This is a genomic window from Halobellus rufus, assembly GCF_000739575.1.
In the GTDB taxonomy this organism is placed as follows: domain Archaea; phylum Halobacteriota; class Halobacteria; order Halobacteriales; family Haloferacaceae; genus Haloquadratum; species Haloquadratum rufum.
On sequence record NZ_BBJO01000014.1, the window covers coordinates 227,940 to 284,466 of the forward strand.

General features: G+C 64.9%; 51 protein-coding genes and 5 pseudogenes (2 of these 56 only partly in view). 33 read left to right on the forward strand and 23 right to left on the reverse strand.

Features of this window, described 5'->3' with window-relative positions:
* The 3 genes and pseudogenes from ACP99_RS07640 to ACP99_RS21185 form a co-directional block, all read left to right on the forward strand.
* A protein-coding gene (locus ACP99_RS07640) for an NAD-binding protein (protein ID WP_049986022.1) crosses the window boundary here: on the forward strand, positions 1 to 350 show its 3' portion. It extends 892 nt beyond the left edge of the window; 350 of the gene's 1,242 nt are visible here — the last part of the coding sequence; its start codon lies off the left edge, out of view; the stop codon is at positions 348 to 350.
* Positions 351 to 719: 369 nt separating this feature from the next.
* Positions 720 to 1,310: pseudogene (locus tag ACP99_RS21180) on the forward strand (BCCT family transporter); the annotation flags it as partial.
* A gap of 119 nt (positions 1,311 to 1,429) precedes the next feature.
* Positions 1,430 to 2,290: a BCCT family transporter gene (locus ACP99_RS21185; protein ID WP_269319660.1), complete on the forward strand. Its 861-nt coding sequence runs from the start codon at positions 1,430 to 1,432 to the stop codon at positions 2,288 to 2,290.
* A gap of 30 nt (positions 2,291 to 2,320) precedes the next feature.
* Here ACP99_RS21185 and ACP99_RS07650 read toward each other — a convergent pair whose 3' ends face one another.
* The gene (locus ACP99_RS07650; RefSeq protein ID WP_049986023.1) at positions 2,321 to 2,893 is read right to left on the reverse strand and encodes an anthranilate synthase component II; all 573 of its coding nucleotides are present in this window, start codon (positions 2,891 to 2,893) and stop codon (positions 2,321 to 2,323) included.
* Positions 2,890 to 4,484: pseudogene (locus tag ACP99_RS07655) on the reverse strand (anthranilate synthase component I family protein). Before ACP99_RS07655 ends, ACP99_RS07650 begins: the two are co-directional and overlap by 4 nt.
* A 264-nt stretch (positions 4,485 to 4,748) precedes the next feature.
* Here ACP99_RS07655 and ACP99_RS07660 point away from each other — a divergent pair.
* The 4 genes from ACP99_RS07660 to glmM all read left to right on the forward strand — a co-directional run bounded on the left by ACP99_RS07660 (position 4,749) and on the right by glmM (position 9,610).
* On the forward strand, positions 4,749 to 5,192 hold the full coding sequence (locus ACP99_RS07660) for a VOC family protein (protein ID WP_049986024.1): 444 nt from the start codon (positions 4,749 to 4,751) through the stop codon (positions 5,190 to 5,192).
* Positions 5,193 to 5,327: 135 nt separating this feature from the next.
* A complete protein-coding gene (locus ACP99_RS20450) occupies positions 5,328 to 5,495 on the forward strand; it encodes a hypothetical protein (RefSeq protein ID WP_197052382.1) in 168 nt (55 codons plus the stop codon).
* Between the two features lie 986 nt (positions 5,496 to 6,481).
* Positions 6,482 to 7,741, forward strand: coding sequence for an orc1/cdc6 family replication initiation protein (locus tag ACP99_RS07665; protein ID WP_049986025.1), 1,260 nt, complete (start codon positions 6,482 to 6,484; stop codon positions 7,739 to 7,741).
* Positions 7,742 to 8,149: 408 nt separating this feature from the next.
* Positions 8,150 to 9,610 (forward strand): phosphoglucosamine mutase, encoded by a 1,461-nt coding sequence (glmM, locus tag ACP99_RS07670; protein ID WP_049986026.1) that lies wholly within the window; start codon positions 8,150 to 8,152, stop codon positions 9,608 to 9,610.
* A 207-nt stretch (positions 9,611 to 9,817) separates the two neighbouring features.
* Here glmM and ACP99_RS07675 read toward each other — a convergent pair.
* Positions 9,818 to 12,471 (reverse strand): annotated as a pseudogene (locus ACP99_RS07675) (heavy metal translocating P-type ATPase).
* A 549-nt stretch (positions 12,472 to 13,020) separates the two neighbouring features.
* Between ACP99_RS07675 and ACP99_RS07680 the strand changes: the two are divergent.
* Positions 13,021 to 14,940, forward strand: a complete 1,920-nt coding sequence (locus tag ACP99_RS07680; RefSeq protein ID WP_049986027.1) for a beta-CASP ribonuclease aCPSF1 — start codon at positions 13,021 to 13,023, stop codon at positions 14,938 to 14,940.
* A gap of 148 nt (positions 14,941 to 15,088) precedes the next feature.
* On the opposite strand, the gene ACP99_RS07685 is transcribed toward ACP99_RS07680, so the two are convergent.
* The 7 genes and pseudogenes from ACP99_RS07685 to ACP99_RS07710 form a co-directional block, all read right to left on the reverse strand.
* A complete protein-coding gene (locus ACP99_RS07685; RefSeq protein ID WP_049986028.1) occupies positions 15,089 to 15,496 on the reverse strand; it encodes a helix-turn-helix domain-containing protein in 408 nt (135 codons plus the stop codon).
* 135 nt (positions 15,497 to 15,631) lie between these two features.
* Positions 15,632 to 16,662 (reverse strand): annotated as a pseudogene (locus tag ACP99_RS07690) (sulfite exporter TauE/SafE family protein).
* A 6-nt stretch (positions 16,663 to 16,668) separates the two neighbouring features.
* Positions 16,669 to 16,788, reverse strand: coding sequence for a DUF7512 family protein (locus ACP99_RS20455; protein WP_449271588.1), 120 nt, complete (start codon positions 16,786 to 16,788; stop codon positions 16,669 to 16,671).
* Positions 16,789 to 17,073: 285 nt separating this feature from the next.
* Positions 17,074 to 17,478: a hypothetical protein gene (locus tag ACP99_RS07695; RefSeq protein ID WP_049986029.1), complete on the reverse strand. Its 405-nt coding sequence runs from the start codon at positions 17,476 to 17,478 to the stop codon at positions 17,074 to 17,076.
* Between the two features lie 52 nt (positions 17,479 to 17,530).
* A complete protein-coding gene (locus tag ACP99_RS07700; protein ID WP_049986030.1) occupies positions 17,531 to 18,706 on the reverse strand; it encodes an inorganic phosphate transporter in 1,176 nt (391 codons plus the stop codon).
* 444 nt (positions 18,707 to 19,150) lie between these two features.
* On the reverse strand, positions 19,151 to 20,650 hold the full coding sequence (locus ACP99_RS07705; RefSeq protein WP_049986031.1) for an MATE family efflux transporter: 1,500 nt from the start codon (positions 20,648 to 20,650) through the stop codon (positions 19,151 to 19,153).
* Positions 20,650 to 21,246, reverse strand: coding sequence for a TetR/AcrR family transcriptional regulator (locus tag ACP99_RS07710; RefSeq protein WP_049986032.1), 597 nt, complete (start codon positions 21,244 to 21,246; stop codon positions 20,650 to 20,652). The genes ACP99_RS07705 and ACP99_RS07710 overlap by 1 nt, the downstream gene beginning before the upstream one ends.
* Before the next feature lie 178 nt (positions 21,247 to 21,424).
* On the opposite strand from ACP99_RS07710, the gene ACP99_RS07715 reads away from it, so the two are divergent.
* Positions 21,425 to 22,015 carry a TetR/AcrR family transcriptional regulator gene (locus ACP99_RS07715; RefSeq protein ID WP_049986033.1) on the forward strand — a complete coding sequence of 197 codons (591 nt, stop codon included), beginning with the start codon at positions 21,425 to 21,427 and terminating at the stop codon, positions 22,013 to 22,015.
* A 185-nt stretch (positions 22,016 to 22,200) separates the two neighbouring features.
* A complete protein-coding gene (locus tag ACP99_RS07720; protein ID WP_081927264.1) occupies positions 22,201 to 23,259 on the forward strand; it encodes a mechanosensitive ion channel family protein in 1,059 nt (352 codons plus the stop codon).
* Between the two features lie 398 nt (positions 23,260 to 23,657).
* On the opposite strand, the gene ACP99_RS07725 is transcribed toward ACP99_RS07720, so the two are convergent.
* Entirely contained in the window at positions 23,658 to 24,437 is a 780-nt protein-coding gene (locus tag ACP99_RS07725; RefSeq protein WP_049986034.1) for an enoyl-CoA hydratase/isomerase family protein, read from the reverse strand.
* 134 nt (positions 24,438 to 24,571) lie between these two features.
* On the opposite strand from ACP99_RS07725, the gene ACP99_RS07730 reads away from it, so the two are divergent.
* From ACP99_RS07730 to ACP99_RS07755, 6 genes are read left to right on the forward strand one after another with little or no spacing between them, the layout of a single operon-like run.
* Entirely contained in the window at positions 24,572 to 25,075 is a 504-nt protein-coding gene (locus tag ACP99_RS07730; RefSeq protein ID WP_049986035.1) for a hypothetical protein, read from the forward strand.
* Complete coding sequence (locus tag ACP99_RS07735; protein WP_049986036.1) at positions 25,075 to 26,640, forward strand: UbiD family decarboxylase; 1,566 nt, start codon at positions 25,075 to 25,077, stop codon at positions 26,638 to 26,640. The genes ACP99_RS07730 and ACP99_RS07735 overlap by 1 nt, the downstream gene beginning before the upstream one ends.
* A complete protein-coding gene (locus ACP99_RS07740; RefSeq protein WP_049986037.1) occupies positions 26,637 to 28,106 on the forward strand; it encodes a UbiD family decarboxylase domain-containing protein in 1,470 nt (489 codons plus the stop codon). The genes ACP99_RS07735 and ACP99_RS07740 overlap by 4 nt, the downstream gene beginning before the upstream one ends.
* Positions 28,057 to 29,193 carry an MBL fold metallo-hydrolase gene (locus tag ACP99_RS07745; protein ID WP_231554242.1) on the forward strand — a complete coding sequence of 379 codons (1,137 nt, stop codon included), beginning with the start codon at positions 28,057 to 28,059 and terminating at the stop codon, positions 29,191 to 29,193. Before ACP99_RS07740 ends, ACP99_RS07745 begins: the two co-directional genes overlap by 50 nt.
* A 25-nt stretch (positions 29,194 to 29,218) precedes the next feature.
* Complete coding sequence (locus ACP99_RS07750; RefSeq protein ID WP_049986039.1) at positions 29,219 to 30,373, forward strand: acyl-CoA dehydrogenase family protein; 1,155 nt, start codon at positions 29,219 to 29,221, stop codon at positions 30,371 to 30,373.
* A gap of 5 nt (positions 30,374 to 30,378) precedes the next feature.
* Positions 30,379 to 30,810 (forward strand): pyridoxamine 5'-phosphate oxidase family protein, encoded by a 432-nt coding sequence (locus tag ACP99_RS07755; RefSeq protein ID WP_049986040.1) that lies wholly within the window; start codon positions 30,379 to 30,381, stop codon positions 30,808 to 30,810.
* Positions 30,811 to 30,867: 57 nt separating this feature from the next.
* On the opposite strand, the gene ACP99_RS07760 is transcribed toward ACP99_RS07755, so the two are convergent.
* The 5 genes from ACP99_RS07760 to ACP99_RS07780 are packed head-to-tail and all read right to left on the reverse strand — an operon-like array spanning position 30,868 to position 33,391.
* Entirely contained in the window at positions 30,868 to 31,122 is a 255-nt protein-coding gene (locus ACP99_RS07760) for a PaaD-like zinc ribbon domain-containing protein (protein WP_049986041.1), read from the reverse strand.
* A complete protein-coding gene (locus ACP99_RS07765; protein ID WP_049986042.1) occupies positions 31,119 to 31,898 on the reverse strand; it encodes a Phenylacetic acid catabolic protein in 780 nt (259 codons plus the stop codon). Before ACP99_RS07765 ends, ACP99_RS07760 begins: the two co-directional genes overlap by 4 nt.
* Positions 31,895 to 32,098 carry a phenylacetic acid degradation PaaB family protein gene (locus ACP99_RS07770; protein ID WP_049986043.1) on the reverse strand — a complete coding sequence of 68 codons (204 nt, stop codon included), beginning with the start codon at positions 32,096 to 32,098 and terminating at the stop codon, positions 31,895 to 31,897. Before ACP99_RS07770 ends, ACP99_RS07765 begins: the two co-directional genes overlap by 4 nt.
* Positions 32,095 to 32,469 carry a metal-sulfur cluster assembly factor gene (locus tag ACP99_RS07775; protein ID WP_049986044.1) on the reverse strand — a complete coding sequence of 125 codons (375 nt, stop codon included), beginning with the start codon at positions 32,467 to 32,469 and terminating at the stop codon, positions 32,095 to 32,097. The genes ACP99_RS07770 and ACP99_RS07775 overlap by 4 nt, the downstream gene beginning before the upstream one ends.
* Position 32,470: 1 nt before the next feature.
* A complete protein-coding gene (locus ACP99_RS07780) occupies positions 32,471 to 33,391 on the reverse strand; it encodes a Phenylacetic acid catabolic protein (RefSeq protein WP_049986045.1) in 921 nt (306 codons plus the stop codon).
* Positions 33,392 to 33,635: 244 nt separating this feature from the next.
* On the opposite strand from ACP99_RS07780, the gene ACP99_RS07785 reads away from it, so the two are divergent.
* The 5 genes from ACP99_RS07785 (at position 33,636) to ACP99_RS07805 (ending at position 37,478) form a co-directional block, all read left to right on the forward strand.
* Complete coding sequence (locus ACP99_RS07785) at positions 33,636 to 34,118, forward strand: GNAT family N-acetyltransferase (protein ID WP_049986046.1); 483 nt, start codon at positions 33,636 to 33,638, stop codon at positions 34,116 to 34,118.
* Between the two features lie 51 nt (positions 34,119 to 34,169).
* Positions 34,170 to 34,403, forward strand: a complete 234-nt coding sequence (locus ACP99_RS07790; RefSeq protein ID WP_394324862.1) for a 2Fe-2S iron-sulfur cluster-binding protein — start codon at positions 34,170 to 34,172, stop codon at positions 34,401 to 34,403.
* Positions 34,404 to 34,884: 481 nt separating this feature from the next.
* Complete coding sequence (locus tag ACP99_RS07795) at positions 34,885 to 35,769, forward strand: 3-hydroxyacyl-CoA dehydrogenase family protein (RefSeq protein ID WP_049986048.1); 885 nt, start codon at positions 34,885 to 34,887, stop codon at positions 35,767 to 35,769.
* Positions 35,766 to 36,566, forward strand: coding sequence for an enoyl-CoA hydratase/isomerase family protein (locus ACP99_RS07800; RefSeq protein WP_049986049.1), 801 nt, complete (start codon positions 35,766 to 35,768; stop codon positions 36,564 to 36,566). Before ACP99_RS07795 ends, ACP99_RS07800 begins: the two co-directional genes overlap by 4 nt.
* A 75-nt stretch (positions 36,567 to 36,641) precedes the next feature.
* The gene (locus ACP99_RS07805; protein WP_049986050.1) at positions 36,642 to 37,478 is read left to right on the forward strand and encodes an enoyl-CoA hydratase/isomerase family protein; all 837 of its coding nucleotides are present in this window, start codon (positions 36,642 to 36,644) and stop codon (positions 37,476 to 37,478) included.
* Positions 37,479 to 37,667: 189 nt separating this feature from the next.
* Here ACP99_RS07805 and ACP99_RS07810 read toward each other — a convergent pair whose 3' ends face one another.
* Positions 37,668 to 39,116, reverse strand: coding sequence for an aldehyde dehydrogenase family protein (locus ACP99_RS07810; RefSeq protein WP_049986051.1), 1,449 nt, complete (start codon positions 39,114 to 39,116; stop codon positions 37,668 to 37,670).
* Positions 39,117 to 39,168: 52 nt separating this feature from the next.
* Positions 39,169 to 39,936 (reverse strand): enoyl-CoA hydratase/isomerase family protein, encoded by a 768-nt coding sequence (locus ACP99_RS07815; RefSeq protein ID WP_049986052.1) that lies wholly within the window; start codon positions 39,934 to 39,936, stop codon positions 39,169 to 39,171.
* A gap of 77 nt (positions 39,937 to 40,013) precedes the next feature.
* On the opposite strand from ACP99_RS07815, the gene ACP99_RS07820 reads away from it, so the two are divergent.
* Both ACP99_RS07820 and ACP99_RS07825 read left to right on the forward strand, forming a co-directional pair.
* The gene (locus ACP99_RS07820) at positions 40,014 to 41,189 is read left to right on the forward strand and encodes a thiolase domain-containing protein (protein ID WP_049986053.1); all 1,176 of its coding nucleotides are present in this window, start codon (positions 40,014 to 40,016) and stop codon (positions 41,187 to 41,189) included.
* Positions 41,186 to 42,613: a zinc ribbon domain-containing protein gene (locus tag ACP99_RS07825; RefSeq protein ID WP_049986054.1), complete on the forward strand. Its 1,428-nt coding sequence runs from the start codon at positions 41,186 to 41,188 to the stop codon at positions 42,611 to 42,613. The genes ACP99_RS07820 and ACP99_RS07825 overlap by 4 nt, the downstream gene beginning before the upstream one ends.
* 220 nt (positions 42,614 to 42,833) lie before the next feature.
* Here ACP99_RS07825 and ACP99_RS07830 read toward each other — a convergent pair whose 3' ends face one another.
* Positions 42,834 to 44,474, reverse strand: coding sequence for an acyl-CoA synthetase (locus ACP99_RS07830; RefSeq protein ID WP_049986055.1), 1,641 nt, complete (start codon positions 44,472 to 44,474; stop codon positions 42,834 to 42,836).
* A 240-nt stretch (positions 44,475 to 44,714) separates the two neighbouring features.
* Here ACP99_RS07830 and ACP99_RS07835 point away from each other — a divergent pair, with 240 nt between their 5' ends.
* From ACP99_RS07835 to ACP99_RS07860, 6 genes are all read left to right on the forward strand, one after another.
* Positions 44,715 to 46,001, forward strand: coding sequence for an ABC transporter substrate-binding protein (locus tag ACP99_RS07835; RefSeq protein ID WP_049986056.1), 1,287 nt, complete (start codon positions 44,715 to 44,717; stop codon positions 45,999 to 46,001).
* A 127-nt stretch (positions 46,002 to 46,128) separates the two neighbouring features.
* A complete protein-coding gene (locus tag ACP99_RS07840) occupies positions 46,129 to 46,992 on the forward strand; it encodes a branched-chain amino acid ABC transporter permease (RefSeq protein ID WP_049986057.1) in 864 nt (287 codons plus the stop codon).
* Positions 46,989 to 48,011, forward strand: a complete 1,023-nt coding sequence (locus tag ACP99_RS07845) for a branched-chain amino acid ABC transporter permease (protein ID WP_049986058.1) — start codon at positions 46,989 to 46,991, stop codon at positions 48,009 to 48,011. Before ACP99_RS07840 ends, ACP99_RS07845 begins: the two co-directional genes overlap by 4 nt.
* 99 nt (positions 48,012 to 48,110) lie before the next feature.
* Positions 48,111 to 48,842 (forward strand): ABC transporter ATP-binding protein, encoded by a 732-nt coding sequence (locus tag ACP99_RS07850; protein WP_049986059.1) that lies wholly within the window; start codon positions 48,111 to 48,113, stop codon positions 48,840 to 48,842.
* A complete protein-coding gene (locus tag ACP99_RS07855) occupies positions 48,839 to 49,531 on the forward strand; it encodes an ABC transporter ATP-binding protein (RefSeq protein ID WP_049986060.1) in 693 nt (230 codons plus the stop codon). Before ACP99_RS07850 ends, ACP99_RS07855 begins: the two co-directional genes overlap by 4 nt.
* Positions 49,532 to 49,534: 3 nt before the next feature.
* Positions 49,535 to 50,005, forward strand: a complete 471-nt coding sequence (locus ACP99_RS07860) for a MaoC family dehydratase (RefSeq protein WP_049986061.1) — start codon at positions 49,535 to 49,537, stop codon at positions 50,003 to 50,005.
* Between the two features lie 5 nt (positions 50,006 to 50,010).
* Here the strand turns inward: ACP99_RS07860 and ACP99_RS07865 are convergent, their stop codons facing one another.
* The gene (locus tag ACP99_RS07865; RefSeq protein WP_049986062.1) at positions 50,011 to 50,853 is read right to left on the reverse strand and encodes an acyl-CoA thioesterase; all 843 of its coding nucleotides are present in this window, start codon (positions 50,851 to 50,853) and stop codon (positions 50,011 to 50,013) included.
* 583 nt (positions 50,854 to 51,436) lie between these two features.
* On the opposite strand from ACP99_RS07865, the gene ACP99_RS07870 reads away from it, so the two are divergent.
* A complete protein-coding gene (locus tag ACP99_RS07870) occupies positions 51,437 to 52,057 on the forward strand; it encodes a trimeric intracellular cation channel family protein (protein WP_049986063.1) in 621 nt (206 codons plus the stop codon).
* Between the two features lie 182 nt (positions 52,058 to 52,239).
* Here ACP99_RS07870 and ACP99_RS07875 read toward each other — a convergent pair whose 3' ends face one another.
* A complete protein-coding gene (locus tag ACP99_RS07875; protein WP_049986064.1) occupies positions 52,240 to 52,632 on the reverse strand; it encodes a hypothetical protein in 393 nt (130 codons plus the stop codon).
* A complete protein-coding gene (locus ACP99_RS07880) occupies positions 52,629 to 53,504 on the reverse strand; it encodes a ParA family protein (protein WP_049986065.1) in 876 nt (291 codons plus the stop codon). Before ACP99_RS07880 ends, ACP99_RS07875 begins: the two co-directional genes overlap by 4 nt.
* 475 nt (positions 53,505 to 53,979) lie before the next feature.
* On the opposite strand from ACP99_RS07880, the gene ACP99_RS07885 reads away from it, so the two are divergent.
* The 3 genes and pseudogenes from ACP99_RS07885 (at position 53,980) to ACP99_RS07895 (ending at position 56,200) form a co-directional block, all read left to right on the forward strand.
* A complete protein-coding gene (locus tag ACP99_RS07885; protein WP_049986066.1) occupies positions 53,980 to 54,633 on the forward strand; it encodes an AIM24 family protein in 654 nt (217 codons plus the stop codon).
* Positions 54,634 to 54,736: 103 nt separating this feature from the next.
* The gene (locus ACP99_RS07890; RefSeq protein WP_049986067.1) at positions 54,737 to 55,771 is read left to right on the forward strand and encodes a sodium:calcium antiporter; all 1,035 of its coding nucleotides are present in this window, start codon (positions 54,737 to 54,739) and stop codon (positions 55,769 to 55,771) included.
* A 106-nt stretch (positions 55,772 to 55,877) separates the two neighbouring features.
* Positions 55,878 to 56,200 (forward strand): annotated as a pseudogene (locus ACP99_RS07895) (ASCH domain-containing protein).
* A 50-nt stretch (positions 56,201 to 56,250) separates the two neighbouring features.
* Here the strand turns inward: ACP99_RS07895 and ACP99_RS07900 are convergent.
* On the reverse strand, positions 56,251 to 56,527 hold the 3' end of the coding sequence (locus tag ACP99_RS07900) for a hypothetical protein (protein ID WP_049986068.1). The gene runs 596 nt beyond the window's last position; 277 of the gene's 873 nt are visible here — the last part of the coding sequence; the start codon falls outside the window, past its right edge; its stop codon occupies positions 56,251 to 56,253.

The following is a 56,527-nucleotide window of genomic DNA, read 5'->3' on the forward strand; positions in this document are numbered from 1 at the left end:
AACTCGCCGAGGCCGGCGTCGAGGTGCTGACGGACGATCCGACCGACGAGTCCGCGCTTCGAGACGCGCAAGTCGACGTGGCGCGCGGCGTGGCCGTCGCGAGCGACGACGACGCCGTCAACGTCCTCGCCGTGTTGGCGACCCGAAACGTCAACCCCGACGTGAGAGTCGTCGCCGTCGCGAACGAGGAGACGCACGTGGAGAAGTTGACCGCCGTCGGTGCCGACGAGATCATCGACCTGCGCGCGATCGGCGGGCGGTTACTGGGCGAATCACTGCTCGATACGGAGCCGGAAGCGAGCGAGGAATCGGCTTCTGAGGGAACGACAAACCGGGGATCCACCGAGTGACGTACAGAGCTATCGATCGCCTCGATTCGGGTTCCCGCCGGCAACAGAATAATAGCAGTTCGTGCTAACACCCCACATATGAGCGGATCCGACGGGACCGAGTCGCCACGGCTGCTGCTCCGGGTGCTCTCGCTGACGTTCGTCGGCGCGGGAGCGGTCGTGCTCGTCGGGTTCTTCTTCCCCTCGATCGTCGCGGACGCGCTCGGCGGCCGCTCGTGGCTCCTGCTGTCGCTCTTGTTCTTCGGCTCCGGGCTCGGATACCTCGCGGCGCTGCCCTACGAGGAAGTCCGCTCTGAGGGTTCCAGCGCGGGATCGCTGCTTCACATCCGTCGAGAGTCGCTGTGGTCAGTCGTCTCCAATCTCGTCAGGATGCATGATCCGGTCGTCCTCGGACTGCCGGTTGCCGTGTTCGCGCTCTACTTCGCCCTCCAGACGGGCGCGCCCGCGGCGACCACCGAGGGCGTCGAACTCGTCACCGACGTCGTCCTTCGCGGGTTCGGTCCGGTGCTCGTCGGGACCGTGTTGCTCGCGGTCGGGTTCTCGGCGTTTCTGGTGTTGGGTTCGTGGGGTGACATCAGACTCGGCGGCGACGTCGAACCGGCCTACACGTTTCCGACGTACTTCGCGCTGGTGTTCACCGCGGGCATCGCTGCGGGGATCGTGTTCTGGGGGCCCGCCGAAGCGCTCTTTCACTATCAGTCGCCGCCGCCGTACTTCGACGTCGCCCCGCAGTCGGACGCCGCGATCGACGCTGCACTCACGTACGCGCTCTTTCACTGGGGCGTCAGCGCGTGGAGCGCGTACGCGGTCGTCGGCGTCCCGATCGCGTACTTCGTCTTCGAACGCGGCGCGCCGCTGCGAGTCTCCTCGATACTGACACCGTTTCTGGGCGTCGACGGCCTCGACTCCCGGTGGAGCCGCGTCGTCGACACGATGGCGGTGTTCGCGACAATCGGTGGCATCGCGACCTCGATGGCGCTGGTCTCCCAGCAGTTTCTGACCGGCGTCGAGTTCCACTGGAGCGGACGGCGGGTCCGATCGCGCCCGTGCTGTTCGCCGTCGGACTCGCCGTCGTGTACGTGCTGTCGGCGGTCACCGGGCTACACCGCGGGATCAGGCGGATCGCCGCGGTCTGTGTCGTGTTGTTCGCGGTGTTCGCGGTTCTGCTGGTCGCAGTCGGGCCGCGGTCCTTCGTCGTCGACCGCGGCAGCGGCGCTATCGGCTCCTACCTAGTCAATTTCGTACCGATGAGCCTCCGCTCCTCGGGGGCGTGGGTGACCGACTGGACGATCTGGAACTGGGCGTGGTGGTTCTCGTGGGCCCCGTTCGCCGGGACGTTCCTCGCGGCGCTCTCGCGCGGCCGACGCATCCGGACCGTGGTGTTGACGACCGTCGGAGCGACGTCTGCCGCGACGATGGCGTGGTTCCTCGTCGTCGGCGGGACGTCGCTGTCGATGCAGCACCGCGGGGTGGTCGACGTCCTCGCCGCCGTCGAGGCGAGAGGCGGGACCGAGGCCGTGGCCGGCTTTCCGCTGCTCTCGGGGCTGCCACTGGGCGACGTCCTGATATTCCTCTTTTTGGGGCTCATCGTCGTGTTCATCGTCACATCCGCAGACACCTCGACGATGATCGCGGCGATCCTGGCCTCCCGTCGCGGCGTCGCACCCTCACGCGGAGGAATCGCGCTCTGGGGCGCGTTTCAAGCCGCCGTCGCGCTCGGCGTCGTGCTGGTCGGCGGGGGCGAGACACTCCAGGCCCTGGCGGTGCTCACGGGCGCGCCGTTCGCCGTGCTGGCACTGGTCGCGATGGTCGGGTTCGCCCTCGCGTGCGTCCGGGAAGAGCGCGGACGGGGCCACACGTCGCTGGTGAGTCGCGTGAGAGGGCGTCTCCCCGCGATTCAACTGCATCACGACGTCGATCCCGGAGACAGAGAGGAGTGATCTGGGTCGAAGACGCCGGAGCGTGACGGCTCAGGCGGTCGCGATCGACCGGCAGAAGTTCTCGACGATCCGCTTTCCGGCGTCGGTGAGGATGCTCTCGGGGTGGAACTGCACGCCGTAATGGGGTTTCTCCCTGTGTTCGACGCCCATCACGACCCCCTGTTCGTCGTCGGTCGCGGCGGTCTCGACGAGAACGTCCGGGATGGAGCCGGGTTCGACAGCCAGCGAGTGGTACCGACCGACCTCGAACGTCTCGTCGACGCCCTCGTAGAGGAGACCGCCGTCGTGACGCACGAGCGACGGCTTTCCGTGGACGACGTCCGGCGCGTGGCCGACGGGCGCGCCGTGGACCGCACAGAGCGCCTGGTGGCCGAGACAGACGCCGAGGGCCGGATAGTCGGTCTCCGAGAACACGTCCATCGAAATCCCGGCGTCCCGCGGCGTTCCCGGCCCGGGAGAGACGACGATACCGTCGGGATCGAGATCCCGGATCCCGGACACGTCGATGGCGTCGTTGCGGCGGACGGCGACGTCCGCGAACTCGCCGACGTACTGGACGAGGTTGTACGCGAACGAGTCGTAGTTGTCGACGATGAGGATCATCGCGACTCGTCCACCTCCAGTGGTCGCGGGTTTTCGGACCCTCTCGATTCGGTTCGTTCGGATCCATCCGATTCTGTCTGGTCGGATCCGCTCGATTCTGTTCGTTCGGAGCCCTCGACGGCGAAAGAGGCCTGCGCGCCGAGCGCCTCGTCGACGGCGGTGATGAGCGCTCGCGCCTTGTCGAGGGTCTCCTGGTACTCGTCTTCGGGGACCGAGTCGTGGACGATTCCCGCACCGACGCGGAGCCGATACTCGTCGCCGCGGCGGACGAGCGTGCGGATGACGATGTTCAGCGTCGCCCGGTCGTCGAACCCGAAGATCCCGATGCTGCCGGTGTAGGGTCCCCGACGAGTGGCCTCGACCTCGTCGATGATCTCCATCGTCCGCGGCTTCGGCGCGCCGGTGATCGTCCCGCCTGGGAACACCGCCGCGACGGCGTCTGCGATCGTCGTCTCGGGGCGGCGGACGCCCTCGACGAGCGACACGAGGTGCATCACCTCCGAATACCGATCGATCCGGCGGTACTCGGACACCTCGACGGTGCCGTACTCGCTGACCTTCCCGAGGTCGTTGCGTTCGAGGTCGACGAGCATCGCGTGCTCGGCGCGCTCTTTCTCGTTCGAGCGCAGATTCGCCTCCAGTTCGGCGTCCTCCTCTGACGTCTCGCCCCTCGGGCGCGTTCCGGCGATCGGTTCCGTGACGAGTCGGTCGCCGTCGACCTCCAAGAGCAGTTCCGGGCTGGCGCTGACGAGGTCCACACCCGGGAACTCGAGCAGTCCCGAGTACGGCGCGGGATTGACCCGCCGGAGCGCGTCGAACGCATCCACCGGGTGGACCGCCGCCGGCGCGACGAGGCGGTGGGAGACGTTCGTCTGGAAGGTGTCGCCGTCGCGGATGTGGCGTTTGATCGTCGAAACCCGGTCGGCGAACGCGGACTCCCCGCACTCGCTCTCGAAGGTCGCGCTGCTCGCGCTCACCGGAGGGCTCGGTATCGTTTCCGGTTCCGAGTGGACGGCCTCGGATATATCGAGCGCCCGATCGAGAGCAGCTTCGTAGCTGGCCTCGTGGTCGTCGCCGACGACGGGACACGTCGTGATCCGGAGTTCGACGCCGTCGTCCTCGCGGGGTTCTTTCCACGCCACGACGCGGTCGAAGACGCCGAGTTGGAGTCGGGGGAGGCCGTCGTCCGCCGTGGTGTCGGGAAGCGATTCCAGTTCGCGGGCCACGTCGTAGGAGAGCCAGCCGAAGGCACCGCAGGGTAGGGTACCTCGCAGTCGCCACGAACGAGGGACTCGCGATCGAGCAGCGAGTCGATCGTGTCGATGGTAGGGGTTTCACCGAACGATGCGTCCGGCTCGGCGGAGACGTCGACACGCTCGATCGGATCGACGGCGAAGTAGCCCCATCCCGACTGTCCGCCCGTCGTTTCGAGGTAGACGCCGTCCGCGCCGTCGTGACGAACACGCCGATACGCATCGAACGGGTCAGAGACCACTGTTCGAACCTCGACCGGAACGCGGGCCCCGTCGGGGGCGGAGGCCGCGGTCTCGAGGAACTCCTCTCGCTCGGTTACGACCGTGGTTTCGCTCATCTGATACGAAGTACTCCCGCCGACGGTCACGGGACGTGACCCGGCAATTTCTATCGGAGGTGGATCGTATACACGAAAAAATCTTGCGTGACCGGACAGCTTGGGTCAGCTTGTGTGATGAGATATCCTTTCACATCGAGACGTTCGGGTGGGCTCCAGCAAATACGAGGTAAGTAAAGATTTTCTGATGGTTTTGTGTGTGATCTGTTCGGGTACGAGTCGACCGTTCGATGGGATTTTCACTCGGAGGCTCGCAGATTCGTTATGTCCGAACTGACGGCACATCACGTCGGCGTCACTGTCGACGATCTCGAACGGTCCGTCGCGTTCTACCGCGATACGCTCGGGTTACCGGAGCTCGCTCGGTTCACGGTCGGCGGAGAGGCCTTCGCGAAGGGAGTTGGGATCGAGGGTGCGGAGGCCTCGTTCGTGCATCTCGACGGGGGAGACGTCCGAATCGAACTGGTCTCCTACGAGTCCACCGGTGGATCTCCCGATGGTACCGACGACGAGGGGGGAGCGGAGTCACGCCTCGATCAGGCGGGAGCGACGCACATCGGACTCACTGTCGACGACGTGGTCGGGTTTTACGACTCGCTTTCCGACGACGTCGAAACGATAAGCCGACCACAGACCACAGAATCCGGAACGACGATTTTCTTCGTTCGCGATCCCGAAGGGAATCTCGTCGAAGTGCTCTCGACGTGACTTCGTTCCGTCTCAGATAGACACAGATATTGGGAACTCATTCAATATAAACCGTTAACAATGGATGAGATGTAAAAATACCCGAACGAGTACTGACAAAGCCTCAGGTACGTGTGGTCCCAAAGAGTAGGTACGATGGCAACAGCCAACGAATTCGAACGAACGCGAACCGCTGCAGAAGAGACCGACTTCTATCTCCCGGCGTCGTCGATCTCGACGGCCCTCGACCGTATCGAGACGGTGGTCGGTCGGTTTGTCAGGCGCCACGGCGTCGTCCTGATCCCCGACACGTACAACAAGTAACCACGACGCGCCGTTTTCCGGAGATTACGTCACGTCGGCGGTTTCGATGCGAATTTTCGAGGCGGTTCACGCTGGGTTGGGTGTGAGAGATCCGTTTCGACAGTATGGGTAGCGTACGGTCGAATAATCCGAGCCGACGACACACCCCCTCCACTTTGTCCGCAGTACTCCGCGAGTGGGAGGGGGATGATCGCGAGGTCGCCCCTCTGGAAACAGATTCGCCCCCGGCGAAGCACAGCTTCTCGTATGTGACTCTCCGATAACGACTCGCTCACACTGACTTGCGTCTGCGCGATTGACACCCACACCACGATGTCCGCTGAAAGCCCACTAGGAGACTCAGTTGCAGTCTCCTCAAGGACAGATAGGCCATCGAACAGAGCGAGTCGTTCCCGCGGCGTTCGGGAACACCACGATGTCCGCAGTTCTATCCATCGGACGCTTCCGATCGGCCTCGGAGTGGTATTCGCCGCACTGTTCGGATGTGCACCCGACCCTCCCCCTCCACTTTGTCCGCTGTTGTTGGAAGAAACGCCACCGTTGTCAGGGGGAACTCCGCTGTTGGTAGTGAAACCGAGCGAGTGAAGGAATACCGAAGTGGCAAGCAAAACCTCGATCGACGACGAGGATCGCGAAATCACGTCACGCGACGATAGCGTCAGTGCTGAGTTCGGTCGCCACGCCGGACCGAGGATCACGGCGAACGGAAATCACAGTCAGTGGCGACGAAGAACACGGACACGCGCGAATAGGCGGTTGAACGTGATCCCACGTCAACCGCTATTAATTGAGACCACGGACCAATTAAATCTAACTAGTAATAAAACCTGTGTTAACAAATAGACGGATTCGACCCCCCACCCAATACCCGGTTAACTGCGGACAAAGTGGAGGGGGTGTGTTCGACCACCCTTTATTTCAACGAGAACAGCGGACACTCCGGACACCGTGGTTTTATTTATGTAGTGCTCGAATACTGGTGTGTAATGGTCCTCTTCGAGCGGGACAACGATATCTATCGTGATCGAGACGCCTTACGGGAGGACTACCAGCCGGAAGCGCTCGTGGGACGAGACGAGGAGTTACAGACGTATCAAGCTGCCCTGCAGCCGGTAATCAACGGGGAGCAACCGAACAACATCTTCCTGTACGGGAAGACCGGCGTCGGGAAGACGGCGGCGACGAAGTACCTCCTCGCGCACCTCAAAGAGGACGCCGCACAGTACGACGACATCGACCTCTCCGTGATCTTCCTGAACTGCGACGGCCTCACGAGTTCCTACCAGATCGCCACACGTCTCGTGAACAACCTCCGATCCGAGGCCAACCAGATCTCGACGACCGGGTACCCGCTGGCGTCCGTCTACGAGATGCTCTGGGAGGACCTCGACGACCGCGGTGGGACCGTCCTCGTCGTTCTCGACGAGATCGATCACGTCAACGACGACAGCATCCTCTATCAGCTCCCGAGGGCTCGCGCGAACGGCGACCTCGAAGTCGCCAAAATCGGACTCATCGGCATTTCGAACGACTTCTCGTTCCGCGACGACCTCTCACCGAAGGTCAAAAGCTCCCTCTGTGAACAGGAGCTTCACTTCCCCGCGTACAACGCGGAGAACCTCCGGGCGATCCTCGAACAGCGGAGCGAGGTGGCCTTCCACGACGACGTCCTCAGCGACGAGGTCATCCCGTTGTGTGCGGCCTACGGTGCGAAGGACGCCGGTGACGCGCGACAGTCGATCGACCTCTTGATGAAGGCCGGCGACCTGGCCCGGGACGAGGAGACGGCTCAAGTCACCGAAGAACACGTCCGTCGCGGTCGACGCGCGCTGGAACGCGGACGGATCAAAGAGGGGATCAACGGCCTCACCGAACACGGCCACCTCGTCCTCTACGCGCTCTTGACGCTCGATCTCGAAGGCGAAGCGCCCATCCGGTCTCGCGACGTGAGGCCTCGATACACTCGCTTCGCCGAACTCGCTAACCGCGATCCCCTCGTCCCGCGTCGGATGCGCGATCACCTCAGCGAGTTGGCTATGTTGGGCATCGTCTCGGTCACCGAGCGCAACGAGGGTCGACGCGGCGGCACCTACCGCGAGTACGCGCTCGATATGGACGTCGAACTGATCCTCTCGGCGATGACGGACACGGTCGAAGTCGTGGGCGTCCACGACTCGATCACGCCGTACGTCGACACGGACGACGATCAGGAACCGCCGACGCTCGAAGACTTCTCACAGGTCTAACCCGATCGACCCGGGACGCCGACGGCCTGCGACACGGAGCGATCTACGACACTGAGCGACCCGCCGAGTACCATCGCTGCGGCACGCGTTACGGTTCGCCGACCGATTCGTCTCTCCTGGTACCACACCACGATGTCCGTAGCTATCGACTCGATCGTCCCGGAGCGACGCGCTCTCACTGCTTCTCCGGACACTGTGGTGTGTCCGCGTTCACAGCCTATCACTATGCTGCTGGCTTTCACCGACTTTTCTCAGGACGTCGTGGTGTCTCGCGATCGAGGTAACAGCGGACACCGAGGGGTCCTAACAGCAAACTACCCCCAATCGACCACGTGGCGTCCACCGTTACCAGTTACTTGTCGGATCAGTCGGCTTATCATCCGCCCCCCTGACTGTGGACGTATCTGTATGTTCGGTACGAGCGGGATACGCGGACCAGTCGGCGAAGCGGTGGACGCCCGGCTCGCTGTCGACGTGGGTCGCGGCGTCGCGAGCGAGGCGGATAAAGTCGTCGTCGGACGCGACGTACGAGAGACCGGGGCCGTCCTCGCAGACGCACTCTCCGCGGGCCTGCGCGAGTGTGGGACCGACGTGATTCGCCTTGGAATCGTTTCGACGCCGACGCTCGCGAGGAGCGTCCGGTGGTTCGGCGCTGACGCCGGAGTCGGCATCACCGCATCGCACAACCCCGCCTCCGACAACGGAATCAAACTGTGGAACCCCTCGGGCCAGGCGTTCACGCCCGCCCAGACGGACGCGATCGAGGAGCGTCTCGACGCCGACGACGCCCAGACGGCCCCGTGGGACGAGTTCGGAACCGAACGGCCCGTCGATGACGCCTCCGCGAGACACGTCGACCAACTCGTGGCGACGGTCACGGAATCGGACTCGTTGTCGGCGACAGTTTCGGAATCGGATCTACCCGAATCGGTTACCTCGAAAGCGTCCCCGTTCGAGGGACTGACGATCGTCGTCGACTTGGGCAACGGCACTGGCCGGGTCACCGTCGACGCGCTGTACGAGCTGGGCGCGACCGTTCACACACTCGATGGACAACCGGACGGTCGCTTTCCGGCCCGGAAGAGCGAACCGAACGCCGAGACCCTCGGCGCGCTCCGATCGGCGGTCCCGGCCCTCGACGCCGACCTCGGAATCGCTCACGACGGCGACGCAGACAGGATGGTCGCCGTCACCGCCGAGGGGGAGTACGTCCCCGGCGACGTCCTCCTGGCGCTTTTCGCACGCGACGCCGTCGACGGTGCCGTGCCTTCCGACCCCGAGTCCGCCCGTGCGGCTCCCGACACGAAAACGACCGGGACGGGCACCGGACCCGCGCGCGTCGCCGTCCCAGTCGACACGAGCTTACTGGTCGCCGACGCAGTGACCGAGGTCGGCGGCGAGGTCGCGTACACACCCGTCGGCGACGTCCACGTGGCGGAGGCGGTCTCACGGGAGGGGTTCGTCTTCGGCGGAGAGCCCTCCGGCGCGTGGATCTGGCCCGAGCAGACGCTCGCGCCGGACGGCCACCTCGCGGCGCTCCGCCTCGTCTCGCTCCTCGCGCGGCGCGGGTCTCTCGACGGGCTCCTCGATGCACTTCCGACCGACGCCTACGTCACCCGTCGCGAGAATATCCCTGTCGAGGACCGATCCGCGTCGATGGAGGCCGTCGAGCGGGAACTCCGCGACCGGTACAACGACATCGACTCCATCGACGGCCTCCGCGTCGAGACCGACGACGGATGGTTCCTGGTCCGACCGAGCGGAACGGAACCGCTCGTTCGGGTGACGGCGGAAGCCCGAGAAGACCGGGCCGCAGACGAACTCCTCGAATCGGCGCTCGACGTCGTCTCGGCCAACGCCGTCCGCTGACGATCGGTCTTTCAAACGGGGGAGGTCGACCTTTCTAACAGCGGACATACTGGTGTTCGAAACGGAGAAAAACGGCTGGAGAAACCTCCTATCGCGGGGATCAGACTAGGAGCACGTTTGGCACGTTCGCATAGGGGCCGATCCGAACCCGACGGAGCTGTGTGCGCTGGATTCCGCCCGATGTGGCCGTCAGTACGCCGGCCCTCTTCAGCGGAACAGGCCGAGTAGATCGTAGTCGTGATCGGGTTCGTACCGACGGAACAGCAGGCTGTTCGTCAGCACCGACACCGACGAGAACGCCATCGCGCCGGCGGCGAGCACGGGCTGGAGTAACCCGAGGGAGGCGAGCGGAATCATCGCGGTGTTGTACCCCAGCGCCCAGACGAGGTTCTGCTTGATCTTCTGGAGGGTCGCATCGGAGATACGGATGGCCTTCACGACGTCCAGGGGGTCGTCGCGCATCAGCGTCACGTCCGCCGCTTCGATGGCGACGTCGGTCCCCGAACCGATGGCGGTGCCGACGTAGGCGACCGCCAGTGCGGGGGCGTCGTTGACCCCGTCGCCGACCATCATCGCCTTCCGGCCCTCGTCTTGGATCGATTCTACGGCGTCGGACTTGTCCTCGGGGAGGACCTCCGCGCGGACGTTCTCGGGATCGATGCCGACTCGTTCGGCGACGGCGCGGGCGGTCCGCTCGTTGTCGCCGGTGATCATCATCACGTCGATACCGCGCTCTCGGAGCTGGCTCACGGCGTCTCTCGCGCTGTCCTTGACGGTATCGGCGTCGGCGAGGACCCCGATCAGTTGGCCCTCGCTCCCGTCGCCGTCCGAATCGGCGGGTACTCGGGCGACGAGCATCGCGGTCTTGCCCTCGTTTTCGAGCCGCTCCATCGTCTCCGCGGCGGGCGAGGGATCGATCCCGTTGTCCTCGAGCAGCTTCCGATTGCCGACGAGGATCTCGTCGCCGTCGACGGTCGCTTCGACCCCGTGGCCGGGGACGTTCTCGAACGCCTCGGGTTCGCTCACCTCGAGACCGCGCGCTTCCGCTCCGTCGACGATGGCGCGAGCGAGGGGGTGTTCACTGCCGCTCTCGGCGGACGCGGCCAGTCGGAGGACGTCGTCCTCGGAGAGCGAGTCGCGGGAGAGGAGTTGGCCGCCGTCGGTCGCCGAAGCGCCGTCCTCCGGGGTCGCGTCCCCGCCGTCTGCCGCGAGACTGCTGTCGTCACCGAATACGACGACGTCGGTGAGCTCCATCTCTCCCTCGGTGAGCGTTCCGGTCTTGTCGAAGACGACTGTGTCGACGTCCTTGGCGCGTTCGAGCACGTCGCCGCCCTTGAACAGGACGCCGTTCTGCGCGCCGATGGTCGTGCCCACCATCGTCGCGGCGGGCGTCGCGAGCCCCAGCGCACAGGGACAGGCGATCAGGACCGCCGAGGCGAAGACGATGACCGCGAACTCGAAGACCGAGACTGCCCCGCCCGCGATCGCCGGTCCGCCGGCGACGAGTCCCCACAGGGGGAGCCACTCGACGACGCTCGCGAGCGTTCCGGGGAACAGGTACCAGACGACGCCCCAGAGGAGCGCGTTCGCGATGACCGCGGGCACGAAGTACGCCGAGATGCGGTCCGCGAGATTCTGGATCTCGGGCTGGCGGGACTGGGCCTCCTTGACGGTTTGGACGATCTGCTGGAGGGCCGTATCGGAGCCGACCTTCGTCGCCTCGACGACGAGCACGCCGTTCTCGTTGATCGTCGAGCCGACGACCTCGTCGCCCTCCTCCTTCTCGACGGGGACGGACTCGCCGGTCACCATCGACTCGTCGACGGCGGACTGGCCGTCGACGACCACGCCGTCGGTCGGGATCTGCTCGCCCGGGCGGACCTTCATCCGGTCGCCGACCTCGACGTCTTCGAGCGGGATCTCGCGCTCGTTGCCGTCCTCGTCGACGACGGTCGCCGTGTCCGCTTCCATCTCCAGTAGCTTCCGGAGCGCCTCGCCGGCCTGCCCCTTCGAGCGGGCCTCGAGGTAGTTGCCGAGGGTGATGAACACGAGGATCAACGCCGCCGTGTCGAAGTAGAGACTCCCGGCGATGGCACCAGCGAGGACAGACACGGAGTAGACGTACGCCGTCGTGGAGCCGAGAGCGATGAGCACGTCCATGTTCGCCCGGCCGTTCGTCACGATCGCCTTGTAGGAGTTCTTGTAGAAGGGCCACCCGAGAACGACCTGAACGGGCGTCGCGAGCGCGAACTCGACCCAGCCGAACTCGACGCCGAAGACCGTTTCCGGGAACACGGCACCGCCGAGCAGGAGTTTGTCGACGATGAAGAACAGAAGCGGCGTCGAAAGCGCCGCGCCGAACAGCGTGAGCCGGCGCTGCTTGCGGATCTCGGCCTCCCGAGCGGCGTCGCGTGCGTCCCCGCCGGACTCCTCGGTATCGTCCTCTCGAACCGGCGAGTAGCCCGCGTCCTCGATGGCGTCGTACATCTCCTCGCGGGAGACGTCCGCCGGGTTGTACCGCACCTGGGCCTCGTCGGTCGCGTAGTTCACCTCGCGTCGATGACGCCGGGAAGGTTTTCAAGAGCCTCTCGGTTGGTGTCGGCGCAGTTCGCACACGTCATGTCCGAGATCGCGATCGAGACGGTCTCGGAGACGACGCCGTAGCCGGCGTTCTCGATGGCCGCGTATATCTCTCCGAGCGATACGGTGTCGGGATCGTACTCGACGGAGCCCTCGTCCGTCGCGAAGTTGACGTTCGCCTCGACGACGCCGTCGAGGGTCTCGAGGGCGTCCCCGACCGTCGCCGAACAGTTGGCACACGACATCCCCGTGATGTCGAGGTGGGCAGTTCTCGTGTTCATCTTACTGTACACTACGGGTCCCTCTCTTAGTGCAGTTGTCCCTTCGAAAGCGAAGCTAAGCAGCGTACGAAATTCACAATCGAATCCAGTCTGCGAATCTTAGCTGAAAGTGAACGGTCCTCGAACGTCACTCCGACAATGCCGCTCCGGGCGACACTCGGCGTACTTCGCTCACTCTGTCCCACGTCGCGACGAGCTCTTGTTGGACAGGGGGCGTCCGTCCTCACTGCGAGTGCCTCCGTAAGACTGTCACCGGGTCGGACGGCTTTGGATTCGAAAGCTGACTTCCGGCCGTAGACGGCCATCGGTAGGTCTGTGGAGGACGTGCACCCGCCTGGATTCTGCGACGACATCTCTTTTCCCGACGAAATCTTCGGCTGATAGTCGCCCGAACAGCGAAAAACGTTTATATACGCTGTCGGATAGATCAAACTGAACGATTTCGTCCGTTCGGTCGCGTCGCAGCTTTCGACGACGACCCAGCAACAACGATTCCGGTGGTGGGGGCTACGGATTTTGGTGGCTCTCGCCCACGGCTTTCCACTATGTATGAGCACTAACGACACCACGGATCCGCTCGAAGCGGTCAGAGCCGAACTCGAAGAAGAAATCCCCGAAGACCTCGTCGTCTCCCGCGTCGCCTACGAGGGCCCCGAACTCGTCATCTACACCGAGACCCCCCGCGCGTTCGCCGAGCGAGACGGGCTGATTCGGCGACTCGCGAGCAGCCTCCGGAAGCGCATCACGGTCAGGCCGGCGGCGGGAACGCAGCTGGACCCCGCGGAAGCGAAACCGAAGATCCTCGATCTGATCCCCGAGGAGGCCGGCATCACGAACCTCCAGTTCTATCCGGCGACGGGCGAGGTGCTGATCGAGGCGCAGAAACCGGGCCTCGTCATCGGTCGACGAGCGAGCACGCTGCGGGAGATCACTCAGGAGGTCGGTTGGACGCCCGACGTCCTCCGGACCCCGCCGATGGAGTCCTCGACGGTCGACAACGTCCGCAACTTCCTGATGCAGGAGCGCGACGACCGCCGCGACTTCCTCGAGCGCGTCGGGAAGCGAATCCACCGCGAACAGACCGAAGAGACCGAGTGGGTCCGCGTCACGACGCTCGGTTGCTGCCGGGAGGTCGGCCGCGCGAGTTTCGTGCTCAGTACTCCCGAGACGCGCATCCTCGTCGACTGCGGCGACAAACCCGGCGCGGAGGGCGAAGTCCCCTACCTGCAGGTGCCGGAGGCGAACCCGATCGCCGACCTCGACGCGGTCGTGCTGACGCACGCGCACCTCGATCACTCGGCGCTGCTCCCGCTGCTCTTCAAATACGGATACGACGGCCCGGTCTACACGACCGAGCCGACGCGGGATCTGATGGGGCTGCTGCAACTGGACTACCTCGACGTGGCCGCCAAAGAGGGGCGGACGCCCCCCTACGAGTCCGAGATGGTCCGCGAGGAGCTCAAACACACGATCACAGTCGATTACGGCGACGTCACCGACATCGCGCCGGACGTGAAGCTGACGTTCCACAACGCCGGCCACATTCTCGGCTCGGCGGTCACGCACTTCCACATCGGCGACGGCTTCCACAACATCGTCTTCTCCGGCGACATCCACTACGACGACACCCGACTGTTCAACGGGGCCTCGAACGACTTCCCCCGCGTCGAGTCGCTGGTGATGGAGTCGACGTACGGCGGCCGCAACGACTACCAGACAGACCAGGAGGACTCCGAGCGCAAACTGATCGAACTCATCCGAGAGACGTACGACCGCGACGGAAAGGTCGTCATCCCCGCCTTCGCCGTTGGGCGCTCACAGGAGCTTATGTTGGTCCTCGAGGAGGCGATGCGAGAGGGGAAGCTCCCCACGATGCCGATCTACCTCGACGGGATGATCCGAGAGGCCACCGCGATCCACACGGCGTATCCCGAGTTCCTCCGCGACGGGCTCCGGGACCGCATCCTCCACGAGAACGAGAACCCTTTCCTCGCCGAGCAGTTCCAGCAGGTCGACGGCGGTCAGGAGATGCGCGAGGAGATCGCCGGTGGGGAGCCCTGCATCGTGCTCTCGACCTCCGGGATGGTCACCGGCGGCCCGATTATGTCGTGGCTCGAACTCCTCGGCGGCGACGAGGAGAACCAGCTCATCTTCGTCGGCTACCAGGCGCAGGGGACGCTCGGTCGCCGGATCCAGAGCGGCCGACGAGAGATCCCGTTCAGCGACCGGGGCAGCCGGTCCGAACAACTGACGCTCAGGTTCGACGTCGAGTCCGTCAGCGGGTTCTCCGGGCACGCTGACAGGAGCGGGCTCGAGAACTTCGTCGGGACGATGAACCCCCGCCCCGAGGAGATCATCTGCGTTCACGGCGACGAGTCCTCGACCGACCAGCTCTCATCGGGGCTGTATCAGAAGTACAACGTCCGGACGTACGCCCCCCGGAACCTCGAGACGTTCAGGTTCGACTGACGGAGACGTACGTCCGATCGGTCGCCGGAGAACGACCGTTCAGCGTCGAAAAGTAGAGGGAAAAGGTTCGAGAACCGCATCGTGGACCCGACAGCCACGCCCACCCGGGCCGCCGTAGAGCGACCGCGGTCGGGCGGACACCGCCGAGCTATCCTTTGATCGGGACTTCCGTGTCCGCGTCGGGCTGTTCGTACTTGTCCTCGAACTCCTGGATGAGCTGTCCCATCTTCGCGTACCAGTCGTTGAGCATCCGCTGCATACTGTCGGAGATCTTCTCCGGATCCGTCGGCGAGTACACGTGGTAGTACCCGCCCTGCTCGTAGTTGACCTGTTCCTTCTGGATGAATCCCGACTGCAGCAGTCGCTGGATGGACCGGTAGGCCGTCGAGCGCTCCCGTTCGACGATGTCTGCGACCTCGTCGACGGTCAGGGGCTCGTTGGCTCTCACGAGCACCTGAAAGCACTGCTTGTCGAGCTGCTTGAGGCCGTGGAAACACTCCAAGAGCCCCTCACACTCCATATCCTGTTTCAGTTGTTCGGACATCGAATCTGGCATTTGTTATTCCGTAGTTGGCACCGTGTGATTAAAAGGCTTGTGTGGAATCCGTACAATCTCGCCGAAATCCGAGGAGAGGGTGCGATCTCTCCGGCGAACTCGACTGTGTGGAGTCGATGCCGCCGACGTCGTGCATCAGTCCGCCGTCTGTGGCTTGTTCACCAACTCTTTGCGGATCTCGACGATGCTGCTGTAGACGACCATCCCGCTCACGAGGAGCGCGGATCCGAGGATCAGCACGAGGCTGACCATATCGAACACCGGCATCTCGAGGTAGCCGCCGACTTCACGCACCGCGACGGCGATCGATCCGCCGAGGAGCATCAGACCGAAGTACACCTTGATCTCGCCCTCGTCGACGATGCTCGTCGCGGCCGATCCGACGCGAGCGCCGAGTGCGCTCCCCGCCAAGAGCGGCAGGACGATCGAGAGGTCCACGCCGCCGTCCATCGCGTACAGGAAGCTCCCGATCCCGCCCGAGAAAACGATCTCGAAGAGGTCGGTCCCGACGGCGATCGGCACCGGCACGCCGATCAGGTAGAACAGCGCGGGCATCCGGATGAAGCCCCCGCCGACGCCGAGGAACCCCGAGAGGAGCCCCGTCGCGAACGCGACGCCGAGGATCATCCACAGCGAGACGCTGACGCCCCCGCGAAGGCTGATCATCGGTGGTACGCGGTATGACTGGATCTTCTTCGCGATGTCGGGGATGTCGTCTGCGTCGCTTCGCCGTCGGCGTCGTGGTCGATGCCGCCACCGTCGCCGCCCTTGAGCGCCTCGTAGGTGACGAACACGCCGATCCCGCCGAGCAGCACGACGTACGTGACGCTGATGATGTTCCCCGCTAGCCCCAGCGTCTCGAGGTGCAGGACGATCTCCTTGCCGACCTCGATACCGAGGGTGGTCCCGGCGATCATCAGTACGCCGAGTTTGTAGTCGACCTGCCCGAGGTCGCGGTGCTTCAGCGTCGCGATGACTGAGGTCCCGAAGACGAACGCGAGGCCGCTCCCGACGGCGACTCGCGACGGGTAGCCCATCACCAACAACGCGGGCGTGACGAGGAACGACCCGCCCATCCCGAAGAATCCGAACAGGACGCCGATCAGCAGGCCGAACCCGACGAACAGCAGCAGCGTCGCGGCTCCGATTCCGAATATCTCTATCATCGGTGGTTATTCATCTCCGAGTGCTTTGCGAACGGTCGGTTCGAGCGCTCGGGTCAGGGCACCGTAGCCGACGTAGAGGATCATCGCCTCCAGGAGGACGGCACCGACGAGCGTGAGCGCTTGCATCGTTCCCTCTCCCGACGCGCTGAACAGTGCACCTACGTCCGCCATCTCGATTCACCCTTCGAATTGTATGATTGTGTGCGTTCCATACTATTCTACTCACCACCTCGTATCCGCTTGCACCTAATAACGCTTTTGGGATTATCGCACAATACTATATTCGGCGCACATCGATTCGTTCGCTATAACGTATCGATGACTCTGAGCGAGCGCGCGCCGCTGTCGACGGGGTCGATCTCGTCTCCGGACACCGCTTGCAAGCGCTCTCGCGCGTTTCGCGCGGATCGCCTAGTCGTCCGTATTCGTCACCGACACTCCTCGCAACTCGCTGAGCGCGACGCAAACGTAGACGAAGCCGACCGCTCGCGTTCCCGCGTACACCCACGGTTTCCATTCTGGCTCGGAGGCCTCCGCGTAGGCTAGCGCTCCACCGTAGTTCACGTACGCCCGCGGGAACAGAAGCGCAAGCAGTCCGACGACTCCGAGGAACCGCTTGAACGTCGTATACGACTCGTCGCTGCGCCACATCGCTGCGAGGACTACGAGCCCTTCGAGCCGAGCGCCGGGATTCACCCACGAGCGTCGGTCGCAGTCGTCCGGGTTCTCGAGCGCGATACGCTCTGCCGCGGCGATGAGCGCTTCGGGTTTGAGGACCTCGATGGCGCATATCGCCGAGAGTACCGTTCGGAGCATACCGCTATAGAGGGTTCCGGTGCCAATGAAACTACGCCGTCGACCCCGTCAACTACGGGAGAATCAGCCCAGCGGCGTACCCGAGCGCTAGGGCCAGCGCCAGCGAACCGACCCACGCGCCGACGGTGAGGAGAATCTTCCTCGCGTCGACGACGTCGCGGCCGCCGACGGCGACGCCGCTCCCGATGATCCCGCTGACGATCACCTCGTTGAACGAGACGGGGACGCCGAGAAGTACCGCGGTCTGTGCAATCAGGAACGACGGAACGAGCGTCGCGATCGAGCGACGCGGGCCGAGCGAGGAGTAATCCTGCGACAGAGACTTGATCATCCGTGGGGCTCCCGTCCACGACCCGACGAGTATTCCGAGGCCGCCACCGACCAACACGGCGAACGTCGAGACCATATCGATCTGATCGGCCAGCGGGAGCAGCGGTCCGACGGCCAGTCCGACCTGACTGCCCCCGGCCGAGAAGGCTACCAGGGAACCCAGCGCCAACAGGACCCGTCGGAGACCGCCGTCCCGGTCGCGCGAGACATCCCAGTGGACGAGCGCGGCGACGGCGAGGGCGGCGGCGAGGCTCGTGGCTGCGATCGCCACGGTGGCGTCGACGCTCCCCGTCCGTGCGACCGCACCGGCGAGGGAGCCGGGCGCGCCGTCGGGGCCCAGCGTCGGGAAGTCCAGGTTCGTGATGACCGCGCCGACGAGCCCCGCGAGCACCGGCACGCTGAACCGCTCCGGAACGTCTTCGCGTGGCAGGACGCGCGCGATGGCGAAGGCGATACCGCCGCCGACGAACGGCGTGGCGACCCACACGAGACCGATCTGTTGGTACTTCGCCCACGCGGGCGCTCCCCCGAGCGCGAGGCCGACGCCGATGACGGCTCCGGTGACGGTAAACGCGGTCGCGATGGGGTAGCCGGTGTAGATCCCGATCGCCATCAGGCCGGCCCCGAGCAGCAACACGAGGATCACGCCCGTCGCTGGTAGCGAAACGCCCTCGATGAGTCCGCTGCCGACCGCTTCGGAGACGTTCGCTCCCTGTGTCACCGCCCCGAGGAATCCGAATATCCCGACGACGAAGGCCGCTCGCATCGTCGAGATCGCGTTCGCTCCGACCGCCGGCGCGAACGGGGTTGCACCGCTCGATCCCGCCCCGACGACCCAGGCCATAAACAGGCTCGCGAGGGAAGCCACGACGAACAGCGCGATAACGGTAGTCTCCATAGCGGTGTCCCTCTCAGTTGTCGCCGGTAGCCGGCCGGCTCGTTCGCTCCCGCGGTGGTTTCAGGGCGGTCTCGACGCTATGCGTAGCTCTCCAGCCGTGCGGCTTCGCGGTCGAGCTCGTACCGCTGTCGGAGGCGCATTCGCGATCGAAACGGTCGCGGGGACTCATTCAGTGCCCGTCCGTACCGGACGCCGCGGGAAAAATGTTTGCATAATGATTCAACTTCTATACACTATTATTTGGTTCCACGGGGACGAATACTTCCTCACCTATCTCACAGAAAACCGCTTAAAACCGCGTATAGGGCCGATAGATGCAGATAGAATCGTTACTTCTCTCGAAACTGGTACGTCGAAAGCCTCTAGCAGACTACCGGTCGTGGTCGGTAGCTACACATATGCTGGTGCGACCGAGCCGCCTCGGCCAGTGGCGACGACGGCGGATCAGTCGCCGTCGACGGCCGGCTCGACCGCTCGGTCGTCGATGTCGACCCTCGATTCGGTGAGATCGCTTCCCCGCCAGGTGCCCTGCCGATACCAGCCGTATGCGACGGCTGCACCGACGACGTTCGAGACGGCGAACGAGAGCCAGATTCCGGTCTCGCCGAGCGGGGCCGCGGCGACCCACGCGATCGGGAAGCGGACCACGCCGAGCATCACCACGGAGATCACCGCCGCGGTCAGCGTCTTGCCCGCCCCGCGGAAACTGCCGGTGTACGCGCGCGTCACGCCGATGAACCCGAACGTCAACGCCACGTATCGGAGGAACTGCGCCGTGACCTCGACGACCTCGGGGTCGGCGGTGAACAGGTCGGCGATCGGTGCGGCAGTGAACCACACTAGGACGCCGACGGCCGTGAGAATCCCGAACAGCACCGCTGCCGCCAGTCCCGCGGCGCGCTCGGCCCGGTCGGGTTTGTCCGCCCCCATATTCTGCCCGGTCATCGTCTCGACGCCGCGGGCGACCGCGATCGCGGGCAGGACGATGACGGAGAAGACGCGGGTTCCGATCCCGTAGGCGGCGACGACGGTGTCCGGGAACAGCGCGACGATGACCAAGAGGAGGTTCATCGACAGCGCACGACCGGTGCCCTCGATCGAGGCTGGCAGGCCGATGCGGATCAGCCGCCGCAGGTAGGTGCGGTTCGGAACCATGTCGCGGAGGCGGATCTGGACCCCCCGGTTGCCGCGGAACATGATCGCCAGGCCGACGACCAACGCCAGCGTGCGCGCGAACACGGTGGCGATTGCCGCGCCGGTGATTCCCCAGCCCGTGTACCCTGTGGCCGCCAGCAGCGAGGCTTCGAGGCCGTTCGCGCCCACCATTCCGAACAGCGGGTTCCCCTCGAACCCGAAGATGAGGAACGGGTCGAGGACGATGTTCAACACGACGGACCCGAACATCACGAGCATCGGCGTGATCGTGTCGCCGTACCCGCGCATCAGCGCCACGAACACCATGAACCCGAACATAAACAGGAGCCCGAGCGAGATGACCTCCAAGTAGCTCGTCGCCAGCGGGAGCACGTCCTGGGATGCTCCGAGGACGCCGAGAAACGGCTCGACGACGAAGTACCCGACGACCCCGAGCGTGACCGACAGCAGGATCGCGAAGATCATCGTCTGTGAGGCGGCGTACTCGGCCTCGCGTTCGGCGTTCGCCCCCGTGTACTGCGCGACGAGAACGCTTCCGGCGACCGAGACCCCCATCCCGAGGGAGATCAAGAGGAAGACGACCGGGAATGCGAAGCTGATCGCCGCCAGGGCGTCGGTGCTGTACTGGCCGAGCCAGAACGTGTCGGCGACGTTGTAGGCGGTCTGGAAGAGGTTGGTGACGACGATCGGCATCGAGAGGAAAAAGAGCGGCTTGCCGATGCTTCCGGACGTCAGATCGAACTCGTCGGGACCCTTGAACAGCGCGTCGATGCGGGACCGCAGCCCCATCAGCGGGTCGCCTCCGTCGGCTCTTTGGCTACGAGCTGCGCGTCGACGTACCGTGCGATCGACTTCCGTACGTCGGCGGAGTGACCGAGTGCAACGTTCCGAGTTCGCGCGCCGATGACCGCCGTCACGAGAAAGTCCGCAGCGGCCGCTGCATCGACCTGCTCGTCGAATTGTCCGCTTTCGATCCCGTCGGCGATCACGTCTTCGACCCGTCCGAGAAGGAACTCGTCGAAGGCACGCAGACGCTCTCTGACGGCGTCGTCGTACGGGGCTTGGGCCTTCACTTCGAGCAGTGCCGTCCGGAACGGTGCTTTTGATGCCGGCTCGACCTCACCGATTGCGCGCTGCAGGAGCGAGCCCAACTCCTCCCGCGACGTCCCCCCGTCGACTGCGTCGATCCGCTCGATGTATCTGGTGTGCAGGTGATCCAGATACTCCCGCAGTAGGGTCTCTTTGTCGTCGAAGTGATAGTGAATCGAAGAGGTACTGCGATCAGCCTCATCAGCGATCGCACCGAGCGTGAGGTCCGCGTATCCACGGCGACAGAGGGCTCTGTGCGTCGCCTCGAGGATCTCGGTAGCGGTGTCGTTCTCCATTGCGTCGATACGGTACTTACTGACTAGTTAGTCAAAAGGGTTTCGAGGGCGAATATCAAGCCGAAAATCCAATTCAATTTTATATACAACGCGAACGAAATTACCGCCCACTCAAAAAACTACGAGCGAGCCGCCCAGTGCAAAACCGTTAACCAACCGCAGGTGATTCACGCACACGATGGCTGACCCTTCGGAACGGGAGTTTCCCGAGCAGAACGAGGAGATTATGCAGGCCACCTATCGGGCGCTCCGCGAACACGGGTACGCTGATCTCACGATCAAACGGATCGCCGCGGAGTACGGCAAATCCACCGCGGCGGTGCACTACTACTACGACACCAAAGAAGAGCTGCTGGCCGCTTTCTTGGACCACCTCCTCGAACGCTTCGTCGATTCGATCCACGCCGTCGAGACGACAGACCCGGAAAAGCGCCTGGAACTGCTGCTCGATATGCTGCTCGTCAAACCGCAGGAGAATCCCGATCTCTCCGTCGCCCTCTTAGAGATGCGGAGTCAGGCCCCCTACAAGGATGCCTTCCGCGACCGCTTCAAACAGAACGACGAGTACATCCGGTACATGCTCAAAGCCGTCATCAACCACGGTATCGACGAGGGCGTCTTCGACGACGTCGACGCCGACCACGTCACGCGGGCATTGATGACCATCGTCGACGGCGGCCGCACGCGGGCGGTCGTCTTAGACGACCTCTCGGCGCTCGAAACTGCGAGAGAGACTGCAAGGGAGTACGCCGAAGCGACGCTTCGTTGATGTGACGTTGTAGAACTTCCTGACTACTCAGTAACTCCGCGACATTTCCCGCTCGACGACTGGCACGGCTGATGGGGGGTGATCCACGTTCGTCTCTTCCTTTTAGGACCATAGACGACTCATACCGTCGGAATTCGATGATATCTGCTGAGTAACAATAGTCGTATGCGGAGTACCCTTCCGTAATGTTCACCCAGAACACAGTTACCGTCCTGCAGGTCGGCGACGCGGTCAACCAAGCGATCGCCGATGCGGTCGCGTACCTTCCGACGGTGGTCGCCGCGCTCGTCATCCTCGTCGTCGGCTACCTCGTCGGGCGACTGCTCGGTGGCCTCGTGACACGGATTGTCCGTCGAATCGGCGTCGACCGCTACACCGAGGGTACCGCGATGGAGAACGCCGGCGAGGGTGACGGCATCGCCCACGCGCTCGGAAAGATCGTCGCTTTCTACGTCTACTTCGTCGCGATCCTGGCCGCCGCCGACGTGTTGGACATCCCGCAACTGACGCAACTGCTCTCCGAGCTCGGAGCGTTCTTGCCCGTTATCCTGGGCGCGCTCGTCGTGCTCGTCATCGGGTTCATCGCCGGACGTTTCGTCGGAGACCTCGTCGCCGACGTCGTCGGCGGGTTCAACGTCGGTCGCTATCTGCGCGAAACGCCGATGGAACGTCTCAGCGACTCTGAGGGCGAGTTCGGGCGGCTCGTCGGACTCTTGGTCACGTACTACATCTACCTGTTGACGCTGCTCGCGGTCGCCGACATCCTCGCGATCGACGCGCTCTCGGAACTACTCGATACCTTCGCGGCGTACCTCCCCGCGTTGATCGGTGGTCTGCTGGTCCTGCTCGTGGGTATCTGGGTGGCCGAGCGCGTCGCCGCGATCGTGAGTGGAATGGGCGACGGTCGGACGGCTCACGTCGCCAGCTTGGTGGTCAAAGTGCTCATCTATTACATCACGATCACCATCGCCGTCGCGACCATCGGGTTCGAGATCCTCGTGTTGACGAACCTCTTCACCGCGTTCGTCGCCGCGTTCTTCGGCGCGTTGGCGATCGCGCTCGCGATCGGCATCGGCCTCGCCGTCGGGCTGGGTGGACAGGAGTACGTCGCTGAGAACGTCGACGAGTGGGTCGATTCCGCGCGGGCCAGCGTTACCCCGGACGCCGCCGAAGGGGCCTCCGAGGACGAATCTTCCGCCGACGTGGACACCGACACCGAACCGGAGTCAGACGACCGCGCGTGAGGTGACACGTCCTCGCACTCTGTCTCAAAAACCAAGAAAAAGATACGAAATTTGTAAATTAAGAACCTTATACAGGTGAAAATACTCTTGAATCTATAATCTAACACGGGTATTATAGCTGAAAATTGCTCAAAACACGGTGAAATAGCCATTCATCGACGAATCTCTATCTTATAATTTCAAATCCATTTGGTTTATAGAATATTCAAAAAAGGGCACTAATTGCATTATTTTCCTACTATCTACTCTAACGGCGAGTCTCCTTCCAGACGACTTCCGGACAACTCCGCAGTTCGATATCAACCCAGATCCGGACCCACTGTCTCGATTCGCTCAGAGGTGGGGGTCTCGATCGAAAGGAAACCCTCCCTCACGGGTGGCGTACAGCGCAGAGTCGGTTACTCTCCGGTGAACTCCGCGTCCCGTTTCTCCCGGAATGCTTCGATACCTTCCTCGTGATCCCGCGTCTCGATGAGCGTGCTCTGTGCCAGCGACTCGACGAGCCCCGCCGTCTGTAGATCGGTGTCGCGCGCCGTGTTGACCGCTCGTTTCGCGAGGCCGAGCGCCTGTGGGGGCTGCGAGAGCAACGTCTCGGCGTACTCCATCGCGCTTGCTTCGGGATCGTCTTCGACCCGCTCGGCGAGGCCGATGTCGCCTGCGCGCTCGCCGTCGATCAACTCCCCGGTGAATATCATGTCCTTAGCCCGACCGGGGCCGACGAGGTGGACGAACCGCGAACAGCCGCCGAGGCCGGGGAGCAATCCGATGTTGTGCTCGGGGAAGCCGAGTTTGGCCGTCGGCGAGACGATCCGCACGTCACACGCGAGTGCGAGTTCCAACCCGCCGCCCACGCACGTTCCCTCGATCGCGGCGACCATCGGCTTCTCGATCGTTTCGAGCCCCTCGAACACGCGACCGAGGACCCGGCTGTTGGACCTGAACTCCGCAGTGGTCCACTCTCTGGCCTCCTCGAAGAGTTCGACGTCCGCACCGACAGAGAACACCTTCTCGGTGCCGGCGAAGACGCCGACCCGGACCCGATCTTCCCGGAGGACGTCGAGGGCGTCCCCCAGTTCGCGGCGCATCGTCTCGTCGATCGCGTTCACCGGGTCGTTGGCGAGGCGAACGGTCGCGATTCCGTCCTCTGTGACTGTGAGATCTAAGGTCTCGAAATCCATACTGACGGACTGTTACCGATCGTAATCAACGTTCGTATCCGTGAGTGTGGGGAGTCCAGCGGGAAGATTTTATAATGGATCGCACCCGGATACTGTGGTATGAACACGCTGGCAGGCACGGGCGGGGTGGGCGCGTGAGCGACCAGTACATTACCTCCGAGGACCACCTGCCTGCCGACACGAGCGGCGAACTCACCCTGCAGGTGATGGACCAGGCGACGAAGCACATCTTCAGGACCCGCGCCCGAATCGCCCGCGACCCCGACGGTCTCACCGACCCGGATCCGCTGACCATCCTACGGGGCCCCCACGAGAACAGAGAGGAGCAGTGGTACATCGAGATCCTCGAGACGCAGGTCGAGGAACCGAGCGTGGACGAAGAGACTCTGCGAGCGTGTCTCGAGGAGACTCGTGAGGGCTCAGACGTCATCACGGCCCGCGGGGAGGACGTCAAGACGCTGGTGTCGTATCTGGTGGAGACCGGCGAGTACAGTTCGGTCTCCAACGCGGTCCGCTCGTTGCTTCGCGACCACCTCTCGGAGATCCGGCCGGAACTGGTAGAACGGTACGTCGACCTCCGGACCGAGCACGAACGCGAGGACCTCGAACTCCGCCTGAGCGGGGGCGATGACGAGTGATGCGGGAAGGAGCGGCTCCGGACGGCGGAGCCACCGTACCGGGTCCGGACGACCCCGCAGACAGTCTCCGGGCGTACCTGACCGACTTGGAAGCGGCCGACCAGTTGAACCGCATCGAGACCGAGGTCTCGTGGAACTTGGAGGCCAGTGCCATCACGATGCTGGCGAACGACCGCGACGACCGGATCCCGGTCTTCGAGTCGATCGGTGACAGCCAGGTATCGGCGCGGCTGGTCGGCGACCCCTATCGCGGTTCGCGGTCGCGTCCGTGGGACCGGGCGGCGCGAGCGCTCGGACTTCCGCCCGACCTCAGCGGCGACGCGTACTACGAGACGGTCATCGACCGGCTTCGCTCACCGATCCAGCCGGACACCGTCGATGCGGCGTCGGCACCGTGCAAGGAGGTCATCCACCGCGGCACCGATGCGGACCTGTTCGCGTTCCCGTGGCCCTATATCCACGCCGCCGACGGCGGCCGTTACTCGAACCTCCACACGATGGTCGTCCCCGATCCCGAGTCCTCGTGGATCGACTGGTCGTCCCACCGTGCGATGATCCAAGACGGGGACCGCGCTAGCGTCCTCCTCTTGGCCGGCGAGCAGACGCCGAACCTGTTTTATTACCGCTACGAGCAGCGAGACGAGCCGATGCCGGTCGCCCTCGCCGTGGGCGTCGAGCCCGCCGCCCAGTTCACCGCCTCGATGTGGATTCCGACGGGCAGCGACGAAGCGGCGTTCGCGGGCGGGCTCAAGGGCGAGCCGATCGAACTCGTCGAGTGCACGACGAACGACCTCGAGGTGCCCGCCAGCGCCGAACTCGTCGTCGAGGGGGAGATTCTCCCCGGCGAACGGTTGGACGAGGGGCCGTTCGGCGACTACTTCGGGTATATGCACGGCCCGCGACGGTCGATGCCGGTCCTGCGGGTCGACGCGATCACCCACCGCGAGAACCCGATCATCCCGTTCTGCGTGGAGGGGTCAGGCGTGGGGTACTCGCAGAACACCAGTTCGACGACCGAGGTCGCGTGCGTGGGCCCGGACGCGACGCTCGGGCTCCGAGCCGCCGGATACGACGTCGAGAAGTGCGTCCCGTGGCGCTTCACGCCGCGAACGGCCTACGTCGTCTCGACAGACGTACCACGCCCCGGGTACCTCCACGAGTTGGCGAACTTCATCTTCACCACCTGGGGGATGCTGCACGTCGACTTCTTCATCTTCGTGGATCCGGAGGTGGACCCGCTCTCGACGCGGGACGTGCTCGAAGCGCTCGCCTTGCACGCCGATCCGGACGCCGACTTCCACCAGTTCGGCGTCGAGGCGATGCCGAAAGTCCCGCTGAACATCTATCAGACGCCCGAGGAGAAGGGCGACGCCAAGACAGGGACCTCGAAGTCCAAGACGGCGAAGGCCTACATCGACGCGACGACCAGCAAGGAGGGGGGAGATGCGGGCGGCAGGTCGCTCCCGGCCCCCGAGCTGCGATCACGGGCACGCGATATCCTCGCCGCAGCCGGTGTCGACCTCTCGAACGACGCCACGCGGGCCTCTGGGGGTGACGAACGGTGACGGACTTCCGGGCGCACCTCGAACGCCTCGATGCGGCCGACGACCTCGTCGAAATTGCGCGGCCAACGCACTGGGCCGACACCGCGGCCGCGGTCGGCGCGGAGGCAACCGACGCGAACGGGCCGGCGGTGCTCCTCACCGACACCGGTGGCGCGGCTCGCTGCGTCTCCGGTGCGCTCGCTGGGCCGGATCGGCTGTCGGTCCGATCGCGGGAACCGTGGTCGCGCATCGGCTCCGCACTCGGGCTCGGATACGACGCGGATTACCTGACGGTACTCGACGCGCTCGTGGCCGCCCGCGGTGGCGACGAGGATCCGAACACCGCGGAGCTGGCGGCCTCGGAGACGGAGACGGACCTCCGGTCGCTCGGGATTCCGGCGATCGGCGATACGGACGTTCCCGTCGTGACGCTCGGACTCGCCGCGGTCCCGGCGGTCCAGGACGGCGAGGCGACCGACGTCGACGCGGTCCGCTGGCTGCCCGTCCGGGGATCGGTCCACGGTAGCGACGGACTCCGACTGTCCGTTCCGGCCGGCGCACTCGAATCCACCGAGGAGGGATCGCCCCTGTCGCTCGTGTTGGGCGCGCCGCCGGCCGCGTTGATCGGCGCGACGATGGGATGGGTCGGCGAGTCCCACATCGCCGCCCCGCCGCGGGTCGCCGCCTCGCTCGGGACCGTTCCGGTCGCGCCGACGCCCGCGGGAGCGGTCCCTGCCGACAGCGAAATCGTCGTCGAAGCGGTCGTCACGGGCGAAGCCCGGCAGCCCGCGGGCCCGCGATCGCCGTGGGAAGACGCCGTGGCGACGGCGACGATCAACGCGCGCGTCTCACGCGTGTCGACTCGCACCGACCCGGTGATTCCCTTTTCACCCACCGGAGCCCCGATGTCCGACGGCCGCAGTCTCCTCTCGATCATCGAGTCGGCGCGCTTGTACGGGCGCGTGAACAACTACTGGGGGGTCACCCCCGTCGAGTGGCTCGCGGTCCCCGCAGAGGCGGGACTCGGCGTGTGTCTCGTCGCCAGCGACATCCTCTATGCGGGCTTCGAGTGGCAGTTGGCGAACACCCTGTTCTCGTTCTCGCGACTGTTCGATAAGGTCGTGGTGCTCGACACGGAGACGCTCCCGATGGACCTCGGACGCGCCTTCGACGACATCTGGGTGAAAGCCCACCCGGCGAACGACTGGGAGTTCTCCGATCCGGAAGCGCCGCCGGCGAGCGCGACCCACTACCGACAGGACGGCTCGACCGGTTCGAACGTCTACGTCGACGCGGCGTGGGACCCCCGATGGGACGAGGAGTACATCGCCCCGCGAGTCACCTTCGAGACGACGTATCCGGCCGCGCTCCGGGAGTCGGTCCGCACCAACTGGAAGTCGCTCGGGTTCGACCACGGACCGGAGTACGAGCCCGAACGTGGCAACGAACGGCGGGGGATGGACGCCGGGAGCGGCGACGATGCGTGAGGGGCGGGCGACTCCGGACGTCGAACGCATCGACCACACCGGATCGAGCCCCGAGGGAACCAACAGCACGTACGTCCTCCCCGAGCACGGCGTCGTCGTCGATCCGGGACCGCCCGGCGATCACGCGTGGGACGTCCTCGGTTCCGGGTTCCAGAGCGCCTCCGTATCGATCGAGGACGTCGAGGCGGTCGTCGTCACCCACTGGCACGCGGACCACGCCGGTCTCGCGCCCCGACTGGCCGAACGCGCCGACGCGGAGCTGTTCCTCCACGAGGCCGACGCGCCCCTCGTCGGAGACTACGCCGCCGAGCGCGGGCGACGCGTCGAACGCGACGCGCGGACGCTTCGCGGGTGGGGCGTGCCCGACCGAGTCGTGGACGCGGTGGTCGACGGCGACGATCCGTCGCCGATGCCCGATACGACGCCGGTAACGAGCGTCACGCAAGGCGATCAGATCCGAGGGACCGACGTCGTTCACACGCCGGGACACACCGCCGGCCACGTCGCGATCAGCGCCGGCGACGCGCTCTTCGTCGGCGACGCGGTGCTCCCGACGTACACGCCGAACGTCGGCGGGTCCGACACGCGGGTCGAACGGCCCCTGTCGACGTACCTCGACACGCTCGACGGCCTGCTCGATCATTTCGGGTCCGACGATGCCGCAGCCCCGGAAGCAGACCGCGAATCCAGGGCCGTCCGCGCGTTTCCCGGACACGGCCCGACGGTCGCCCTGCGGTCGCGGATCACGGAGATACGCGAGCACCACGCCGATCGGCTCCGAAACGCGGTCCGGTCGCTTCCCCGGGTCGACTCCGACTCCCGGGACGAGGACGAACCGGACTCGGAGCGCGCCACCGAAGCCGGCGGTCGCGGTCGGACGCCCTGGCAGGTGGCCCGCGACCTCTTCGGCGAGATGTCCGGCATCCACGCGAAGATGGGTGCCGGCGAGGCCGCCGCCCACCTCCGGTTCGGGGTCGAGGCGGGGCTGGCCGTCCGGACCGACTCGGACCCGGATCGCTACGCCCGGGTCGGCGACGCGGCGGACGAGCGGTTCGAGCGCGCGGTGTCGGCGTCGCGTTACAGATAAGTCCCCCGGCGTGTCAGGGGTAGGTATGACGTTACTGGAGCGCGCACTCGAAGCAGAGCACCGCGACGTCCTCGATCGAGCGGAGACGTTCGCGACGGAGACGCTCGCACCCCGGGCCGAAGAGATCGAAGACACCCGCGAGTTCCCCCGAGACGTCGTCGAGGCGGCCGGCGACGCCGGACTGTTGGGGATCCTCGTCCCCGAGGAGTACGGCGGCCTAGGCGGTGACTTCCTCTCGTACTGTCTCGCGCTGGAACGCATCGCCGAGGAGAGCGGCGCGGTGGCGGAGATAATTCAGGGACACACCTTCGCGACGCTTCCCGTCTTGAACTTCGGGACCGACGCGCAGCGCGACCGGTTGCTCCCGTCGATGGTCGCGGGGGAATCCGTCGGGGCGATGTTGCTGACGGAACCCGGCGCGGGGTCCTCACCGACCGAACTCGCGACCGTCGCGGAGGCGACGGACGAGGGGTACCGGATCTCCGGCGAGAAGTCCTTCGGGACGAACGCAGGCGTCGCCGACGTGCACCTCGTCGTCGCCCGGAAGCGGCCCCAGCCCGAAGACTCCCACGGCGTCAGCGTCTTCTTGGTTCCCAGTCCCGAGGACACCGACGGCTTCTCGTTCGAGCGCGGCGAGTACCTCGGGATGCACGGCCACGTGACCGGCGACGCGACGTTCGAGGACGTCGACGTCGAGGCCGACGCGCTCCTCGGATCGATCGGGGAGGGGTTCCGGATCGCGATGGGCACGATCGACATGGCCCGGACCGGGCTCGGGGCGATCGGTTGCGGAATCGGTCGCGCGGCCTTCGATCACGCCGTCGACTACGCGGGCGACCGCGAACAGGGTGGGAAAGCGGTCGGCGAGTACCAGGCCGTTCAGGTACTGATCGCCGAGATGGACTCCAGACTGGAGTCGGCGCGGCACCTCGTGTACGACTCGGCGGTCCGCATCGCGTCCGACGCCGGTGACACGCGCGCCTCCTCGCGAGCGAAGTTCACCGCGAGCGACGCCGCGGAGTTCTGTGCGCGCAACGCGATGCAGATCTACGGCGGGAAGGGCTACCGGACGGACTACCCGCTGGAGCGCTACTACCGCGACGCTCGGATCCTCTCGATCATCGGCGGGACCTCGGAGATTCAGAAGACCACCGTCGCCGGCCAGGCGCTGGGACTCTGAGCCGGGTGGCCCGACACTACGACGAGATCGCGCTCACCGACGAGGAGCGCGCGGAACTGTTCGAGTCGGCGGACGTCACCCGCTTCGCCAGCGTGGGGGCCGACGGGCTGCCGCACGTCGTCCCGGTGGCGTTCACCGTGGTCGACGGAGAGCTGTGCTTCGAGACCGACGCGGACTCGGTAAAGGTCAGGAACGTCGAAGAGACGGGGAAGGGGGCCGCCGTCGTCGACGCCGGCGAGGCGGAGTTCAATGAGCACCGCGGCGTGCAGTGGCGCGGGGCCGCTCGCGTCGTCGACGACCGCGAGTTCGAGAAGGAGATCGAACGCGGCCTGTTCGGGACGGTGAAATCGGTTCCCGACGCCGGGAAACACCAACGCGTGAAGATCGCGCTGACGCCCGATCGGACGGTCTCGTGGGACTTCCGGAAGGTCGGATAATCGGGTCGTCGGCCGTGGCCGGCCACCCGAGGTGACTGAAAAACTCGCTGATCCGGTTCAGCGGGATCCGTCGCGGTCCCGGCCGGTGTCGGGCATCGCGCCGTCGTATTTGATCCGCTCGAAGATCGTGTGACAGCTGTTGCAGTAGTACTGGCTCTTCGAGACCTCCGACCCGAACGTCGATTCGAGTTCGACGTCCTCGGAGCCGCAGAACGGACAGGCCGCCCGGAACGGCGGTTCTTCCTCCCGCGAGCCGTCGGCGACCGCTTCGCGCGCCGTATCGGCCCCGGAGTTCGAGACGTTCGAGCTCATTCGATCACGTACTCCTTGTTCGAGACGCCCTGTAGCTGGTCGACCACGCTGGCTTCGACGTGGCCGTCGTCGGTTCGTCTGCGCTTCGCATCCCACTGGTCGGGGTCCGGGACGTCGCCGTCGAGGGGCGGCACCGACACGTCCGTGCTCGCGAACAGCTCAACGTAATGCTCGTGAAGGGCACCGCGGATGTCCGCGACCGAGCGATCGGTGAAGCCGGCGTTCACGAGCGGGTCCGACGCCTGGTCGTAGGTCGCGGGACCGATGAACGTGAGTATCTGCGGGAAGTACCGCTCCAACGCGGCTTCGACGGCGTCTGGTTGGCTCTCCGCGAGCGTCTCGAGTCGGCCGTCCTGGTGCTCCAGGTGGAAGTACTCGTCCTCGCCCATCTTCTGGACCATCCCGGTGAAGTCGTCGTGGTCGATGGCGTCCAGCAGTAGCCAGGCCGTCCGGTCGGTGAGCGCCGCCTGGACGACGAACGTCGGCCAGTTCTCGGCCTCCTCGTCGAGTGTCGGCGCGTTCGCGTACTCCTCGGGAGCGCGTTCGGACTCCAGCCACTCCTCGTCGACGCCCTGCTGTTTGAGGAGGCGGAACAGCTGTCGGACCTGTCCGATCTCGTCTTGGGCGTTGCTCGCCCCGGAGATGTTGTCCTCGAGGTGCGGTCCCTTCAGCATCCACTCGCCGTAGCGCTGCCCCAAGAGCAGCTTCGTGTCGGCGATCGCTTGTACGTAGTCGACGGCGGCTTCCGGCCAGCCGGTTTCGGCTTCGGCGTTCATTGTGGGTACCCTCCTGCGATGGCTTCGGTCTTGACTTCGAGCAGATTCTCCTCGCGGACGACGCCGATGAACTCCCAGTCCTCCTCGTCGTAGGTCCGGTAGGCGTAGATGCGCGCCAGACGGTCGGAGTCGGCCTGTACCGTCCCGGCGTGGATCAGATCGTCACCGGCGTTGACTCGCGTGAACACGTGGTACTTCATAGGCTGATACCCGCGTCTTTGAGTTCTTCGTGAGCGGTCTCGGTGAGCATGTCCTTCGACCAGACGGGGTCCCACGTGATCTCGATCTCGACGCCCGTGATCCCGCGGATCGTTCGCAGCGCGGCGCGGACGTCGTCTTTGATCATATCGTAGGCGGGACATCCCATACAGGGGAACGTCATAGTGACCGTGGCCTCACCCGCGTCGACATCGACGTCGTAGATCATCGCCATCTCGACGAGGCTGACCGGAATGTGGGGGTCGGGGACGGTATCGAGCGTCTCCCACACCTCTCGCTCCAGTTCGTCGGCGTCCTCGTCCGGACCGATGTGAAAGCCCGGCGTTCCGGCGTCGACGGAGTTGACGCTCATGTCACACCCCCACTTCGATCTTGCCCGACTGGAGCATATTGACGTACTTCTCGTTGGCCGGGCCGCGGTCCCGCCAGCGGTCGAGCACGTCGTCCCAGGAGATCGGCTCCTCGAAGCGCCACTCCTTGTTCTCCGCGTCGAAGGCGACCGGGGCGTCGTACTCGAGGACGTACTCCTCGGACTCCTCGTCGAAGTGGGCGGGGACGTCCAGCCCGAGGTCGTTCGCCAGCGGCACGGTGTGGCTCATCCACTCCTGCCGCAGCTCGTCGTTGGTCTTGCCCTTGATCCGATAGTCGAGTTGGGACGTGTTGTGCTTCTGGTCGTCGGGGAGGCCGAACCACTCGATGCCCATCGGGAACATCCAGTCCATCGCCTCTTGGACGCGGCGCTTCGTCTTCTCCGATTTGTTGGCCAACCGTCGCATCCACGTCTCACCGTGGCGCAGGTGGAACTGCTCTTCCTTTCCGACTTTGCGGAGGGCGCGCTTCCACGGCGCGTAGGAGGTGTTCTCCTCGATGTCGCTCAGGAGGACCATCCCCGCGCGGTCGAACATCCCGTGCGCGCTGACGAGTTCGGCGAAGGTCTCCAGGTGCTGGTCGAACCCGTAGGTGTTGCGGAACTCGTGGGGCTCGCGCCCGAAGAGGAGTTCCTCGCGGTCCTCGCCGAGGTCCTCGAGGAGCCGATAGGCGATGTGCCCGTGACCGAGTTCGTCCTGGATGACGCTCACACAGGAGGCGCGCGCGTCCAGCGTCGGCGCGTTCATCGATTGCTCGTAGTACGCGGGGGCGCTCATCAGTTCCGTGTCCGCCGAAACCTTGAGCGTCGCCTTGAGAGCCTTCTTGTAGCCCTCGGTCATCTCGGACTCGTCCTCGATCATCCGACCGTTCTGTAGTTGCTCTTTGAATCGTTTTTCCGTTGGCATAGCTCGAAATTCGCCTCGTCAGCAAAGTTTGGCTCCAGTAGTATTAACTTTACTGCCGGTGGCTCGGACTGACTGACCGTTTCTCTCGGGACACGCGACGGCCACGCCGACCGATTCCCCGGGGTACAACGAGTGAAGCGCGCCGGTCGAGTCCCTATAACCCACAGGTAATCTGACATTTATTCGAGGTCCGCCGCTCGTATCGACGCGAATCTTTTAGAAGGATGGGTTCAGAATGGGGGGTATGGAAGTCCGGACACGACACGCCGCCGAATCGGACGGAGAGGAGATATTGGAACTGTGGCATAAGTTCACGGCTCACCTCTCGAAGTACGACGACAGATACAGTCACGACGACCAGGCCGACGAACGGTGGCTCCGTTACTTCGAGAACCAGTTGGTGGACTCGAAGTACGGCACGGTGATCGTCGCCGAAAACGACGAGGGCGAACCGCTCGGCGTGCTGGAGGCACGCGTGATGGGGGATCACCCGATATTCCAGTTGTCGAACCACGGCTACGTGCACGGGTTGTACGTGCGCGAGGAACACCGGCAGGAGGGCGTCGCCGCGGCGCTCTTGGACGCCGCCGCCGACTGGTTCCGCGAGGACCCACGCGGCGTCGACTACTACCGAATCGACGTTCTGGCCGACGACGACACCGCGAGCCGGATGCTCGAATCCCACGGGCTCGAACCGGTCGAATGCGTCTACGAACAGCGACTCTAATATGGTCGAATACTAGACGTCGAGTTCGTCGACGAGGGGCGAACGATCTCGGTGCCCTCGGACAAGCCGATCCTGGAGGCGGCCGAAGAGGCGGGACTCGATCTGCCGTATCAGTGCCGGATGGGCGTCTGCGGGGTGTGCTCGGCGCTCCGCGTCGAAGAGGGCGAGACAGACCAAGTCGAGGGGATGTTCCTCTCGGGTTCCGAGAAAGAGGAGGGCTACGTTCTGACGTGCGTGGCCAAGCCGCGGTCGGATCTCAAGTTGCGCTCGAACGAGAGCCCCTGAGATCCGGACCCGTATTCGGACCGCGCAGCATTCTCCCCGCTTGTGTACTCTGTTCTCTAACTCGACTGACCCGCTCTCGTCCGATTGACTCACCAGTCACTCCTCGCGATTTTAACCCTTCGTTCGCATCTCTCCCTCCCTCGACGTGGTGACGAAACGGCTCGATCGGGACAGATGGGTGGCCGAGGATGTATACAATTCAGTATACAATTCCATCCGAGGCAGTTCTGTCCGTCCGACTGCACCACTCCAGAGGTAAATCACATATGTACGCCTGTTATCTACTCGGCTTACTGGGGTATCTAACCGAACATAATCAATGATTATTCGGAGTGTATACAAATTAGTATACAACGCGGGCCCGATGACGTCCGCCAATCAACGAAGCACCGTCAGTAACTGGTGAGCCTTCGCGGCCGTCGGAGGTTCGAGGAGCGCGTCGAGTGTAATGTTTAAGTCTTCGCCTACCATCGCCTGCGGTATGCACGTAACAGTCCTCGGAGCGGGGACGATGGGACACGGCATTGCACAGGTGAGCGCGATGGGGGGACACGACGTGGTCCTTCGCGACATCGAATCGGACTTGGTCTCCGAGGGAATCGACGCGATCCGATCGAACTTGCGGGGCGGGGTCGAACGCGAGAAACTCACCGAGGCCGAGATGGAATCCGCTCTCGACAACATCACCGGTGAGACCGACCTCGAAGCCGCCGTCGCCGGAACTGACCTCATCGTCGAGGCCGTTCCCGAGGACCTCGATCTGAAGAAGAGCGTCCTCGGCGACGCCGAGGACGCCGCGGCGGACGACACGGTGCTCGCGACGAACACGTCGTCGCTGTCTGTGACGGAACTCGCGAGCGCTCTCGAACGCCCGCAGGGGCTGATCGGACTGCACTTCTTCAATCCGGTGCACATCATGTCGCTTGTCGAGGTCATCGTCGGGGAACGAACCAGCGACTCGACGCAGTCGGTTGCGACTGAGTACGTCGACAGCATCGACAAGACGTCGGTCGTCGTTCGGGACACTCCCGGATTCGCGTCGTCGAGACTTGGCGTCGCACTCGGCGTCGAGGCGATTCGGATGGTCGAAGAGGGCGTCGCTTCGCCGCGCGACATCGACAACGCGATGGAACTGGGATACAACCACCCGATGGGGCCGCTGGAGCTCACGGACGTCGTCGGACTGGACGTCCGCTTGGACATCCTCGAATACCTGCGCGAGGAACTCGGTGAACGGTTCAAACCGCCTCAACTGCTCAAACGCAAGGTCCGGGCCGGGAAAGTCGGGAAGAAGTCGGGCGAGGGATTCTACGTGTGGGAGGACGGCGAAGCGGTCGGAATGAGCGGCGAGTGGGGGGACCGATGAGCGACGACGTCCTCGACCGAACGTTCGAGTCGCTTCGCGTCGACCGAAACGACGGCGTCGCCACGATCACGATCGACCGTCCCGACGATCGGAACGCGCTGAACGCGACGGTGAGAGACGAGCTCCGAACCGTCCTGCCGGCGATCGAAGACGCGGAGGAACGCGTCGCGGTCATCACGGGCTCCGAGGAGTGCAACGCCTTCGTCGCGGGCGCGGACGTCACCGAACTCCGCGAACGCGACCTCCTCGAACAGCGCGAGGCGAGCGCGCGACCGCGGATCTACGAACTCGTCGACGAACTGCGCACCCCGGTCGTCGCCCGGATCAACGGGCACGCCTTAGGCGGCGGCCTCGAACTCGCGATGGCCTGTGACGTTCGCGTCGCCGAGCAGGGTGGGAAACTCGGTCAGCCCGAGATCAACCTCGGGATCATCCCGGGCGGCGGCGGGACCCAGCGGTTGCCCCGCCTCGTCGGAGAGGGGCAGGCGATGCGGTTGATCCTCTCGGGCGAACTGATCGACGCCGACGAGGCGCACGAGATGGGGCTCGTCGATCTGGTGTGTTCCTCCGAGGAGTTCGACGAGCGCGTCGAGTCGTTGACGTCGGGGATCGCAGACAAGAGTCCGCTCGCGCTCGAGTTCGCCAAAGAGAGCATCCGTTCGGCCTCTCGGCTCCCGCTGGACGACGGGATCGATTACGAGGCGCAACTGTTCGTCCAACTGTTCGCGACCGAGGACAAAAACGAGGGCATCGACGCCTTCTTCGAGGACAGAGCGCCGGAGTGGGAGGGGAAGTGACAGGCCGGCGATTCGGGCTCTCTGCCCCCTGTAACCGATAACTATTAGTATTGGTAGAAAGACCCGACGTACGTAATGAAGGCATTCGACGAACTCGATCTAGAGTACTTCCAGACCGAGGTACGCAATCACGTTGGAGTCCTCCGCATCGACCGACCGCCGGTGAACGCGCACAACATCGACGTTCTGCTGGAGCTCCAGCGGGCCGTCGAGGGCGTTCGCTTCGACGACAACGTCCGCGTCTGCGTCTTCGGCAGCGCGAACGAGGACATCTTCTCGACCGGCTTCGACATCAACGCGCTGCAGGAGGAGAGCGGCGAGCAGGTCGGCTACGCGAGCCAGACCTCCAAGGAGATCATTATGAAGATGCGGACGACGGACACGCTGTTCATCGCGGAGGTCGACGGCCACTGTATGGGCGGCGGTCTCGAACTCGCGCTCGCGTGTGACTTCCGGTTCGTCGGCGACGACGACGACTACCGCATCGGGATGCCGGAGATCCACCTCGGACTCATCGCCGGCGAGGCCGGCACGCAGCTGCTCCCCCGCTACATCGACCGCTCGGACGCGCTCCGGATGATGGTCACCGGCGAGGAGCTGACCCCCGCAGAAGCCACCGAGAAGGGCATCTTCGACGAACTCCACGACCCCGAGGACCTCGAAGACGCGGTCTTCGAGTTCGCCGAGATGATCGTCGAGAAGCCGGCCGGTGCGGTCGGTCACAACAAGCTCGCCGTCAACGAGGGCCTCGAACTGCCGCTCTGGGACGCGCTGGCTCACGAGCGCGAACTGCAGAACCAACTGCTCGGCTCCGACATCGCGAAGGAGGGCGTCGACGCGTTCCTCGACAAGCGCGACCCCGACTTCCTCGGCGTCGAACTCGGCGACAAGGAACCCGGATCCGACGAATAACGCGTCGCGCTGCGACGTCGTCGGTCCCCGAGCTCACCTTTCTGCGGTCTGCTTTCGCGAACGGTATGGTCGGACGGGAGAACGTGAGCGACGACGCCACCTGTCGTCGGTGATCGCTGGAACCGGTGAGAAATCGGATCCCAGCCAACCTTAGCGGTTTTCCGAGAGACCGCTCTCCCGGACTCGGGCTTACAGGTTGACGTTGACGTTCTTCGCCTGCGTGTACTCGCCGATCGCTTCGGTGCCCTGCTCGCGACCGATACCGCTCTCTTTGACCCCGCCGAACGGCGTCTGCGGGAACGTCTGCGGGTACTCGTTGATGCTGACCATCCCGTATTCGAGGCGTTTCGCCATGTTGTGCGCCGTCGAGAGATCGCTCGTCCAGACGCCGGCGCTCAGTCCGAACGGCGAGTCGTTGGCGATCTCGACGGCCTCCTCGTAGTCGGAGAACTCGATCACGGACAGGACGGGGCCGAAGATCTCCTCGCGGGCGATCGTCATCTCGTTGTCGACGTCGGTGAACACTGTCGGCTCGATGAAGTAGCCCTGCTCCCTGTCCTCGGGGACGGACCCGCCCGTTTCGAGGGTCGCCCCCTCTTCGATACCGGTCTCGACGTAGTCCAGAACCTCCTGCCGTTGGTCCTCGCTCACGGCGGGGCCCATCTGTCCGTCGTCGTCGATGCCGCTACCGAGCGGCGTCGCCTCGGCGCGCTGGACGACGGCGTCGACGACCTCCTCGGCGACGTCCTCGTGAACGAGGAGCCGTGAGCCCGCCCAGCACATCTGACCGCAGTTCATGAAGATCCCGTAGTGGACGCCTTTCGCGGCCGCGTCGAGGTCGGCGTCGGGGAAGACGACGTTCGGACCCTTCCCGCCCAACTCCAGGGTAACGCCGGTGACGCTGTCGGCCGCCTCGGACATAATCTGCTTTCCGACGCCGGTGCTGCCGGTGAAGGCGACGTGATCGACCGTCGGATTCGAGACGAGGGCGCTACCGGCCTCCGAGCCGCGCCCCGGGACGACGTTGAGCACGCCGTCTGGGAGCCCCGCGGCCTCGGCGGCCTTCGCGTAGTAGAGCGCCGAGAGCGGCGTCGTCTTCGAGGGCTTGAGGACTGCGGTGTTGCCGCAGGCGAGCGCCGGCGCGAGGCTTCGCCCGGCGAGTTGGAAGGGGTAGTTCCACGGGGCGATGTGTCCGGTGACGCCCAGGGGCTCGCGCAGGGTGTAGTCGAGTCGATCGCCCGGCACGGGAATCGTCTCGCCGGTTAGTTTGTCCGCCCACCCGGCGTAATAGCGGAACGTGTCGATGACCATGTCCACGTCGAGACGCGCCTCGAAGGGGGTCTTGCCGTTGTCGTGGGACTCGACGAGGACGATCTCGTCGGCCATCGACTCGATCTCGTCGGCCATCGAACGCAGCGTCGCGGCGCGCTCGCTCGGTGCGGCGGTCCGCCACGCCGAATCGTGAGCGGCCGCCGCCTCCGCGGCCTCTACCGCTCGGTCGACGTCGGCCTCCGTGGCGCACGCGACCGTCGCGTAGACGTCCTCCGTCGCGGGGTCTACCGTTTCGAGCGTCGAGTCGGTCACCGAATCCGTCCACTCGCCGTCGATATACAGGGCTGTCGGGCCGTCGTATGGCATACACTTTCCAGTCCCACTATGCCGAGAAAAGTGTTGATATCGAGCGAGGGAACTACCGGAACTCCGGCCGCTCGTCGTTGAGGAACGCGTCCACTCCGGTCTCGTGCGGATCGCTCCCGTAGGCGAGGACTTGGAGGTAGGCCTCGCGCTCGAGGGCGTCTCGGAACGGGCGGCCGATGTTCTCGTGGATGCCGCGCTTGGTGAGCCCGAGAGTCTCGGTCGGCTTCCGCGAGAGCCGTTCGAGGAGGTCCTCGACGGTCTCGTCGAGATCTGCGCCGTCCACCGCGCGGTTGATCAGGTCCATCTCCGCGGCCTCCGCGGCGTCGAAGATGCGCCCGGTCATCGTCAGCTCCTTCGCGGTGCGGAGGCCGACGAGCGCGGGCAAGAGGAACGTCCCACCGGAGTCCGGAATCAGCCCCACGTTCCCGAACAACTCGCCGAATCGGGCTTCCTCGTCCGCGTACGCGAAGTCGCACGCGGCGACGACGTTCGTGCCCGCGCCGACGGCGTCGCCGTTGACCTTGGCGATCACCGGGATCGGAACGGTGAGAAGCGTCTCGACCAACGGGCTCAGCGTCGACTGCACGCGCTCGAACGCCTCGTGCGGCGTCTCGTCTCTGGCCGCCATCGCCTCGATGTCGCCGCCCGCGCAGAATGCGTCGCCATCGCCGGTCAGGACGACGGCCCTGACGTCCGACTCGCCGGCCGCTTCGAGCGCGCCGATCAACTCGGTCGCGGCGTCGGCGGTGAACGCGTTCTTCGCCTCCGGGCGATCGAACGACAGTGTCCGGACGCGGCCGTCCGTCTCGACTCGTACCATACCGCGAGTCCCGACCGGAAGGGTATAAATCCATCCGAAGCCCGTACCTTTTAGTTCTCAGTCGTCGAGCGGTCTGTATGACCGATGCGTACGTCATCGGTGCTGGGCAGTCAGATTTCGGGTCGTTCCCCTCGGAATCGTATCGATCGCTCTTCGACGATGCGTTCGACGAAGCGATAGACAGCATCGACAACGAGTTCGACACGGACGAGATCGACGAGGCGTTCCTCGGAACGCTCGGAGTCGGCGGACGGCAGTTGGGCCTGAGCGGCCCGGCAGTGACCGAACACCTGGGACTGCACGGCATTCCCACCACGCGCGTGGAGAACGCGTGTGCGGCCTCCGGGTACGCGCTCCGACAGGCCGTGATGGCGGTCCGGTCCGGGATGGCCGACGTCGTCCTCGCCGGCGGCTACGAGGTAATGACCGACATGAGCGGCGACCACACCAAGTGGTGGCTCGGCGTGAGCGGCGAGACCGAGTGGGAGCGGCTGTCGGGAACGACCTTCGCGGGCGTGTACGCCCAGATGGCGAGCGCGTATCTCCGCGAACACGACGCCACCGTCGAAGACCTCTCCCGCGTCGCGGTCAAGAACCACGCGAACGGCGCGCAGAACCCGCACGCACAGCTCGGATTCGAGTGCACGCTCGAAGACGCGATGAACGCCCCCGACGTGGCGGCCCCGCTGAACCTCTATCACTGCTGTCCGACGACCGACGGGGCCAGCGCCGTCGTCGTCGCCAGCGAGGAGGCCGCCCGGAAGTTCTCCGACGCGCCGGTTCGGGTGGCCGGCGCGGGCGCGGCCAGCGGACGCGTGGGCCTGTTCCAGCGGGATTCGCTGACCGGTATCCCCGCCTCCGAGACGGCCGCAGAGCGCGCGTACGACGAAGCCGGAATCTCGCCCGAGGACCTCGACTTCGCGGAGGTCCACGACTGCTTCGCCATCGCCGAGCTCGCCGCCTACGAGGACTTGGGATTCTGCGAGCGCGGCGAAGCGCCGCGGCTCCTGCGCGAGGGGGTCACGGACCCCGACGGCGACCTACCGGTGAACACCTCCGGCGGCCTCAAATCGAAGGGCCACCCCATCGGCGCGACCGGAACCGGGCAGGTCGTCGAGGCGTTCTCTCAACTTCGTGGGGAGGCCCACGTCCAGGTCGACGACCCCGAAGTCGGGCTCACCCACAACGTCGGCGGATCCGGCGGCGGCGTGACCGTCCACGTGTTCGAGCGGGTCGACGGAGGTGACCTATGAGCGCGACGCTCGGACTCGCCGCGACGGGCGTGTACGTGCCGCACCGGCGACTCTCGGCCGACGAGATCGAAGCCGCTTGGGGTACGTCTGCACCGGTCGATCGGGCCGCCGTCCCGGCGGCCGACGAGGACGCGCTCACGATGGCCGTCGCCGCGGGTCAGGAGGGGCTCGACGACTGGGACGGGGAACCGGCGGACGTGGCGAACCTGTTCGTCGCGACGACGACGCCGCCGCTCGCTGAGGAGGAGTTCGCCCCCCGAATCGCCGAGGCACTCGGCCTTTCCGTGGACGTGCGGACCGAGACCGCGACCCAGAGTACCGCTGCCGGGGCGGAGGCGCTCCTTGCCGGAGCGAACGCCGACGGCCCGGCGCTCGTCGTCGTCGCCGACGCACCGACTGGCGACGCCGCGGAGGCCGGCCAGCGCCTCGGTGCAGGAGCGGCGTCCTTCCTCTTCGCCGGAGACGGCGACGCGGTGCTCGTCGACAGCGCCCGCCGCTCCCGCGACGCACCGGGGATCAGGTTCCGCGAGCGCGACAGCGAGGCCGTGACCGGCCTCGACGTCACGACCTACGAGCGGGAGACGACCCGCGATCTGGTCGCCTCGGCGGTCGACGCGTTGGCGATCGACCACGAGGCCGTCGACGCCGCGAGTCTCCACCAACCGACGGGAGACATCCCGCACCGCATCGCGCGGGCGCTCCCGTACGGCGGTGGAGTCGTACAGCGCGGGACCGTCGTCGACGACGTCGGCGACGCCGGTGCCGCGACGGCCGCGATCGGACTGCTCGCGGCGCTCGCGGAGAGCGACCCCGGGTCGCTGACCGTCGCCGGGTTCTTCGGGAGCGGTGCGACCGCCGTCGCGCTCGCGTTCGAGACAGAGAGCGCGATCGGGGCCGACGTCGCATCCGCCGTCGAGTCGGGCGAGTCGGTCGACTACACCACGGCACTCCGCGAACGCGGGACGGTCGGCGAGACCGACGTCGCCGGTGGCGGCGCGCACGTCAGCCTTCCCTCTTGGCAACGGACGATCCCGCAGCGGTACCGCCTCGAAGCGGGACGCTGCCCCGAATGCGGCGCGGTCGCCTTCCCCCCGGATGGGGCGTGCCCGGAGTGCCACGAGCGAGTCGAGTTCGAGACCGAACCGCTGTCGCGGACCGGGGAGGTCGTCGCCGTCACCGTCATCGGACAGGGCGGCGCGCCGCCGGAGTTCGTCGAACACCAGCGCCGCGACGGGCCCTTCGCGGTCGCGATTCTGGAGGTTCCGACGGCGGACGGGTCCGACGGGACCGCGCGGTTCCCCGCACAGTTGACCGGCTCCGATTCGACCGACGTTTCTGTCGGTGACCGCGTCACCGGTCGGCTCCGCCGCATCTACAGCGTCGAGGGCGTCACCCGGTACGGTCTCAAGTTCGTCCCCGAGTAGCGGTGGCCGTCTGCGGAGCGCCTCCCCGATTCGACGTCTCGCTGCGCCCGAGGTTCCGCCGCGATTGACGCACTGCTGTGTCTGTGATCGGGGTCTTCTGCGATGTCGTCTGACGCGGAAAGACCGCGACTGACGTCGGTATCGAACCGCAGAGAACAGTAGGCGCGCGGTGAGGTCGCGGTCGGCGAGTCGGTCCCGCCTTTCCCGTCTGTGGACCGCGTCAGTCCTTGTACTGCTGGCGCTCGCGCTCCCGGAGCTTCACGCGCTGGATCTTCCCGGTCTCCGTCCGGGGGAGCTCGTCGACGAACTCGACCCGTCGCGGGTACTTGTACGGGGCCAGCGTGTTCTTGACGTGGTTCTGCAGCGTGTCGACCAGGTCGTCGTCACCCTCGACGCCCTCGGGGACGACCACGAACGCCTTCACCACTTGACCGCGTTCCTCGTCGGGAGAGCCCACGACCGCGACCTCCGAGACCTCCTCGCGCTCTTCGAGGACCGCCTCGACCTCGGGACCGGGGATGTTGTACCCGCTGGAGATGATGAGGTCGTCCTCTCGGGCCTTGTACTCGAGCCGTCCGTCCTCGCGGTGGACGTAGATGTCGCCGGGGAGGCTCCAGCCGTCGATGAGAGCCTCCTCCTGCTTCTCGGGGCGGTTCCAGTAGGAGATGCCGGTGGGCCCGCGGACGGCCAGCAGTCCGGCCTCGCCGCGGGGCAGTTCCTCGCCGGTGTCGGGGTCGACGACCTTGCACTCGTATCCGGGGACGGGGTATCCCGTCGCACCGGGGTCGATCTCCTGTCCCTCGCGGTGGCTCACGAAGATGTGCAGCATCTCCGTCGTCCCGATCCCGTCGTAGATCTCGACGCCGTAGTCGTCTTTGAATCGGTTGAAGGTGCTGTGTGTGAGGGGTTCGCCGGCGCTCACCGCGAGACGGAGCGAACTCGTGTCGAACTCCTCGGGCCCGTCGGGGAACTTCGAGAGAATCTGGTTGTACGCCGTCGGGATCGAGCAGAGGATCGAGATTCCGTGGTTCTCGACGGCTTCGAGCAGGTCTCCGGGCGAGGCGTTCTCGACGAGGCTCGACGTCGCGCCGAACCGAAGCGGGAAGGTCAGGAGGTCGCCGTACCCGTAGGCAAACGGCAGCGGCGGGTTGCCCCCGAAGACGTCGTCCTCGGTGACGTTGAGGCAGTACCGCGCGTAACTGTCCGCCGTCGAGAGGACCTGGCGGTGGGTGTGCGTCGCGCCCTTCGGCTGACCCGTCGTCCCGGACGTGTACAGCATCAGCGCGAGGTCGTCGCGTTCGGTCGGGTAGGGCTCCAACTCCTCGTCGGCGCTCTCGGTAAGTTCGTCGTAATCGGTGTGGTCGTGCTCGACGCCGTTTCGCTGCACGGCGACGACGGTCTCGACGGTGTCGAGGTCCGGGAGCGCCTTGTTGATCTCCTCGAGGAGGTCGTCGTAGACGATGACGGCCGACGCCTCCGCGTTGTTGATGATGTGGACGAGCTCCTTCGCGCGGAGGAGCTTCATCGACGGAAGCGCGACTGCGCCGATCTTCTGGACCGCCAGACAGGAGACGATCGCCTCCGGGCGGTTGGTGAAGCGGACGACGACCCGGTCACCGGGCTCGACGCCCTTCTCGGCGAGTCCGTTTCCGAGGCGGTTGACCCGACGCTGGAGATCGCTGTAGGTGATCTCGTCGTCCCCGAACCGGATCGCGACGTTGTCGCCACGCCCCGCTTCGACGTGTCGGTCGACCAGTTCGGCTGCGACGTTCAGTTCCTCTTTGTAGTGAAGCTCCGGCAGCGGATGGACGAGATCCGGCCCCTCGTCGGGAAGATACGCCTGTGGTACGTTCTCTTGCATCGTTCATTACTGGAATGATGGATTATGGAAAAATACTTTACGGTCGAGTTGATCCCTCTCCGTCACTAATTCGCCTCACGATCGTCACGGTAGCGAACGGAAATTCGGTCTCGAACGGACCGAATTTGAAACTGAGACGGGAGTGCGTCCAATCGCTGTGCTCTCTGTGATCGGAGTCGGTTTGGTGTGTGGTATGGACCGGCACATTAAAATAGGATTAATAATAGTGTTCGTATAGAAATGACGCAGAAGGCTCTCGATCGGCGCAAACTCCTGAAGGCGACTGGCGCGGCAGCAACCGTCGGCCTCCTCGCAGGATGTTCCAGCGGCGGCAACGGGGACGGCGGCGACTCCGGAGGGGACTCCGGCGGCGACGGCGGCGACAGTGGGAACGAGGATACCGAAACATCCGGCGGCGGCGACAGCGAGGGAGACATCAACATCGGTTCGGTCCAACCGCTCTCCGGCGGATTCGCACCGTGGGGACAGGCCCACTCGGCCGGGCTGGCGTTCGCGATCGACGAGATCAACGCCGACGGCGGGGTCTTGGACGGGCAGAACCTGAACATCGTGGAGGCGAACTCCGAGAGCGACCCGGCGGAGGCGTCGTCGATCTTCGAGCGGTTCGCCGAACAGAACGACATCGTGGCCGCCACCGGCCCGGTGAGCTCCGACGTCGGTATCCGCACCTCCCGGACGGCACAGGAACTCGGGATTCCGATGGTGATGCACATGGCCGGCTCCGACGAGACGATCACCGAGGAGACGCTGCACTCGTTCAGACTGGGACTGCTGCCCGCGGCGACGACGATGCAGGCGCAGGCGCAGTTCGTCGCCGACGCGGGCTACCAGAACGTCGCCGCCATCGTCGGCGACTACGCGTGGGGGCAGTCCGTTCGGACGGCCATTCAGGACAACTTCGACGTGAACGTGGACATCCAGGTCGCTCCCGTCGGCGCGAGCGACTTCTCCTCGTACATCCGTCAGATCTCACAGGACGTGGAGATGGTCATCGCCACCGGCCACCCGCCGGGTTCGCTGACCATCGCTCAGCAGCTGTACGAACTCGGATACGAACCGGACGTCATCTCGGGTCCCGGCCTCCCACCCGCCGTCATCAGCTCTGCGCTGGGTGAGAACGTGGACCGCGGGTTCACGCACATCCATATGAGCGACGTGTACACCGAAGAGTACGCCGAGGTGGCGCAGCGATTCGGAGAGGAGGTCGGCGAACAGTTCGACACGCACACCTCCTACGGGTACGTCACGGGCAAGATGATCGCGCAGGCGATCGAGAACGCCGGCGAGGCCGACCCCGAGGCGATCACCGAGGCCATCCGGAGCATCGAGTTCGACACGCTGTTCCCCGAACCGATTCAGTACTCCGAGTACGGCGAACTGAAGAACCAGGTCCAGTTGTACAGTTCGCTCACCACGGAAGCGCCCTCGTACTACTCTGAGGGAAGCTACAGCCTCCAAGAGGAGTTCCGCACGGAGCCCCTCCCGGCGCTCCCGCCCGAGGAGTAATCCGGCTCCCCGTTTCCGGATTCACCCCCGGTTTCAATCGTTCGACCACCTACGACAAGATGCACTTGACTGACTCGCTCGTGAAGTCGAAAAGTATACACCAGTATCCCTAATGAGTAGAGACTAGATGGTAACAATTAGCACATTGGCGGCGCTCGCCGTTGACGGACTCGCCTTCGGCGCGTCCTTAGCGCTGCTCGGCGTTGGAATCACGCTCGTTTACGGTCTCGGGGAGGTGTTGAACCTCGCAATCGGCGCGTTCGCAGTCATCGCGGCCATTCTGGCCTCGTTGTTGATCGACCAAGGGATGTCGTTGCCGGTTGCGATCGCAGGAGGGCTCGCGTTCGTCGGCGTCTTCGGTCTCGTCGTCGACCGGACGCTCCTCTCGCTGGTGTACCGCTCTGACGGCGAAGAGCGGATCCTGATCGGGATCTTCACCACGCTCGGGCTGACCGTCCTCCTGGAGGGAGTGATGGTGAACTACGTCTCCTCGCAGTACTCGCTCCCGCTCGGCCTCGATCCGATTCGCGTCGGGGCCGCGGTGGTGACCGGGACGTCGGTCGCGAGCATCGTCATCGCCGCGGTGGTGCTCGCCGTCCTGTTCCTCTTCTTGAACCGGACGTTCCTCGGGAAGGCGACTCGAACCATCTTCCAAGACGAGCGCGGCGCGCGTCTCGTCGGGATCAACCCCCGGAAGATTCGGACGCTGGTGTTCGTCCTCTCCGTGCTCGTCGCGGGGCTGGCCGGCGTCCTCGCGGCCGCTCGCTCGAACGTCAGCGTCGCGACGAGCTTCGAGTTCACGACCTTCGCGCTCATCGTCTCGATCGTCGGCGGGGTTCGCAGCCTCGTGGGGGCCGTCGTCGCCGGACTCCTCTTGGGTCTCATCAACACGATGGCGAACTTCTTCGTCGGTTCGTACTTCGCGACGATCATCCTCTTCGGTGCCGCGATCGTCTTCCTGCTCTTCCGTCCGGAGGTGATGTCGTCGTGAGCGACTTCCTCCCGGGCGGGCGCAAACTCGCGCTCGTGGGACTGCTGTTCGTGCTCGCCCCGCTGCCGGTGATGGGCAGCGGCTACTTCGTCGGCGTCCTCTCGCGGACGCTGCTCTTCGCGCTCTTCGCGATCGCGCTGAACATCGTCTTCGGGCACAACGATCAGCTGTTCCTCTTCATGGGCGGTCTCGGCGGTATCGGCGCGTACACCACCGCGCTCATCGCCGACAGCGTCGGTGTCTCCGCGTGGCTGGCGCTCCCAGTCGCGGCGGTTATCGCCGGGCTCATCGGCCTGTCGGTCAGCTGGATCTCCGCGCGCCGGAGCTTCACCGTCATCCTGATCTCGATCCTGACGCTGAACCTCCAGCTCGTGTTCTCGGAGGCCTTCATCGGGGCCCGCGGTCTGACCGGCGGCTCGACCGGCTTCCCGTACGAGCTGTTCACGCTGAGCGGGATCGCCGAGGCCGCGGGCGTCCCGACCGCAGTGGTCATCTACTACGTCATCCTGGCGTTCTTCCTGGCCGCGATGGTGCTGTACATCTGGCTCATCAACTCCAAGTACGGAATCGCGTTCGAGGCGATCCGCGAGGACGAGATGGCCGCCGAGTCGATCGGGATCGACGTGGTCCGATACAAGTCCATCGCGGGCTTCATCGCCGGCGTCATCATCGCCATCGCGGGGACGTTGCTGGCGCGGGAAGCCACGTACATCACCCCCTCGATCTTCACGTTCCTCGCGGTCGACGTGATCGCGCTGGTCGTCCTCATCGTGGGCGGGATCCGCCAGACCTACGGCCCGATCGTGGGCGCGGTCATCGTCGAGGCGATCGAGGCGATCCTCGGGACCTACGCCGCCAACTGGCGGACCGCCATCTTCGGTGCGCTCCTCATTCTCCTGTTCCTGTACTTCCGCAGCGGCGTCATCGTCAAAGCTCAGGAGTTCTTGGAGGACCGGGACGTCTCTCTCGGCGGTGGCAACGGCGGTACCGCAGCCGTCGACACCGGGGGCGACGGCTAGCCGCGCGGCCGGTTCTCATTCCCGGACTGCGAGCGCTTTTCTTGATGTTTGACGAGGCAAAACCGTTATTAGGTGGCGGGGGTCTGTATATAGGTACCAATGCTTGAGGCCGCGAACATCCGGAAGAAGTTCGGTGGTCTCGTCGCGGTCGACGGGGTCGACCTGGAGATCGGAAACGGCGAGATCGTCGGGCTCATCGGACCCAACGGTGCCGGAAAGACGACGCTCTTCAACACCATCACGGGGGTGCTCGAACCGGAGCAAGAGACGGAGATCACGTTCAACGGCGAGGACATCGTCGCGCTCGGGACGCACGAGATCGCCCGTGCGGGGCTGCTTCGAACGTTCCAGATCGTTCGGGTGTTCGGCGAGATGTCCGTCTTCGAGAACGCCGTCGCCGGCGCGCTCTTCGGAACCGAGGAGTCGATTTCACAGGAGGAGGCCGAAGACAGAGCCCGGGAGGCGCTCGCGTTCGTCGGCCTCGAGGACAAGGCGGATATGCAGGCGGAGAACCTCCCGATTGCACAACAGAAACAGCTCGAACTGGCTCGGGCCGTGGCCTCCGAACCGGACCTCGTCTTGCTCGACGAGATCGCGAGCGGTCTCACGCCGGGCGAGATCGAAGAGCTGTCCGATACGATCCGTCGTCTTCGGGACGAACTGGGGATCTCGGTATTTTGGATCGAACACATCATGGACGCGATTATGGGAACCGCAGACCGCATCATCGTACTCAAGAGCGGCGAGAAGATCGCCGAGGGAACGCCCGAAGAGATCAGGAACGATCAGGTCGTGACTGAAGCCTACCTCGGAGCGGAGGACGAATCGTGATCGCGCTCGACTCCGTCGACGTCTCCTACGGGAACATCCAGGTCATCTGGGACTTCGACTTCGAGGTCTCCGAGGACGCGGGCGTCGTCTCGCTGGTCGGTCCCAACGGCGCGGGGAAGTCGACGCTGCTGCGGGTGATGTCCGGGCTTCACCCCGTCGACTCCGGGACCGTGACCGCGTGGGGCGAGGACGTCTCGACGCTGGACTCCTCGGAGATCGTGAAGAAGGGCTTCGTCCACGTCTCAGAGGAGCGGAACCTGTTCGGAGAGATGACCGTACGGGAGAACCTAGAGATGGGGGCGTACACCGAGCGTGACAATCTCGAAGAGACGATGCAGGAGGTCTACGAGGTCTTCCCGATTCTCGAGGAGCGCTCGGACCAGTTGGCGCGGTCGATGAGCGGCGGCCAACAGCAGATGCTCGCGATCGGCCGTGGACTGATGGCCCGCCCGAAGATCCTCGCGCTCGACGAGCCGTCGGAGGGGCTGGCACCGCAGATCACCGACCGCGTCTTCGAGAAGATCGAAGACATCAGCGAGGACATCACCGTCCTCCTGGTCGAACAGCACGTGAACCGCGCCCTGAAGATGGCCGACCGCGCATACCTGATCGAGAACGGCAGGATCGTCAAAGAGGACACCGGAACGCGGCTCTTAGAGAGCGACCACGTCAAGGACGCGTACCTCTGAGCGATGGTTCGCTACTTCGAGGACATCACACCGGAGGAGACGCACGACCTCGGCTCTTACACCGCCGACCGGGACGAACTGATCGAGTTCGCCCAACGGTACGATCCCCAGCTAATCCACGTCGATCCGGAGGTTGCGCGGGAGACGATGTACGGCGGTCTCATCGCCAGCGGCTGGCACACGGCCGGTTCGTGTATGGCGCTCTTGGTGGAGGGATTCCTGTCGGAGACGGCGACGCTCGGCTCCTTCGGACTCGAGGAACTCCGCTGGCGCACGCCGGTCCGGCCGGGCGACACCGTACGGGCGGAACTCGCGGTCGTGGAGACGACGGCCTCGGAGAGCCGCGACGACCGCGGATACGTCACGCTCGACGTCCGAGCCGAAAACGAGCAGGGAGAGGAGGTCGTCTACTGGCGGTCGACGAACATCTTTCTCACGCGGGACGGCGGCGACGAGTGGCCGACCGCCGAGTGACGGCGTTACGCCTCGAACGGAGCCAGCATCTCGGCGGTGAACGCCGTCGGCGCTCCGCTGCGATCGAAGCACCCGTACTCGGAGACGCCCTCGATGCGGACCTCGCCGTCGGTACGGAACGTGTGCGCGATTCGAACGGTATCCTCCGTGACCGCGCGGACGTCGCACTCCACCGAGAGGCGCGAGTCGAACAGCACCGGCGATTTGAACTCCCAGTGCCAATCGCGCAGCCGGAACGGTTGGCGGTCGCCCGCGAGGTCGCTCAGGTGCGTCGCGTGTTCGGAGAGGAAGGACTCGAGCGCGACGTCGGCGAACCGCGGATACTCCTCGAAGTACGCCAACTCGGACCCCTCGATGTGGGGACTCCGGACGTCGAACGATCGCTCGAAGGTGGGGTGGGATCCCGGGTCGCCGTCTTCGGCGGCAGGACCGACGTCGACACGTCGCTCGGCCTGTAGCTCTTCGAGTCGGGCTTTCGTCGCTTCCGGAAGGGACAACGCGCCGCCCTCGGGAGCGATCGTGACGTGGGTCATCTCCGCCGTCGAGAGCGGGTCGCCGTCGCCGTCGACCATCTCGTAGACCAACTGGACGCTGGACTCGCCCACGTGCGTGGGCGTCACCTCCACGCTGACCGTGTCGTCGAACGTCGGGTAGCGATGGACCGTCGTGTCGAGCCCGACGGGAGCATACGGGATGGCGTCGCCATCGACCAGTTCCTGAAACGAGTACTCGACCGCCGCGGCCAGTTCCTGCGTCGAAACGAGCTGCCAATCGAAGAACATCGCGCCGTGAACCAACGGTCCGGCCAGTTCGCCGAAGCGAACCTGGTGGTCGTCAATAGTACGCATACGGGTGAGTCGTCATCGGCTCATAATAGCGTTTTGGACTGCGGAGAAACGCCGGGTTCGGCCCAGCTCGGAACCGGCCTACGACAGCAGATCGAGCGCGGTCTTCGAGAGGACCGAGACGCCGATCTCCAGGCACTCCTCGTCGACGTCGAAGGTGGCCGTGTGGTGTCCGCTCGGGTTCCCGCCACCGATCTCGACGTAGGACGCCGCCCCTCTGTGCTGCGACGGCTCGCATCAGGTAGGTCGCGTCCTCGCGGATCGCCTCGCCGATTAGCGCCGTCGAAACCTTACAGTCGTGCATTTCCGCCGCCGAGTCGACGTGTCGGAAGACATCGTCCGGTCTGTGCTCCATCAGCTCGTTCGACGCTCCGCATACCTCTATCGTGGTGCTCGCCTCGTCTGCGACCACGTTGCAGGCGTTACCCGATTGAGTTCACCGACGTTGACCCGCGTGGCACCGTCGCTGTGGCCCGCTGCTCCCCCGACGATGTGCCAACCGCAGCGTTGAAGAGCGGTAGCGCCGAGGGGAGACGTAACGGTGGTAGAACTCGTGAACGGACTCTCTGGGGATCCCTTCGCCGTTATGAACACGATCGGTCTCGTCGCCTTCGCGCTGGTGGGGTCGGCGAAGGCGATCCGTGAGCGATTCGACCTGTTCGGGGTGGCAGTGGTCGGTCTCGCGACCGCGTTCGTCGGCGGGACGACGCGGGACATCCTCGTCAATCGGGTCCCGCTCGCGCTGAGTTCGCTGGGCGAAATCAGTCTCGGGATGATCGGGGTCGCCCTCGCGATCGCGTTGAACGTCGTCCTCGACTCACCGGACGATCACCCCATCACGATGGTCGCCGACGCCGTCGGACTCGGTGCCTTCGCGACGGCTGGCGCGATCGTGGCAACGGAAACCGGCGTCTCGAGCTTCGGCGTGATCGCGATCGCGACGATCAACGCGGCCGGTGGCGGAGCGTTCGCCGACCTCCTGTTGGACCGGTCTCCCTTCATCCTCGTGACGGACTTCTACGCGAGCTGTGCAGTCCTCGGCGGCTCGACGTACTGGCTCGTGACCACCGTGTTCGCCCACGGAGGGATCGCGGCTGCGCTGTGTGCCGCCGTCACCGTTGGGACGCGCCTGCTCGCGGTCAACCGCGGGTGGGAACTGCCCACCGCGCAGTCGTTCGGTGAGCGACTGTCTCGTTTCGGCAGGTAGGTCTCAGGGAATCTCTCGTTCTGATCCGTTGAATCGTGTACTGTCGCGTGATCGGGTATGGTGCCCGCTACGCACGGGGGCAGCTGTCACACTAATCGGGAGAGTTTGTGCCCTTCTTCGAGACGCGACCGTGATAGGGGGTGAAAGAAAATCTTCGTATATCGAATTATCGTTTACGCTCGCTACTCGAACGTCATCCCGTACCCCCACTCCTCCAACTGCGCTTTAACTTCGTCAGCGTGTTCGAGGCCGACTAACACGAGAGCTTCTCGGAGGTCGGTGAGGGAAACGTTGTCTCCGAACTTTTCTTCGAGTTCGCGGAGCGCTTCCCGCTCCGCGTCCTTCGTCTCGGGCTTCAAGAACAGGGGGACGCGATTTCGGCCGTCCTGAACGCCGTCCCGTCGGAATTTGTACGGGATCTGCATCGTTCTCCGATCCGACTGGTCCGTTTTCTCTTCCGATTCCGGGGACTGTTCGCGCCGTTCCTCGGATTCCGCTCCCGCGTCGGGCTCCGATTCCTCGTCCGGGTCGTCGGCGAAGGGATTCTCACCCGCGCCCTGCTTCATCCCCGTCATACGGTCATCACCTCGTGGTCGACGTCGCCCGGTTCCGGTGGGTTCGGGGCCTCGAGGCCAACTTCGCGTTCGAGGTGTCTGGCGAGTCGGTCGAACTGCGCGAGCGTCTCGATCTCGTAGTCCCGTCGCCGGTCCCGGTGTTGTCGAACGTACTCGAACGCCGAGCACTGCTGCATCCAGCAGCCCTCCATCAGCGAGGCTCGCTCGCCGATGATCTCCGGAACAGGGTAGTCGATCCCTTCGAGAATGGATCGTTGATCGCGGGTGTTCTTGAACCCCATCGGGATCGCGGCGAGGACGCCGACTTCCACGTCCAGTTGCTCCTCGAACCCCGCGACCAGTTCCTCTAGGCCTTCGACCGCCGCCTGTCCCTTCGCGCTCGGTTCGACCGGGATGACGAGCGAGCGCGTTGCGTTGATCGCGTTGTAGAGGTGCGGGCCTTCGGTCGCCGGCGGATCACAGATGAGTACGTCGTATTTCTCTGGAACGCCCGCTTCCCGAAGTACGCGAAGCAATTGCGCGTGCACTCCGAACGCCTCGCCCATCGCTTCGGACTGCTCTTTCTCGCGTTGGAGGTACTCCGCGAGGTCTGAGAGCATGTTGTGTTCCGGCACGATGTCGACGCCTTCGACCGTCCGGACGAGCGCTTCGAACTCCCCCTTCGGCCGTCGGATCATGTGTCTGACGAGGTTGTCGACAGATTCGGTTCGCCGATCGTCCACGCCGAACAGCCGCGAGAGATCTCCGTCTTGCGGGTCCAGCGGAACGACGAGCGGTTTCAGGCCGGCTCGGGCGTGAGCGACGGCGAGATTCGCCGCGGTGGTGGTCTTCCCGACCCCTCCCGCCTCACTGTACGTCGAGTACGCGAGCATTGTACCGTTCATTGCACCTGTTCATCTTTAATGTTCTCCACATCCAACCGTGCATACACCGAACGAACTCTCACACATCACGGTGTTAGTGGTCTCCTCAAATGAATCCATTCACTGATCATAGTTAATGAACAAGAGTAATTACTTTTGTTCATTGGTTGTGTTAATTAGAGTGTACAATGAATGTATGTAGTGAACAAATTTAGTGAATGAGATTGGTGAATGAATATTGTGGGTGTATGTACTCAACATAACCAATGATTGGGTCTTTATCACGACACAGGCGATTGTACGTGCTGCGTCGTAGTCGTCTTCGACAATCGGGGGAGCAGTTCCCCTCTAACGGCTTCGCGGGACTACGATTCCCCGGGTGGCGACCCCGGACTACCGGAGGCCATTCACTCGACGCGTTTGCAGTACGTTCTTACTACTGGCCGACGAGGGATCACGCGAGTCGCCCTGACTCAGTGATCCGATGAACGTCGAACAATTCAAATCCGAACACGTCCCCACCGAATCGGCAGAGCCCTTCCAACTCGAAAACAGCTACACTCTCGACGTCGCCGTCGACGGCTCCGTGATGGCGAAAGCCGGATCGATGATCGCCTACTCCGGCGACCTCTCGTTCACCGGCCGGGCGTCCGCGGAGGGCGGGATCCGAGGGTTCCTGAAGGAGGCAGCCACGGGAGAGGGTACCCCGGTGATGTCCGTGGAGGGATCCGGCCACGTCTACTTCGCCGACCACGGAAAGAAGGTGCAGGTGCTCGAACTCGGTGCCGACGATTCGATCACCGTCAACGGCGAAGACGTCCTCGCCTTCGAGGACGACGTCTCCTACGAGATCAGTACGATCGACAGCCTCGCAGGATCGTTCGCGGGCGGATTCACGAACGTCTTCCTCGAAGGCCCGGGGTACGTCGCGATCACGACCCACGGCGACCCGCTCGTGTTGGAACCGCCGGTCGCGACCGATCCGAGCGCGACCGTCGCGTGGAGCGGGACGTCCCCGAACGTGCAGGTGAACCGCAGCCTGTCGGATATGATCGGTCAAGAGTCCGGCGAGCGTTATCAGATGAACTTCGAGGGACCGGAGGGCTTCGTCGTGGTCCAGCCCTACGAGGAACTGTGAGTCGTCGCGGCATCCGATTCAGGGGCAATGACAGATAAACGTCTGTCCGTTCCGATCGAAACCCCCGTCTTTTAGACTCCCGCGGCTGTTTTCCCGCAGTAGAATGTCGCTCGGTGGTCCCTCGCTCAGTCCCGCGATCCATCTCCTCTTGGTCGTCGTCGCGACCGCGTTCATCTGGCTCGGGAGCGGATGGCTCGAAGAGTCGGCCGAGCATCTCTCCGCGTACTACGGCCTCCCGGCCGTGGTTCAGGGATCGATCGTCGTCGCCATCGGATCGAGTTTCCCCGAGCTCGCGAGCGTCGTGGTGACCGCGCTCTCCGGGACGTTCAGTATGGGCGTGGGGGCGATCGTCGGCTCCGCGATCTTCAACATCCTCGTCATTCCCTCGCTCTCGGGTCTCATCAGCGACGGGCACCTGGAGACGAACCGGACTGTGGTGTACAAAGAAGCGCAGTTCTACATGCTCGCGGTCGCCGTGCTCGTCATCACGTTCGCGCTGGCGGTCATCTACAGCCCGGACCCGACTGGACCGGCGCTGACCGGCGTGTTGACCCGCCCGCTCGCGATGCTCCCGCTGCTCCTGTACGGGCTGTACCTCTTCATCCAGTGGCAGGACGTGAGCGATCACGACGCCCCCGCCCCGCCGGCAGGAATCGCCATCCGCCGCGAGTGGCTCCGACTCCTCGGCGGCTTGTTCGTCATCCTCGTCGGGGTCGAACAGCTCGTCGGCAGCGTCGAATCACTGGGACAGACGTTCGGGGTTCCGGAGTTCCTCGCTGGCGTGACCATCATCGCGGCCGTGACGAGCCTCCCGGATCTCCTCGTCAGCGTCCGCTCCGCCGCCTCCGGAAACGACGTCACGAGCCTCTCGAACGTCCTCGGATCGAACACCTTCGATCTGCTCGTCGCCATCCCGGTCGGGGTGTTGATCGCCGGCAGCCTCCCCGTGAACTTCGCCGCGGCCGTCCCGATGCTGGGCGTTCTCACCTTTGCGACGATCCTCCTCTTCACGGTGCTCCGGACGGACCTCGTGATCACGGACCTGGAGTCGTCGCTCCTGCTCGCCGCCTACGGCGTGTTCGTCGGATGGATCGTCGCCGAAACGCTCGGCGTGACACAGTTCCTCAGGGGCGCGTGAGCGCCCGACGCGGACCAATCGGTTCCGGCGAGCGGCCGCCGTCCGAACGCGGGCCGCTCCCAGCCGACGCGATGGGATTTTGTCCTCGACGACCGAAGGCGGGCGTATGAGCGAAATCGACGCCGACAGACTCCTGCCCAACGACCGAGTGCAGCAAGCGGTCCTGAACGGCGACGTGACGCAGTTGACCCGGGGCGCGAGCAACCAGTACGCGGCCGAGGGTGACACCTTCGAGATCGAGGGTACCAGATTCGAGGTGTCGAGCGTCGAAACCCGGACGCTCGGCGAGTTCACTGACGCGACGCGCAACGGGAGGGATCGGAGTCGCTCGCGGCGTACAAACAGCGGATGAAACAGGTCCACCCCGGCGACTTCGAGTGGGACGACAGCGCCGAGGTCCTGACGTACCAGTTCGAGCGCGCGGACTGAGCGTTTCGCCGTCGGGCCCGACTGCTCTATCGCGCTCGTGGATTTTCCGATCAGCCTCCGCGCACCGAGCCGCCGGGCTCCGTCCTCCGCGACGACGTCGCAGGACCGTCACCATTGGCGAGTAACTCGACTACAGACACGTCGTCACCCGTCGGTCGTAGGTCCCGCGCGGCCGCCGCCGAGAGCACGACGTTCGCGCCGACTGTGACCTCGTGGTCGGTCACCGACCGACACAAGGCCGCGAGCGATTCCCGGTACGCCGAGGATCGGTTCCGACTCCGCAGCACGACCGTCCCGTTGGACTCGTGGACCGTCCCGCGTTCGAGC

What these genes read in the sequence shown, in the direction of transcription:
- ACP99_RS07735 (WP_049986036.1), top strand. Translation starts at nt 25,075, where the DNA reads ATGCGGGAAGGAGCGGCTCCGGACGGCGGAGCCACCGTACCGGGTCCG.
- ACP99_RS07875 (WP_049986064.1), bottom strand. Translation starts at nt 52,632, where the DNA reads ATGACGGGGATGAAGCAGGGCGCGGGTGAGAATCCCTTCGCCGACGAC.
- ACP99_RS07850 (WP_049986059.1), top strand. Translation starts at nt 48,111, where the DNA reads ATGCTTGAGGCCGCGAACATCCGGAAGAAGTTCGGTGGTCTCGTCGCG.
- glmM (WP_049986026.1), top strand. Translation starts at nt 8,150, where the DNA reads ATGTTCGGTACGAGCGGGATACGCGGACCAGTCGGCGAAGCGGTGGAC.
- ACP99_RS07840 (WP_049986057.1), top strand. Translation starts at nt 46,129, where the DNA reads ATGGTAACAATTAGCACATTGGCGGCGCTCGCCGTTGACGGACTCGCC.
- ACP99_RS07780 (WP_049986045.1), bottom strand. Translation starts at nt 33,391, where the DNA reads ATGCCAACGGAAAAACGATTCAAAGAGCAACTACAGAACGGTCGGATG.
- ACP99_RS07660 (WP_049986024.1), top strand. Translation starts at nt 4,749, where the DNA reads ATGTCCGAACTGACGGCACATCACGTCGGCGTCACTGTCGACGATCTC.
- ACP99_RS07705 (WP_049986031.1), bottom strand. Translation starts at nt 20,650, where the DNA reads ATGGGGCTGCGGTCCCGCATCGACGCGCTGTTCAAGGGTCCCGACGAG.
- ACP99_RS07860 (WP_049986061.1), top strand. Translation starts at nt 49,535, where the DNA reads ATGGTTCGCTACTTCGAGGACATCACACCGGAGGAGACGCACGACCTC.
- ACP99_RS07695 (WP_049986029.1), bottom strand. Translation starts at nt 17,478, where the DNA reads ATGCTCCGAACGGTACTCTCGGCGATATGCGCCATCGAGGTCCTCAAA.
- ACP99_RS07765 (WP_049986042.1), bottom strand. Translation starts at nt 31,898, where the DNA reads ATGAACGCCGAAGCCGAAACCGGCTGGCCGGAAGCCGCCGTCGACTAC.
- ACP99_RS07725 (WP_049986034.1), bottom strand. Translation starts at nt 24,437, where the DNA reads ATGGATTTCGAGACCTTAGATCTCACAGTCACAGAGGACGGAATCGCG.
- ACP99_RS07815 (WP_049986052.1), bottom strand. Translation starts at nt 39,936, where the DNA reads ATGGTACGAGTCGAGACGGACGGCCGCGTCCGGACACTGTCGTTCGAT.
- ACP99_RS07650 (WP_049986023.1), bottom strand. Translation starts at nt 2,893, where the DNA reads ATGATCCTCATCGTCGACAACTACGACTCGTTCGCGTACAACCTCGTC.
- ACP99_RS07830 (WP_049986055.1), bottom strand. Translation starts at nt 44,474, where the DNA reads ATGCAAGAGAACGTACCACAGGCGTATCTTCCCGACGAGGGGCCGGAT.
- ACP99_RS07820 (WP_049986053.1), top strand. Translation starts at nt 40,014, where the DNA reads ATGACCGATGCGTACGTCATCGGTGCTGGGCAGTCAGATTTCGGGTCG.
- ACP99_RS07865 (WP_049986062.1), bottom strand. Translation starts at nt 50,853, where the DNA reads ATGCGTACTATTGACGACCACCAGGTTCGCTTCGGCGAACTGGCCGGA.
- ACP99_RS07800 (WP_049986049.1), top strand. Translation starts at nt 35,766, where the DNA reads ATGAGCGACGACGTCCTCGACCGAACGTTCGAGTCGCTTCGCGTCGAC.
- ACP99_RS07785 (WP_049986046.1), top strand. Translation starts at nt 33,636, where the DNA reads ATGGAAGTCCGGACACGACACGCCGCCGAATCGGACGGAGAGGAGATA.
- ACP99_RS07835 (WP_049986056.1), top strand. Translation starts at nt 44,715, where the DNA reads ATGACGCAGAAGGCTCTCGATCGGCGCAAACTCCTGAAGGCGACTGGC.
- ACP99_RS07685 (WP_049986028.1), bottom strand. Translation starts at nt 15,496, where the DNA reads ATGCCAGATTCGATGTCCGAACAACTGAAACAGGATATGGAGTGTGAG.
- ACP99_RS07665 (WP_049986025.1), top strand. Translation starts at nt 6,482, where the DNA reads ATGGTCCTCTTCGAGCGGGACAACGATATCTATCGTGATCGAGACGCC.
- ACP99_RS07700 (WP_049986030.1), bottom strand. Translation starts at nt 18,706, where the DNA reads ATGGAGACTACCGTTATCGCGCTGTTCGTCGTGGCTTCCCTCGCGAGC.
- ACP99_RS07805 (WP_049986050.1), top strand. Translation starts at nt 36,642, where the DNA reads ATGAAGGCATTCGACGAACTCGATCTAGAGTACTTCCAGACCGAGGTA.
- ACP99_RS07710 (WP_049986032.1), bottom strand. Translation starts at nt 21,246, where the DNA reads ATGGAGAACGACACCGCTACCGAGATCCTCGAGGCGACGCACAGAGCC.
- ACP99_RS07680 (WP_049986027.1), top strand. Translation starts at nt 13,021, where the DNA reads ATGAGCACTAACGACACCACGGATCCGCTCGAAGCGGTCAGAGCCGAA.
- ACP99_RS20450 (WP_197052382.1), top strand. Translation starts at nt 5,328, where the DNA reads ATGGCAACAGCCAACGAATTCGAACGAACGCGAACCGCTGCAGAAGAG.
- ACP99_RS07795 (WP_049986048.1), top strand. Translation starts at nt 34,885, where the DNA reads ATGCACGTAACAGTCCTCGGAGCGGGGACGATGGGACACGGCATTGCA.
- ACP99_RS07890 (WP_049986067.1), top strand. Translation starts at nt 54,737, where the DNA reads ATGTCGCTCGGTGGTCCCTCGCTCAGTCCCGCGATCCATCTCCTCTTG.
- ACP99_RS07770 (WP_049986043.1), bottom strand. Translation starts at nt 32,098, where the DNA reads ATGAAGTACCACGTGTTCACGCGAGTCAACGCCGGTGACGATCTGATC.
- ACP99_RS07720 (WP_081927264.1), top strand. Translation starts at nt 22,201, where the DNA reads ATGTTCACCCAGAACACAGTTACCGTCCTGCAGGTCGGCGACGCGGTC.
- ACP99_RS07750 (WP_049986039.1), top strand. Translation starts at nt 29,219, where the DNA reads ATGACGTTACTGGAGCGCGCACTCGAAGCAGAGCACCGCGACGTCCTC.
- ACP99_RS07760 (WP_049986041.1), bottom strand. Translation starts at nt 31,122, where the DNA reads ATGAGCTCGAACGTCTCGAACTCCGGGGCCGATACGGCGCGCGAAGCG.
- ACP99_RS07885 (WP_049986066.1), top strand. Translation starts at nt 53,980, where the DNA reads ATGAACGTCGAACAATTCAAATCCGAACACGTCCCCACCGAATCGGCA.
- ACP99_RS07715 (WP_049986033.1), top strand. Translation starts at nt 21,425, where the DNA reads ATGGCTGACCCTTCGGAACGGGAGTTTCCCGAGCAGAACGAGGAGATT.
- ACP99_RS07825 (WP_049986054.1), top strand. Translation starts at nt 41,186, where the DNA reads ATGAGCGCGACGCTCGGACTCGCCGCGACGGGCGTGTACGTGCCGCAC.
- ACP99_RS20455 (WP_449271588.1), bottom strand. Translation starts at nt 16,788, where the DNA reads ATGCAAGCGCTCACGCTCGTCGGTGCCGTCCTCCTGGAGGCGATGATC.
- ACP99_RS07880 (WP_049986065.1), bottom strand. Translation starts at nt 53,504, where the DNA reads ATGCTCGCGTACTCGACGTACAGTGAGGCGGGAGGGGTCGGGAAGACC.
- ACP99_RS07810 (WP_049986051.1), bottom strand. Translation starts at nt 39,116, where the DNA reads ATGCCATACGACGGCCCGACAGCCCTGTATATCGACGGCGAGTGGACG.
- ACP99_RS07870 (WP_049986063.1), top strand. Translation starts at nt 51,437, where the DNA reads ATGAACACGATCGGTCTCGTCGCCTTCGCGCTGGTGGGGTCGGCGAAG.
- ACP99_RS07775 (WP_049986044.1), bottom strand. Translation starts at nt 32,469, where the DNA reads ATGAGCGTCAACTCCGTCGACGCCGGAACGCCGGGCTTTCACATCGGT.